Source organism: Pseudocolwellia antarctica (assembly GCF_049933045.1).
Taxonomy (GTDB): domain Bacteria; phylum Pseudomonadota; class Gammaproteobacteria; order Enterobacterales; family Alteromonadaceae; genus Pseudocolwellia.
Genome location: NZ_CP187926.1, coordinates 1499456 through 1557126, shown reverse-complemented (window position 1 = coordinate 1557126; position 57671 = coordinate 1499456). Strand labels below are relative to the sequence as shown.

Here is a 57671-nt window from a genome sequence, read left to right as displayed (position 1 = left end):
GTTTTGAAACTCGGTCGCTTGCGGCCGAGAATTTTATTAAAGTTTAAATAGGCTATTTGTAAGGTTTTTATGACTAAAATTAAAGGCTGATTTACGGTGTTTTATTAGGACATATGAACCAAAGGATCGTGGATCCTTTATAGGAAATAAAAGGTGTGTTCCGTATATAAAACTAATATAGATTAACGTCCGTTTATATTTAGCTGTATAAATATAGTAAGCATTTAACTCAAAATTATTGCAGGAATTAACCAGAGTTATTGCAGGAATTAATCAAACTTGTTATTCAAACTTTATGAGAACATTAGTAAAAAATCATCAACGAATGAACATTAACGATATTCCTAAATCCGCATTCAGTTATTAACATTTTATAATCCATAACAAACAAGTACAGTTCAAATCAGTACATTAGATGATAATCAGATATCGATGATCGAGTATAAATACCAATGTTTAAATAATCAGTTTATATATTGAAGTATTTATATATAGAAGCATGATGAATCTAGATGTAAGACTTAATAACTAGCTGATATGTAGTTAATCAAGTTGTTAATAATTCCAATATATGAATTTATAACAGACCCAATTTGTTTTTTATCTATATTTCCTAATTTTTATATAACAGCTTAGTAAATTTAAATGTTAGAAACTTTAAAGTTATTATATATCAGTGCTTTATATAGCTAGCATAAAACACATATAATGTGAGAATGAAATTTACATAATGTGGGTAAATCCAGGCTAAACAACTATTTAAAGCTCTTAACACACTAAGTCCAATACTGTTCAGTATTGGACTTAGTGGAGTTTGGTGAGTATATACGTGCATATCCTAATGTCCTGTCATTCGAACTTTAACAATGGATCCGATCTACTGTTGACTGGTGTTCGCACATTATTGATATAAATAAGTTAATCAGTACTTTTAGAAAAGATAAAAACACCAATCCCAAATTAACAAGTAGATCCTGTTTTAGGTTTAGCTGCCCTAAAATATTAGCAATTTGCTTATGCTTAACGCTACGTGCATGAAATAAGTTTTAGAATAACTAACAAGTCATGTTTCATGTAGCATCATCACTATTTATTTATATGTACATAGCCCTATAAATTTCTCAATATTTTATCATGATCGATCATCTTTAGAATTAAATTTTAATGCCGTTTCTAAGGTTATAATTGCTTACTCTACATATATTTGGCGCTTTTTGATTTAAGGTTTCTAATAGCATAATGGTATCTAGCTTCACCTGTTGCCAAAGAACTATGGCCTTTGAATTTGTTATGCTTCACAAGCTAAATCTATTTCTTCTCATTGCCCACTTTCCTTTTCTAGGCGACAGCCACTTTAGTCCCTGATAACCTTCTGATTAATTAATTTTTAATTACTGTTTCCATTTAACTAATTTAGTATCGGCTCTACTGGTGAAACAACACCAAATTTTTCTAATTGAAGGAACTTTGATCCAAAAATTTCAGTAGGTATTTTTCTTTGTAGTAACCCAAAGAAGTTTTCATCATGTGTTGATATGATAATTTGCTTATCAAACTTTAAGCATATGCTTCTTAACAGGTCTATAGTCGAAAGAACGTTAATTGAATCCATAGATTGAATTGGATCATCAATCAGAATAACATCGATAGATTTTTTGTTATCATCCTTAGCATGAAGTGCATTCGCAAGAAACACACTCAAACTCAGAATGTTCGTTTGAGCTGCACTGAAAAATAGAATCGGGGATATCATTCCACCTGCCTCATCGCTTACCAAAATATTTAAACTTGGCTTGTCTGTGTCAAAGCTAACTTTGAACTCCACTTTTTTGAATATAGGATGTGGATTTATTTTTTTGTAAATAGAGTTGATTAAATCTTCGAAGAAAAAACTATCAATAAGTACGTCTAACTTTTCTATTATGATTGCCCTTTCTTTGCCTAACACCTCATCAAGTTGTTTTCTTTCCGCTAGTTTTAACGTCAATGTTTCCAACTCTTTCTGAGTAGATATATGTTTCATAAAAGGCTTGAATGAAATTATAAGGTCCAAGAGTAATTTAATGCTATTTAGCATCTTTTCTAGCACCTCAGTATTAACTCGACATTCTTCGGCTTTAGTTTTTATTAGTGCTTGTACTTGTTCAATGGGCTCTTCGGATCGAATACTAATAAGATTAGATATGCTTCCATAAAATCCATTAACTGCTGCTTGAGAATTAGCGAGGGCTACCTCCAGGCTTTCCTTTTCTTTATTTAAGTATGAAACGTCCACCCAAGTTCCATCAGCTATCATTTTTTGCTGTAAGTCATGACACTGACCGACTAGGGATTTACATGAAGCTATGTACTCTTGTAGGCTCGATTCAAGTTCACTTTGTTTCTCCGCGAAGTGCGACTTGATATCTTGAACAGCAATAGAGTTTTCATTTAAATACGCTAACACTGATACATAAACATGATCACTACTTTTACTCGTCATTTCAGACACTAGCTGACTCTGCTTCACACTTTTGGATTCAAGCGACTTAGTTGTTCCTTGAATTTTAGCAACCAGATCATTTTGTTGATTTATCAGGCTTAGTCTCTTTTCAAATAATTGACTAAGCTCGGCCTCAGTTCTAGTCAAAAGCTCTTGCTTCGATAGCCCCCAAACTGACTGTGTAAGTTCAGCATTCCTGTTCTCTAATTTCTTAAGCTCATATTCAAACGCAGCCTTTTCTTGCTCAACTTTAGTAAGTTTTATATTTACTTCACTTAATTCATTACGAAGGCTGAAGAGTTTATGACCCTGAGCTTCCAAAGCTTGCTTAGTTATTCCTTGAATCTCATTATTAAGTTCTTTCTGGCGTAACGTAGACTCTATAATCTTGTTGGAGTTCTCTCGACTAAGTTCAGACTCTAGACTCTGGCTCTTAACTTTATTAATTAGTTCGTCTGATGATAAATGTTTCTTAGTACATAAAGGACAGGTATCGGAAGGCTCTATACTGAGATAATTCAACCCCATTGAAGTTAATTTAGTATGTAAGTCCATCTGCTCTACTAAGGACTTCTGAGTAGCCTGCAAAGTATTCTCATGTAGTTTCAGCAAATCAACTTCAGCATGACACTTAGCGAGACGTACTATTTTTTCTTGTTCAAAAAACGAGGTTCCACCATTTCCAGCTAATAACGAAGTAGCTGTAAGCTTTAACTCGGATAGTTCGCTCAACTCAGTATTTAACTTCTCTTGCCTAATTTTGTATTTCTGAATTTCAGTCTGTTTATTTGTGACTTCCTGACCTAAAACATCATACTGCGCTTTATTGCTCGATAGCTCAGCATAAACTAGATCAGAACTTGCCTTCGACTTTTTGAGCAGTAAAGTTCTATCATCATCTTTTTTTAGTTCTTCAGTGACGACTTCTAGGTTCTTCTGAATCCCTGCCAACTCAGAACTTAACTTGGAACATTCCTCTGTCAAATCCTTTTGATTTTTAGCTATTTCCTTAAAACGAGATTCCGTCTTTAAAAAATGGTCAGTACTTTCAGCCAATTCAATTAAATGTTTAAGTCGGACATTCGCTAATTTCTGATCCTCCACACTTTTTTCGTGAGAATCGAATAGTTCTTTATAGTGAGCAGCATCAGAAATACATTTTAAAAGGAATACAAGCCTAAGCTTTTTCTCGGCTTCATTATCTACTTGTAACTTTATTTCGGGTATTTGACTTAAGCGCTCAGTCAATAATTCAAGTATTTTATTATTGTCATTGATAGTTTTGTTCAGTTCATGCTGACGTGATACAAGACTATCATTAAGTTGATGAACTCCTTGAGGTGAAATAGCTTCATCAGGCAATACAATACTCTCGCCCAAAGAGTTGAGTTCAGTTGCAACTGAATTGAACCGTTCAAAAATCGAAATATCAATTGGTTGCTTCAATTCAGCTTGCAAAGTTTCACATTTCTTTTTAAGGGTACTTAGCTCGGTACTATTATCGTTTATGAGTGCAGTCAACTCCTTACGAGCCGTTTCTATATTACCACCAAAACTTTCCATGAACTTTGAATAACGCTCTTGTGGTTTCTCTTCCCGAAGAAACCCCTCTATTTCGTCTTGACTTAGTATGGCACGTCGAAAGAACTCATTTTCACTTTTACCTAGAGACATGTCGTTCTGGTTTTTGCGTATATTAGGAAGTTGACGTTCATAAACGTTTTGGTTGTTAGTGGATAACACAACAGTCGTCGATGTATTGCCCTCTACGTATTTATTACGTAAAATTTTAAGCCCTTCATCGGGATTCTTAGTCGATTTGACTTCATGTTGATAGCTTTCAAGCCTTTTTACACGATTGGTAATAGCCCATTCTACAGCATCATAAAAAGAGCTTTTACCAAAGCCATTAGGAGCATATATTGCCACAAAATTTGCAGGTTCCTCACCATGATTTATAAAATCAAAAGTTCCATCTGTCTTTGTTTTGTAGGCTCTAAACGCCTCAATCTCAACTTTTTTAATTTTCATAGCTATTCAAATTTTCAATTATTTTATCGATCATCAATGCTCTCTTCTCTTTAGACACGGTTTTAGAATCTAAAGGAGCACCACTATAATATTTGTCTAAGTCTGTTGAATTATCTTCTCCAGGGCTAGGGTGAGTTTCGAGTTTTAGATCCGAACCAAATAACTGTCTCTCTAGTTCAATAATTAACTGATCTATATCTAGGTTTTCTTGAAGTCCGTCTAGTACTATTTTCCGAGCTGAGAACTTATTGTTTTCGATTTCATATTTTTCCCATACTGCAACGCTGTCAGCAGAAACAAATGCCAAATATATATTCCAAGCATTAAAGCCACCTGAATGCTGGTGATAGACAGCCACCATATTTTGAATGGCTCGCCAATTTTCTATGATTTCTTGTGCTGTTTCACATACACATATGATACAAGAAATAAATGAAAAGCTATCATCAGAACCAAGCATATGAAACTGAATATTTTCATACTCGGAAGATAAAAATTCTAGGTCACTTTCTTTAGTTAATAATTTCATTTATCTTTTCCCTCAACAAATCCGATTTCGACCTACCCTGTGGTAAATTAGGGTATTCACCTTCAATTTTTACCACACACTCGCGCTGGAGCCCTTCTAAATGGGTCAATGTATAACTTGCCAACATCGCACTTTCAAATGAATCTATTGAATCTATTGCAGTAAATGGCCCTTGGGTTGGCACAACAGAGATATTGTGTATAACTCTTTCTAGTTGAGAATCTTTAGGTAATACTTTTGCAGCAGGGTCAGGGGAAGCAACGATCAACGTTCCATTTTTACTTAAAAGCCTGCGGGCGGTTTTTAGTAAGTATTCTAAGCTCTGAATCCAGTTAGTACCATCACTTGTATATACTAACCGTCTCTTCTGCTCTAAACTTTTGAGATAAGCATCATCAGCATTATTAGATCCGTCAATCAATACACTAATTACTAAGAACTCTAAATATGCTACCCACAATTCATAGGTTTTGAGTTCACCAAGGTTTTTAGAATCGACTAATAAATCTGAATGGTATTGCTCCATTACTTTATAAGGTGGAAGCAACCCCTTCGAAATTAAGTAATCTGCCGCAATTTCAAGTTCTAGCTTGAGGGCAGATACATTGTTTGGATCATCAACATTAAATGAGAATATCTTGTCCCGAAAATTTGAAAAGCATTCCAAATAGGCTGGGATCATTGGCGCACTTGAATGTGCAGTAATTATTTCTTCAAATCTTGCAAGACTGTGGCACTGAATCCGACCGAACTGTTGCTCCTGCCTACTGTTATCCATTTGAAATTCAACACCTATGAGTAATGGTATCTCATCTTTAACATGATAAACGCCACCACCAGACATACCCTTGATCGTTTCAATTCCAGGAATGCCATCTAAGTTCATAATAACAAGTTCATTAGCCACACTAATCTTATGCCCTGTATATTCTTTAATAGGGTCTAAGGATTCTCTCTCTGTTTCCGGGAACCCTACAAGAGTAAGTGTGGCACGATCGCTCAAGTCGGAAGCAGGAAGACATTTTTGTGACACTCGTTCCTGATAATCAACTTTTAAAATTGCAAAGTCATAAAGCTGAGGATTTGCCTTTATCATTTCTTGTGAAGGAAGATTCTGTGGGATCACATCTAAAACACCAAGTGGCTTACCTTTGTAATCATGGACGACGAGGTCTTCCTGTTTATCAGGAATCACATGAGCAGCAGTTAATACATAAGAGTACTTTTTCGTCATAGTATTTACTAATACGCCACTACCGCCATTCACTGTAACGCAGTACGACTGTATAATTTCAGAGGCTGTCATATTAAAGTTGGATCTCTTTGTCTAGTACTTCTAATCGAGAGCTATAACCTTTAACCTCATGATCTAAGAGCAGTGGCTTAATCACGTCGCTATAATTGAAACAAATTTGCCCGTCTGTTTCTTTAATAATCCTTGCGATAGCCCTTTTGTTTGGCAGACCATGCCTCGAACCATTGGTCGAAATTACGTAACGAGGTGATTGGAGCAAAGAAAGAAATTCAGAACTAGTATTATATTGGCTACCGTGATGAGAAATCTTAACAAGATCAAGTTTAAGCTTGTTAGTTTCGCTAAAGCCTAATTCCTTTATGTTATCCACTACAATTTGGTCATGTGCGTCACCAAGAAATAGCATTTTTTTATTGTCGATTTCTAGTAAAAATGCAATTGAACTGCCATTGTAAACGGATGAGTCAGACTTAAACTCATCTGCTTCCCAAATTTCTTCTAGAGAAAGATCGTAATCATTATTATGAGCTGCTGTTGCACCTGACTCCTCTTCAGAAGGCCATATGTGCAATAAGTGCTCTAGCTGGTTTTGATTAGGAGAAAGCACTGTCAATTTGAACGGGCCAACGTTATGAACTTGCCCTACCTTGATAAGTGGAGTGCGGTCACATCCAACTTCATCAAGTAGCGCTTCAAGCTCTTTTCCTTGCCGCCTGCTTGTTTGAGGAGAATCATCGGCTAATAGAATATTATTCTCTGGAATCTCAGGTGCATTAAAATGTTGTGTAATTAAACGAGATGAGTTGAACCAAATAGATTTAACGAGATCACTTAAGTAATCAGGTGTTTCGAATGCCTTAATTAAGCCATGAATGTGATCGTCATCAATATGGGTCAATACCGCTAGCTCTATGTGTTGTCCTTTATTTTTGAGTTCATCTAATACGTTGCATAGCGCTCCGTCATAACGCTGCCTCGGGCCATACTTAAAAGTTGTTGATGTTCCTCCATCAATTAAAATATTGACTGTGCCTGAAGCTCCCTCATGACTAACTAAAATGCAGTCTCCATGATTTGCTTCAAGGACTCTTACTACAACTCCCATAAATACTCCTTTATTTCCCAACGCCACGTTGAGTGGTAAGTTTTAGAGTGATAAAAATCATTTGAATTCGAACGGGGTAATATATGATCTTTGAGCTTGTCTAAATTGTGTTCCATTTCATTTATCTCCCTTCATGGTGACGGATCATTATAAGAACTAGCATGATACGGCAACTATAATCACGTTAGTAATTGTTCTAATTGAATTAATCCAACTTGAGTATGTGTTTTATTCAAGTAGAGTTCAATAGGTAACTTGTAATCAGAACAAAAAACCTAATAAAAGCCTTAACTGGTTGATACAAATCAAATATGGAAACATATCAGTGTTATTCAAAATCCGCTTTTGATAGTGCTCTGCCCCCTTTCTTAATTCTCACCTAAATTCATTTATTTTGAAAAAAGTTGAAATTAATTTTGTTTGCTTCGTTAGTCTTTGAATTAATTAAAAAATACTTATAATACATACACTTGGACATATTATAACAATAAATAATACAACCAAAAAATAAATAAAAATATCAAAGGATTACACTGCCGATACATATTATAACAGTATTTATATCAATGACTTATGATCTTGACTTGTTGTATTCACTCACTATAATCCAATAAAATTATATTGAATGGATAAAAGAAAAACTATGAGTATTTCTCCAAGACAACAAGTGAAACAACGATTTACTGGCAGTTCCTTTTTTGGTTTTAGTAAAGGCTTAAACCGGAGCTCGATTTTAGAAAGTAAATTAGAACTCGAATATTACGCTTTGCGATTATTCTTTTTGAATAAAGATGAAGATTTCATTACACAGCCTGATCATGTAGTGCATCACCTTTATGGTCGTCCAAATCGATACACACCTGATGGGGCTCTATATCTACCTACTACTGTATATAAAGAGGAAGTTAAATATTTTGACGTAACGCTAAAAACCGAATTTATTGAAAAAAAGGAATATCTTACTGAGCTCTACGCGACGAAGAACGAAGTGTTTAGAGTCATCACTGAGGAGGATATTCGAGTTGGTCACCGTGTTGACAATATCGCCCGTCTATCCCCGAGTTTACATCACCCTGCGCCTATTAAAGCCTTCAAAGAACTGACAGAAGGCCTGGATAATAAAGGCTATGATTTCCTTGAATTGATAGAGATAGCTAGAGATAAAAAAATTGACTCTCTTTTGGTACAACGTTCAATTGCCCATCGTTTATTCACTTGTGATTTAACTCAAAAATGGAAAGATCTTGTGTTTTTTGTGTGAATATCCCCCCCTATTTAAGTTAATGAAATTGCTTTCATGCACATAGAGTTATTAATAATACTCGTTACGAAAGAGCTCCCTATTATGAAACATAAGATACGACAACACGATACTCCAATTTCCTTTAAGGGCATGTTAGGCCGAATGTACATGACAGGTAAAGACTATGTCACTCTGGTATTTGATGGCTTAGGCACCCCACCTATAACATTAAACAACTTTGAACTTGAGCAAGTCCTCAATAAATCCTTATTCTTTGTTCAAGATAAACAGCCAGCGAATATTGCTATAGGTAACCTAAGTCCAACCGAGCTTATTGAGCAACAACGCAGGAATGCCTACTTAAATGCTGTCAAAGAAAATGGTTGCACTGTTGGCGGTAAGTTATTGCGCGAACGTGTGATCTGTGAGGTCTCAACAAAGATAGATGATTCTGATCCCCCCTGTATTTCAACTTTAGGTAAATGGGCAAAAATAGAGAATCAAATTGTAGGTGGTGTTACTGCAAAACATAAATTAAAGAAAAAGCGCAAAGGTAAGTTTGATGAGGAAATAATATCGATTGCTTTAATGGTTACCGATGAACATATACTCCAAGAAGTTCCTAAGTCTATTCAATATGCTTACGACAAATTCAGAGGAAAACTAAAAGGTCTTTTTGATAAAGTACCCTGCCTAGAAACTTTTAGAACATGGATAACTGACCTGATTCCCCCAGATGCCCTGATTAAAACACAGAATAACCGTAACGAACGTCGAAAAGCCATGCGTAATGCTATTGCTAAATACGTTACTCAACATCCTTTACAACGTGTAGAAGCTGATGGCGTTTATATTCCTGTGGGTGTTGTAGATGATGAAGGTAATTATCTTGATGGCGTCACCATTATTATCTTACTTGATGTATATACTCGCTCCGTGCTGGGATATGAATTACAAATTGGTAGAGGGGAGCCTAGTTCTACAATCATAAGTGCAATCCGCCACAGCATATGCCCTAAGAAACATGGCAGTTTTCACACCTTTAACGATTCTCTTTGGCTTGCCTTTGGTGTTCCTGAATTATTAGTTCTTGATGGTGGCTCAGGTTTTACTTCAATTGAATCTATCAGTTATGTTAACAATTATTGTGGTACTAAAATTGAGGTACTTCAATCAGCCAGTCCTTGGCTGAAACCCTATATTGAACGGCTAAATTTAGGGGTGAAAAATGACTTCGCCATATCGCTACCAGGCTATGTTGGAAATATTAAAGAGCAACAAAAACAAAGTATGACCATGAAGCAAAAAGCTGTTTTAACCATTGATGAGTTTAGACGTGCATTTGAGGGATGGGTTGTGGATCAATACCACAACACGCCACACTCAGGTTTAAAACAAAAAACACCAAACCAAGCTTGGCAAGAAGCAATAAATGAAGGTTTTATCCCTGAAATTCCAGTTGATATGGACAGAGTTCAACTTCCCGCAGGTAAAACTTGTACTCGAAAAGTATCTGGTGATGTATTTCATCAAGGTGTAGTCATTAACAATATTAGATACAACGATGATGCTGGTGAATTGAAGAACATAGCAATGCAACTAGCTCAACAAAATGAAGAGCCTACTGTGCAATGCTATTACTCAATAACAGATGTTAGTGCTATTAGTGTGTTGAATCCATTCACTCAAGATGTGTTTTTAGTGACTACTATAGACCCTACGATTTATAAAGGAATGTCTTTAGCTGAGTATCAAGCAAAAGAAGTTAAAACCTACAGCAAAAAAGGGTTTGGCCATAAACGTGGCGTTGATGAAAACCCTGAAATCATAGCTGCGAATGCCCGTTTAGCTAAAAAAGAGAAACAAAAAAGAAGTATAAGGAGTCGTCCCGCTAGAACTCATGAATTAGAAAACAAGATTAATGCCCTTAATGATGACAATAGAGAAGATAATTCGAAAATCCCTAGCCCAACAGAAACTAATGGCTCAGATGATTATAATCCAAACGATGTGAGTGGTCATGATGAATCATAAACCTGAAATAAATGTATTTACGCCTTTGCCGATCGATATGAACAGTGATCTATCAACCAATCCGAAAATCATGAAGCTACCACCAAATGCACGTGAGCTTTACTTTAAAACATTTAAACACGGTTGCTTTAACCTTGGGCTTAAAGAGTTAAGACAAAGCCATATGATGTCAGGGTTAGATGGGCAAGGCTGTATAGTTATTGGGAAATCAGGGCTTGGTAAAAGCCGGTTACTACGCTATTTCGCAACTGAAGTCTATCAACAGCCGGATTACCAAGCAACGGATGAAGTAACAAAATTGCCGTTGTTATCAATACGAGTTCCTGGGAAACCATCAATACTTGGCATTATTGAAAAATTAATGGATTGCGGGAGACATGAACACCCCACCCCTCGTAATATCGATATGGCGATTAAGCAACTTTACCGATTTATACGATTCACGGGCGTTGAAATCATTATTTTTGACGAGTTTCAACACTTACTAAGAAAAAATGCGCTCATTCGAACACGTGACATTATGGCCTTTATTAAAGTGTTAATGGATGACCTTTGCTTGTCTGTAGTATTTTCTGGACTACCTGAGCTTGTAACATTACTCGACGAGCACGAGGAGATTAGAGAGCGATTCTCGTCTGCTAATGTTGAGCTAGTTCCATTTAACATTAACAACACCAAAAACATGAAAGAGTTTGCTAGTTACCTTAAAAATATAGAGAACCACTTTACTAACGCAGGTTATAGCATTTGTTCTTTGGTAGAGCTTGATATGTTAAAACGCTTTTATATTGCGACTCTAGGGGTTCCAAGACGTATTACACAGCTGTTTATGCGTGTTATGACTCAGCTACCAGATAAAAAAGAAATAACGGTTAACGACCTTAATCTTATATTTAAAGCCATGGCTTATAACAAGATTAAAAACTTTAATCTTTTTACCGAGCACGCATACCAAATTGATGCTCAGTATAGTGAATTATTGAACAAACAAAATGGAGTAATTAAAAAGAGTAATGCCAATCATAAAGCTGGTACACGACAAGGGGGATCCTAATTATGTTACGTCTACGCCCCTACCCAAAAGAAAATGAAGCATTAACTGAATACTTAATGCGCCTTGCTTATATGAACAGCCACTTTAAGCTTAGTAACTTTCTCAAATCGATAAAAATGGATAAACCCAAAGCAGGACGTTTTGGACTTTGGCACACAACGCAATTAACTAACTTAACTAAAGTGCTATCCATCGAGCTAGGTCGTGATGTAACTGATGTACTTCAACTGCATCAGCGATATAGTCAAACATCTTGGCTTTATGAGAAGGGTCGGACATTTGCTGAGTTAGTAGTAGATTTTCCTCGTATTTGTACCGGTTGTTTGGCTGAGGAACACGTTATGGATTGGCGTTGGGGTATTGCCACTGTAGCCCGTTGTCCTAAACATAAGCTTCCGCTAATAGATACCTGCCCCCAATGTCATAAACCAATATCATGGGATGCCAACCTTTTTGAATTTTGCCCAAGCTGTAAGCAGCCTTGGAAATTAAAGGCTAGTGCTCAGCATTTCGCCGATATCGAGTTAAGCGCATTAGAGTGGAAGTTATGGCCTGAAGTTGATGGTACGCTACTAGCAAACTCAACACTGTTAGCTGATGTCACTTTTGCTACGTATGTAGCAGCACGTCCGTTTGATATGTTGATTCAAGCTTTCTCACGTGTACCCTATAGTGCTAATCATAGTGAGTTAATATTAACTGGGATACAGTTGTTAACATCACCTGAGCATCGAGTTCTATGGGACGAACGTTGTAATAGTCATTTACAAGACTTTACTGAAACGATTCATCCACCTATGCAATTTAAGCATTGGGTGAAAGGAACATATGATGAATCTGACTTTCTCAACCTTACATCATTCAATGAACGCACTGAATATGTTCAAAAAGCTAGAGTCAAGTATGCATCAGAACTTTATGATGAAATCCCTCGTTATCACGTTGATATCTTTTCCTTAGCAAAAGCCGTAAATCTAGATATTGGTGATGTCACCATTATATTTGAAAGCCAAACGTTTCCCATGGTAAATACATCATTTGTAGGTAATCAAAAAATGAAGTTTACTAAGATATTCAATATGCACTACATCACGGGACTTATCAGTGAGTTTGTTAAAACACCTCCATACAAAGATGGCTATTTAACCATAACGGCACAAACACAATCGGTAATACAACACTTGTGCAATTTCGGCGACGTAGTCAATGCTGTTTTGACTAAAAAGATTAAGGGTTACTTTTCCTCAACTTCAGATTTAAGCCAAGTTATAGTACCTACAGAGCCTTTTAAAATTTGGTTAGCAAATATGCTTAAATCTTCTTGTCATCGACCTATAACCGTTGTTGATGCATCAAAAGCAATTGATTGCTCGAACGATGAGATAATACTTTTAGTTCGAGAGAAAAAGTTGAAGTGGGCAAAACATAAACGTAAAGGTGAGTTTATTAATGGTTCATCTTTTAAGACTTATTTGGAATCGCACAACTCGCAGACCCAAACCTGAACACTACCCCACTTAAGCGAAATGATCGCATGCTAATTTCTCCAGATACATCAGCAATAAAAAAAATATCTAGGTGGCGTGATGGAAGCCGCTTATCTATATAACACTTAAAAATCACCATAACGACCCAAAGTCTACTTTGATGACTGTTTGGATTGATTAGGAGAAAAAAATGTATCATTACACAGAAAGTGGATTATCTAATGTCTACTTAAAGAATGGTTTTACCGTTGAAGAAATTGACGGTGAGACATACAGCAGCATTGACGATATAGGTAGTTTACATCAAGCGATTGCCGAAATTGTGGTGGATAGCAAAAAGCCATTAACAAATAAGGAATTCAAGTTTTTACGGATCGAGCTAAATGTATCTCAAAAAATATTGGCTACGCGTTTTGGTGTTTCTGAGCAAACAATCGCTAGGTATGAAAAAGGTAAATCAGATATCCCAAGAACGACAGATGCAGTACTTAGAGTGTTGTATATGGAAAGCCTAGAGAAGCATAATCCTGTGAGTTATTTCTTGGATTTATTGTCAGATGTAGAAGCAAGTAAAGTAGCTAAAAGAATCTTACTAGAAGAAAGAAAAGAGCATTGGGAGTTATCCGCATAAATAATGGTTCGTAATTACGTCATGTGCAAGAGATGCTTGGTCATGCCTGTAGTTCAACGACACAAATCTACGCCCATGTTAGCCGTAAGCAACTTGGCAAGGTGTACAACAAAACACACCCTCCTGCACATAGCAGTAGTGGTTTATTTAGCTAAACAAGCGTTTAACACATTACTTGGGTAGTTGGTGCTATCCAAGTTATTTAAACCTGCTAACGTTAAGGTATTTGTTATGAAAAAGTATAAAGAAGCTAGCGTGAAAGTTGTTAGTGAATTGATATGTGATAGATGTGGCTTACATGTAGTAAAAGGCGATGATGAATACAGTGAGTTTATTTGTATCGAACATTACTGCGGTTATGGCTCTATTCTCGAAGATGGAAAACTGATGTGTATTGATATATGCCAACATTGTTTTGTTGACTCTTTTAATGAGAATTTACGTTTGAGTGAGCTAAGTCAATCTCATTGAACTAGGTTTTTCTTTGAAGAGTTATGTTTCTTTTTATGGGTGAATATTACATGGCCTGATATTTCAAAAAGAAGAATGGGTACAAGCGAATATTGATGGATACAACGGTTATTTAAAAAGTCTAGAAAACATATTTAATAGCGCTATTTCAGATATTTGATACTTATTTAAGTTAACGTTTAGCTGGTTCGTAAACCGTACTTATTTATATGCAGGCACGATACTATGATCCAGTGATTGGTAGCTTTGCCATCGTTATCCAAGATCCAAAAACATTCAACCCCTGCATCAGTTTTCTCTTTTCTAATAAACTCTTTTTTATTTGGGATGCTTTCGTTACGCGCTAATTGACATACAAGCTCTTCAAATCCTTCATTTTGTGAATTATCTAAAGGCCGAGTGTTGTTCCAATTGATCGTCATTATTTTCATTCCATTTATACAGCGATATAATTTATTTGGGGTCTATAATGAATTCTATGTATTTCATTTCTGACATCCTTTATCAGTATTACGTTGATACATGCTATTAATAATTATAGAAACATCTTGAAAGTGGATAATTACATTGGTTATGCCACCCAATTACATCAGAACTGCCAGTCATTATCATTCTACCCTGCCACCTAATAACATTTTATGTGACCACTGAATAACATTAGGTTTGTCACGAATAAAAATGATCACTTGGTGCGCATTGTTGACGTTAGCTATCGGTCATTCTTTAGGTTAATAGTTAGCCAACTGCGGACATTAGCTTTTGCTCATTCTTAATAATATTTAAAAGGATATTAGCCAAGATCATATACTCGGCTGAGAGACGGGTTCAAACTCATTGCGGACATTGGATTGTTGTACTATGGCATGGGACACCTCATTTTTAGTTAGATTTTGGTGTCCGTTAAAGCGGGGGAAGATCAAAGTCCTGTTGATTTGCCTTATAGTTGCTGACTATCGGCAAACTTTTTGATATATGTAATACGTCAGCGCCCCATGAGCCTCTTTCTTGGCTTGATAAATACACAGATGACGATAGACCTTTTAACTCTAAAATCTGATGTGACTCATCGGCAAAGACAAAGGATATGTCTTGTCCGACAAGCTCACACCAAACTTTCCAGTTAGTCGCATCTATAACATGATCAGGTTCATTTTCGTTGAACCTTTCAGGCTTAAATCCAATGCAATATTGTACTGGCTCATTACACCAAGAAAAATAAAATATTTCACCAGTTTCGAATTCTAAGTAAATTTCACGATCTATTTCGTGAGATTCGGAATCTGTTTGTCCTTTCAGCGAACCAAAATCAATTTCAAACAACTCGTAAATTACACTCTTAAGTTTCATAGGCAACTAACGCTGCCATAAACGGCAAAAAGTAGTTGGCTATAATTTGTGAGGCACGAACAATGGCCAACTGTTTTTTGTCCGATTTAATGGCCTTGTTAGGCTTTGCTCACAATTTTAACATTACTGTCATTTATAATAATTGCCTGATCATTACTGAAAGTACACATGTTTATTTTATCTGAAAATTTTTCAAATACTTTTTCTGCAAGTTCTTTGAATGGAAAATTGGTGTAATGAGGTAAAGGATAAAAATCAATAACACCAAGAGCGTCATAGGATGCTAGTTTTTTAGCTATTTTAGGGTTATCCATTTCAGAAATATATTCAATATTTGGAGAAAGAATAACTGATCCAGCTGACTCACCAATATAAGTTTTCCCCAAATTAATTTGGTCAATAATTAGTTTGTCTGCTTTTGTTCTTTTTAATTCTTGCAGAAGGAAAAAAGTATTCCCTCCACCTACATAGATAAATTCATTATGCTTAAGTTTGTTTAATATTTCTTCATGTGACGCAGTAGAAATTTCAAGAACATCTACAATAAAACCAATACTTTCTAAGGCTTTTTTTCCTGCCTCTACATAAAATATAATTTCTTCATGAATACTCGCTGTAGGGATAAAAGTGATGGTTTTCCCCTGAAGATCTTCATTTTTATATTCTTTAAATAAATTTACAACGTCTGCAAAAGAGGAAGTTAAAAATATATTTTTCATTATTATCCTGACCTAGTTAATGATAGAGAAGCCTAATGCCTCAAACAGAGGCTAAAAATTGTTGGCCAAAATGGCGAGGTACGAGCAACGGCTAACTGTTTTTAGTCCTGCTGCTTTGCCTTGTTAGCAGTGTAAGATAAGCTTTGGCGGTTTACCGCTGTAACTACCTAATATTACAACTAACTATTTTTAATACACTTTACTTAAAAATTTACACTGAGAAAACAACACAAAGAAATTATCGACAAGTAAACTTTAATTAGGGAGAGGTTAAATGAAACGTAAAACCTTTTTACTTAAAACCAATCCCTGATTTATACAAACTGAATAAGACTGCTAACGCCACGTTAAGCGGCAAAAAATTGTTGGCTATAATGTGAACGGAGTGAAACAGCCAACTGTTTTTTGTCCGTTTGAACGCCTTGTTATAAGGTTGGTTCCCAAGCCCATTTTTTGTATTTTACGACAAATTCTTTGGCTTCAGATAATGTATCAGGGTACGGAACACTATCGTAGCTATTTGAATCAATTCGTATTTTTTGAAACACAAATCCATGTTCTGCGAGAAACCTAACCTTTTTCCATTGGGCAATATCCGATTTTTTAGGTGGTTTAAAATGCCTACCTAAGTTTACCGTTGTACTTTTACAAATAGGACATTCCATAGTCTTAGGGTAATCACATGAAGGGACGTTGAAATGACGCATGTTAGAAGTTTTACAGCTAAAGCATGCAAAAGACATTGAATACTCAGGACCTTGAACCTTTACAACTGGTTCAGGTAAATCTCTGTAACCAGCCTTTCTTCGGAGTTCCATTCGACTTTGCTTATCCATGCCTGATTGAACCTTATAACGCCTTGCTAAGAGGCAAAAAATAGTTTGCTAAAATGTTGAGGAACGAAAACAGCAAACTGTTTTTTGTCCTTTTAAGCAACTTGTTATACGTTTATACCACCAAACTAGTTACTTGGGTATAAATACGGGACTGCTTTTTAAAACCAACAAATTTGTCCGCATACTCTCCAAAAAAGCAAGAAGCAAATTGGCTAGATGTTACACAAAACCAATGTGACAGTGGATGATTTTTAGCACCATAAATTGGTTTATCGACTTCTTCAAATTGATCTGCGGTTAAGTCATAAATGAAACCATCAACTTCAACCCAATAATGATTTTCAACACCATCGGAGCTTTTTCCGTGTATAACTGAAACATCTTTTTCTGGATATTTATCCATGAAATAGAAAGCTAAAAAGCAAGATGCTCCTTCGCAGCAATTTTTAGGAAAATCTTCAAAAAAAGGTAACTTAATATTGCTGTGTTCAGTTTCAAAAGTAGCTCTGAATTGTTTTGCTATATCATCTAAACTTTTCAATTACACACCAATCTGAAAAACGTATAACGCCTCAAACAGAGGCTAAAAATTGTTGGCCAAAATGGCGAGGTACGAGCAACGGCCAACTGTTTTTAGTCCTGCTGCTTTGCCTTGTTAGCAGTGAAAGATGAGCTTTGGCGGTTTACCGCTGTAACTATTTAATAAGGCAACGCATTATTAAAAATACACTTTACTTAAAAATTAACACCAAGAAAAGAACACTAAGTGTTTAGTTTTAAATAAGCTTTAATTAGGAAGAGGTAAAGTGAAACGTAAAACCTTTTTACTTAAAACCAATCCCTGATTTATACAAACTGAATAAGACTGCTAACGCCTCACTAAGAGGCAAATAATAGTTGGTTAAAATAAGCGACGAAGGAGCAAAAACCAACTGTTATTTGTCCTTTTGAGTGACTTGTTAGGTACACTTTACCAATTACAGTAATAAGTAAGATTTAGGTTTTGTTTTATAAAATTTTCATTTCCAGATACAACAATTAGTTGCTTATTAAAATACAACTTTAAAATAAGATCATGTTCAGATTTATTTATATAGCCATATTTACAAATACTATCTTTACCAAAGTAATGACTTTTATATTTAACTATTTTATCTAAACCATCATAAACAGATTTAATTGTTTGCTCTGACGGCAAAGCAACACTAAAACCATAAGACGTCATTTTATCTAATGACGAATCAAACAAGGAGTCTTTTACAACCCAATACACTTCAGGGTTAAATGGGTGATTATATAGATTAAAGTCTTGGTTTTTAATTAGGGCAAGAGGTTTAATTGTTTGTTTAGGCAACTTTTTAGAAAGAGTTACAAGCCCTTGAGGATTATCTTCTGCTTTAATTAAGAAAGAACAAGATAATAAAACTAGGCATAAAATCGTGACTCTGATGCTAACCTCCTTGTGTACCTAACGCCTCATTCAGAGGCTAAAAATTGTTGGCCAAAATAGCGAGGCACGAGCAACGGCCAGCTGTTTTTAGTCCTTTGCAATGCCTTGTTAGCCGTGGAAGATAAACGTTTGCGGTTTACCGCCATAACTAGTTAATAATACAACGCATTATTAAAAATACACTTTACTTAAAAATAAACACTAAGAAAAGAACACTGAATATTTAGTTTTAAATAAACTTTAATTAGGAAGAGGTAAATAGAAACGTGAAACCTTTCACTAAAAACCAATCCCTGATTTATACAAATTGAATAAGACTGCTAACGCCTCAAACAGAGGCTAAAAATTGATGGCCAAAATGGCGAGGCACGAGCAACGGCCAGCTGTTTTTAGTCCTGCTGCTTTGCCTTGTTAGCAGTGAAAGATAAACTTTGGCGGTTTACCGCTATCACTTTCTAATATTACAACTAACGTCTTTTAATACACTTTACTTAAAAATTTACACTGAGAAAACAACACAAAGCGATTAACGTTAAGTAAATTTTAATTAGGAATAGGTAAAGTGAAACGTAAAACCTTTTTACTTAAAACCAATCCCTGATTTATACAAACTGAATAAAGACTGCTAACGCCCCATTAAGAGGCAAAAAACAGCTTGCTATAATGCCTGAGGAACGAAGGACAGCAAGCTGTTTTTTGTCCTTTTGAATGGCTTGTTATGTGTAAATTTGCTAACTTAAATATAACGGAATATATGAACCATATGCCCAAATAAGCGTTCCTGTGATAGTAAGCGATATACCTTTTAACTCACTATTTAGTTCCTTTTTTAGCTGAATTTTTACAGCTGCTTGATAATCACGTTGATAACGCTCAGATTCTTCTGGTGTTAGTGGTGGCCCTGTAACACCTGTACTTGCGGCAATAATTTGCTCTTGATTTATGTATCTCTCGATTGTCGTAAACCTAATCATGGAGAATAAACCGAAAACGGTAACAACAGCACCTGACGCAGCAAATAAATTTGTATCTTTGGTTACTTGTGCTAAATAAAAACTCGCCAAGCTAAACAAGATAACGAAAATTAATGATACCCAAGAATTAAGGATTAAAAGTAAAAATTTATAAAATTTACTCATAAGTAGATTGAATCTCCATTTACACATAACGCCCCATTAAGAGGCAAAAAATAGTTGGTTAAAATAGCGAGGCACGAGCAAAAACCAACTGTTATTTGTCCTGCTTGAATGGCTTGTTATATGCGAAGATTAACTCATACTATCAATAAGTTCTGATAGCTTAATGGTTTTTGAATCTTGGCTTAGTCCACATGGATATGCACGTTCTTTTTCGATTTGTATTTTTACTAAACGAGTAGCTTCTGCTTTGTCGTTATTTAACATCGCTGCTATAGCGGAATTAAAGGTTTGGTTACAACCAACATATAGAGATACCCATTTTTCTAGTGGTATTTTTTTCTTCCCTTCAGCATCTATACCTTTAATATATGAACACATATCTTGAATTTTATCTTGAAATTCATCTGGAGAATTTATCTGCCAAGTAGAACCTCTATAATTCGTAAAGTCGAATAGTGTTGGAGGCGTTTTATTATCTTTGAAAAATGATTGTACTTCAGGGTTATATACACTTAAATGTATTTTGATAGTTATGTTATCTGTTCCACTTTCTTGTTCTCCAAGTACACTGACCGTACTCCAATGAAGTTCATATTCCTTAGCGGATGCAGAAAAATTAGGAACTGATGTCTTTTTATAACCTAATTCACAGATAAGCGGTAGGTAATGATTTTCAATGAAACCCTTAAAAATGGGAGCAATCAAATTCCCTTTGATTGACTTTTTAATCGGGGTTAGTAAGTCTAAAACAGGGCTTCCAGCACAAATAAACATATCACCTGTGACCACAATCCCCCAATCTAGGTTTTTACCAATGATTATATAGTCACCTAAGTCCTCTGAGTGTTCCCCAACTAACATGCCTACATTCTTTGCTTGATAATTAAATATGACTTCTTTTTCTGGCTCTTTAAGGCTAAGAAAAAAACAATCGCCTTCAGGGCAGATAATTGAATAATCATAAATGTTCATAGTTACATAATTATGGGTTTTTATAGGTGATTGAGTGACCATATGATAAATTGGTAAGGCATCTTTGTTTTCTGAAATTGCAAGAGCAGCTATGGCTGTATCTTTTTTATAAGCTTCGGGATCAAGTATTTTGTCACTTTCTAAAAATAATGATTTGAATGCCGACAAAACTTCTCTGTATCTTAATGAGGATAATATTTTAACCTCTGGGAACATATAATGGTTTAAAAATGCCTCCCTTGAATTTTTATCTGAAGATTTATATTTTTCATATGCAGTGCTCAATGTTTTATTTAGAAATATGGCTAAAAATATTTGATCACCTGTAGAAACTTCTATGAATTTACCTTTCTTAACAGTGGTTAGTAAAAAAATAAAATCAATAAACTCCGATGAAACCCAGTCACTTTCTTGTTCGAAATTTACCTCATGTTCTATAGAGTCTTTTTCTGCTCGACAAAATATTCTCCCTTGGTTGACATCAAATTTCGATTCTAATTTTGAAATCCCATGTTTCTCACCTATTGAAGAAATAAACTCATCCATGAGGAAAAAGTATGAGTTTTCACTTTCAATGCACTCACCATCAAACATTACAATACAATCAAGTTTATCGTGTTTGGTAGATATTTGTTCAACTAGCAATGCTTCGAATTCAACGAAGTTTGTGATTTCTGGAAGACTCTCTGGGAGTAACCCTTTTTTTTGTAAACCTTCAACGAGTTTTTTAGGTGGTTTCATTTACTTTCCTTAGTTGGAGCTTGCTGAATCTGATGAGAAGAAAAGACTGTTCTCTGCGCCCCTAGACGCGATTAACTTGTTTGAACATTTTTAGCATATAACGCCCCATTAAGAGGCAAATGATAGTTGGCTAAAATAAGCGACGAAGGAGCAAATAGCCAACTGTTATTTGTCCTGCTTGAATGGCTTGTTATAACGAACTTTATGCAAAGGTCTCAGGAAAAACAATTGCCAAAACAACCAATATTATAAAATAAGAAATGACTGCACCCAAAGTAATTAAAGAGGTAAATAAATATTTTTTACCTGTTGATAATTCCTTTGAGAAAACACTAATATTTAGGGCGAATGCTAGACCACCACACAAACCACCAACTGCACCTCCAATTGATATTAATGCAATTGGTAACCCACAAAATAATTGCTCATACCACTTCATGTTATTTTCTTCTTCGCTCATGAGGACTCCATAGTTGAATTAAGCACATTCGTTATAACGCTTTGCTAAGGGGCAAATGACCGTTGGCTATAATGCGCGAAGCGCAGCCGACTGTTATTTGTCCGTTTGAGCAACTTGTTAGTTGCTTGGTTATTAAAAACACTTCAAGCACAACAAGTTACCATGTTTATTTGATGGAAGGAAGAAGCCAAAACACCTCCGCATTTCTCACCAAAGTTTGAACTTTGAGCCTTAAAAGCTAAAGTCACGTTTGCATAAAGCTACGCAAGGCGAAAACTGGGTTGGGCAAAAAGGAAGTGAATATTGTAAGGCACTTCCATTGCCAAACCAAATAATTGAACCACACGCAAAACAACTGTTGAGCACACAATTACAAAAGTAATTTTATAAAATTTATGCGGACAACTAACGCCCTAATAATGGGCAAAAAATTGTTGGCTAAAATGTTGAGGAACGAAAACAGCCAACTGTTTTTTGTCCTTATTAATTAGCTTGTTATACGGCTTTTAGCTGTAATACTTTTGATTAAATTCTTTTATTACTTTATGCGCATCATCATCAGAAAAACCCATTAACTCTAAAGCGACTTCTTTTCTTGTTAATAGAAAGTTCAATAAATACTCTTCGACTGATTCATACTCTCTTAATTCAGAATAAAATGAGCTTAGAGATAGAGTTCTGTATTTCATAGGTTTAGAAAATAGTAATTCCCATGACTGCTTTTTATTAAAGTTTATAAAAAGAGCAAGCCATTTTTCTTTATGTCTGCTCACATATTCACTTTCTAGAGCTTTCTTATCTTCAAAGCTCATACGACGAGGAAGATCTTCAGATGTTATTCCGTATTGATTTCTACCGCCTCTATGCAAAAGGTGATTTGTTGCTTGACTCAAAATTTAACTCCTGACCTTACTTGCCGTATAACGCCCAAATAACAGGCTAAAAATAGTGGGCTAAAATGGAGCGGAGCGAACAGCCCGATGTTTTTAGTCCTTGTTGATTTTCTTGTTAGGTGTTTTTACCCACAAGCATTTGTTCTTTAACATTGTTTGGGATATTAACCCAAGTTGTATCATTATCTAAACTTAAATTAATACTGCAATTCTTTGCGACTTTGATGATGTGGTGAAACCAATCGGAATGACTCCACTCTCTCGGAGCTGGAGATTTAAACGCTTTAAGATTATTGTCCCAATTAACTTCCGCAGCTTCACGATAAATATATTGGTAACTAGGCTCTCCGCCACTTGCTAAGACAATAATCAATTGATCATTTGCGAGTATCTCAACCTTTTCGATAACTTCCATGCTCGATAAACACCTAACGCCTCAAACAGAGGCTAAAAATTGTTGGCCAAAATGGCGAGGCACGAGCAACGGCCAGCTGTTTTTAGTCCTGCTGCTTTGCCTTGTTAGCAGTGTAAGATAAGCTTTGGCGGTTTACCGCTATAACTTTTTAATATTACAACTAACGCTATTTAATACACTTTACTCAAAAATTAACACCAAGAAAAGAACACTACGATATTAACGATTAGTTAAGTTTAAGTAGGGAGAGGTTAAGTGAAACGTGAAACCTTTTCACTAAAAACCAACCCTTGATTTATACAAACTGAATAAGACTGCTAACAGTTTAATATGAGGCAAACACCCGTGTTTCTACACCGAAGTTAACATCATTATTGTTTAATAATAATCACTCACAATAATTTAATTTTGAATATTAATCAATTATTTATAATTAAAAATCAAAACATCACATTCTTTTTTACGACAAATATTAACCACATACTTGTAGAAAGAAGGATACATGGCTGGCTGTATATAAAATCAGTGACAATTATAAAAGGATTTATAAATATCATCTCCCTATGTGAACTATATTTCTGATCAAATTCGACTAGCGCGTTACGCAAAAAAACAATTCAAGCTTAACTGGTTATTGTCAAAAAATTATCTGCAATAAACTCATCGTTTTAAATTTTTGGAACGTCCGCTTTCGTATCTTTGTTGACATAAGTCTGCCTAATTTTGAGGACTAATTTAGTTCAGTTCTTAGCGGCAAAAGTCTGTGCTAGTGGTGTTCAATATATCCAAAGATGACAGGTCTTTTAAAATCGAATTATTATGGCAGAGCTGAATGCAATTGGCTGGCTTAGCTAAATGCAATTAGGTGGCACTAATAAGAATGATATCGAAGGTTTTGTCTTTGACTTTTTCTAATTTTGGTAAGGTATCGCTTATCCAGGTTACATCATCACTAGTAAACACTTGCCCTAGTGCTCTTAAATTGTCTGATGGTTCAATTGCAGTAACGCATAACTTTTTATGTTTTAGCGCTAACGCATCCCTACCAATACCTGCACCAATATCGAGTGTAGTTTTACATTGTTGGAAGTCAATTGCCTGAATCCATGAGTTATTAACATTTTCAAACGAAGTTGATTGGTATTGTGAGAATAAAATTGCTGAGTTTTCACTATAAAACGTAATGTTATTGTTTTTACTACTCACTCAGCATCTTCCTTATTTGTTTTTACTTATGTTCGTCATTATCAGCAATTAATAAATCGGTTACTATCATTTTTACTTTCCTGCCACTGATTATTTTAGGTTCAAAACGAAGAGAAACTAAAGCTGGAAGCTCTATATTTTTAAGTTGTGAAATGAGGCTTTCATCTGCATCTGTTTGCGATAATTCAACCCCGCCGCTTGCTTGAATAGTGAAGTTTCCAGTGTCATGTGTTTGTACTGGTTTTGTATAATATAAATGCCCTACAGTAAAATGAGAGTTATATTTTGTAGAATAACCACCTCCAAATTTATATCCCATCAATAAGTACTTATTCTCAACGCTACCTCTTAATCCGGCTAGCTTATTTAAACTCTCGTGACTTTCATTGATTGTAGTAACTTTTTTGTTTAGCTCTTCCTGCATGTTTTCTTTGATTATTAACTTCCCATCATTTATATAGTGCCGTGGTGCTTCATAAATGACTGCTTGCTCTATCTCATCAATAGAACTGCTTCTTGATAGCGCGGATAAATCTATTTCAACCATTAGTCTGTTACTACGAAACTGCTTTTGCGCTTTTTCCTGTTCAACAGCGTGAGTAACTAGTACCTCGATATCAATAGACTCCCCATCTTCAGTAACGGCTATTAAGTCTGGTTGATATCCTTCTAATGGAGCTTCAATTTCAATGTTTTCTAATTGAGTTATCTTGCCTTGTTCAAAATATGATGACTCATGAGAGTAACCGCCAATGTCCTTTGATTCAACTTTCACATAACTTGCCGGTAACATAAGTTTTTTATTTTTAGCGATAAGGTCTTTAGCTAATAAGTGAATTGCAGTCTCTTGGCCTAAATGGCAGTCATCACCATCATAGTGTGCAAAATGATGCTTTCGAATGTCTCCTTTTTTGGCGACAAGTTTTTTCTCGCAATAAGGACAATGACATTCACAATTTAGCCCTTGTTCAACATCATTTATTGAAACTAATTTACCTTCCTTTAATCCATAAGATAATTCAGCATTGTTGATTTCGTTTGTTTCTATACTCATAAGATGCTCCAATAATTAAATTTTTAGTGGCGGACATACCGCTCGATGTGGATAATCAAATAAAACATATAATTAATCGTGAAATTCCGGAATTACCGGAAAAGGAAAGTAGTAAGTCATGGAAAACAAAAAGATTTCTTATTTCAGTAATGCAATTGAATTTTTGGCCGATGAGATAAACAACCAAGATGTAGAGGAGTTTTATCAGTCCTGTATTGACGTCCTAGCTACTAAAGAGAGATTAGAAAAACCATCGCTAAAGGACTTGTTCCGTGGCAAAGAAAAATCCGATAAAACGTATGGTAATTATCTAGATAAACTTATTGAGCTTCTAAATAAATTTAAGGTTGAAATTGCTAGTCGTAATGCGGATTTAGACTTTAAAAAAAGACCGGTAATTAAGAAGCACGTTGGTGGTGGCTCAGGAAACGCAACTTATTACTCAATGGCTTTCGAAGAAGAAAATGCTGTTGAGTCTGCCACAGCAAAAAGAACAGAAATGCCTCTAAATACGTTAAATGGCGATATTACTTATAGGACAAAGTTACTTAAGCGCACACCGTGGTATCTCAAAATTACTGGTAAGTTCTTTACAAAAAAGAAACACCGCCAGGTTTTTCTATTTTCAGTGTTAATTTACTTCATCGCAGCACCCATTGCACTTGGCTTTCTTTTAGCAGAGCTACCACTGTGGGCTTGGAGCTTACTTGTAGTTTGTTACTATATTTCCTTTAAACCTGCATGGAACATAATGCACTTATCAATTAACAAATTAACCTTGTTAGAGCACATATTCCAGCCTGTTGGTGCCGTATGCATTTCAAAAGTGACTAATGTAAACAATAAAGAGGAGTATTTAGATATTGATAGAGAAATAATGTCAGTGATTGTTGATGGCACTTGTCCAGTATGCCTTAATCAATACAGTTTAAAAAATTCAGTACATCTTGAGAATCACTCATTATTCAATAGAAGAATCATAGGTAAATGCTTAAATAATCCTAGAGAACATCGATTTACTTTTGATAAAGACTTAATGAAAGGTTACAAAATTTAGAAATTAATACAGAGCTTCCAAATATTTGCATTAGAGAGAAGTTAGGATAGATCTCCTGTTTTTATCCTATATAGCATATCAGATATAGCCTCTCTGCCTGGTCCTGTGCTTATTAATGCAATAGGTGCGTTTCCACATAACGGGAGCTTTTCCTTAATTAACCACTGATTCACCAATTCACTTCTATTTTTAAATAAAATCATTAACTCTGACCAAATTTGTATAAAGCCAATTACTGATTCTGTTTGTGATTTATTTAGTGATTTTCTTCTGTATTGATAACTTAAATTCTTCTTAGATATACTTAAAACGGTTACCAACATATCTTTAGGAATTATATTTGATAAAGTTTTAATGAATTCACCACTAATACCATTTCTTACTAAAAGTGCCGTTACTAATATGGGGATGTTAAACTTAGGAAACAATAAATAACTAAGCGCTACATCATCAATATTATTAATTTGACCGTTTAACTCTGAAATTTGTTTATTATTATTTTCGCGAAAAATTGTCAAATAGTCATTCGCCATTGATTGTGAAGAAAATTGTTTTGATGCTTCACTCCATGACTCTTTTAGTATTGCTAGTGAGATCATAACGGACCTTGAATAATTTACAGCATGTTATGATTTTGCCCTTTTTTTTGAATAAATCAAGCTAATACTATTTAAGATAAACAGTTGAAAATATTAGCAGTTGCATATATTATTAAAAATATACTATATTGCTTTAAGTACTTGTAAATAAAGACCTGTAGAACATCAAAAGATAAGATCTCACGCTTAATCTTTAACAGGTATAATGATCTACTTGTTAGCTTGGAAAGAACAAAAGAAGATCTTTGCGAACTTTCTCTATATCCCCTACAAAACGTGATCTTACGATCTACTGCTTAACTTCGAATGACATCCGTTTGTTAATATTGGTACTAAAACATGTTTACCAGGATTAGCTTGTATTGAATTATTAGTACCATTTATCTAGATGAACTTATTTAGGATAATAATTTATAACCGTTTGAATAAAAATATATGTTTTTAATTATTATCTTTTGGTGTTTCTGACTCTGTAATCATTAATGTAACTTCAGATTGGGTCTAAGTCGTTTGTTAAGTTTATTAACAAGCATAATTAAGTAGAAAGAGAAACTAAAGAGCCATAATCTACGTACAAATAAGGTTTGAGTTCTTTACCTTGTTCTGCATTTTTAATATTTGTGAAAACATTAGATGCCATTTGATGTGCAGATTGTGCTCTTGGAGGAACCTTTGAACCATCAGGCATTATACAATGCGCACAATCACCAATTGCATAAATACTATTATCTAGAGTTGTTATTAAATTCTGGTTCACTACTAACTGATTGATTTTGTTAGTTTCCAGTCCATCAAGATCTTGTAGAAATTCTGGTGCTTTAATACCTGCAGCCCAAACAGATATATTACTATTAATAAAATCTCCATTTTTTGTATGTAAACCTGTGGCTTCAACTTTGGTTACAAAGGTATTAAGTATAATTTCAACCCCAAGCTTCTCGAGTTCTACCTTAGTGCTATTTGCTATTCGTTCAGGCAAAGCAGGTAATAATCGTGGCCCTGACTCTATTATTCTTACTTTCAGTCGATTGTTATGCAGATGAGTATAACCATATGTTTTTAATAATTCGGTGGTTTTATAAAGCTCGGCTGAGAGTTCGACACCTGTAGCCCCTGCTCCAACAATAGAAATTGCTAAAGTATCTTTTGTTGTATCGTCTTGTAACTTTAAAAATTCGTTGAGTAAAAGTGTGTGAAAGTTTTGTGCGCTTTTTTGAGAGTCTAAGAAAATACAGTTTTGTGCAGCGCCTTCAGTACCAAAGTCATTTGTAATAGAACCAAGAGCGAAGATTAATTTACTGTAATTAAGCTGACGTTTGTCTAAAACAAGCTGTTGTGCGTCGTCGATTAATGGAGCTAAATAAACAGTTTTACTTTCTCTGTCTAGATCTATCATTGTGCCTAATTGAAAGGTAAATCCATTTTTGTGAGCAATAGCTAAATAATCGACACCATCAATTTCTGCATCTAATGCACCAGCGGCAACTTCATGCAACAAGGGTTTCCAAATATGTGTGCGGTTTTGGTCAACTAGAACCACACGCTGCGGTCTTTTTTTTATAATATCGGCCTAACTTTGTAGCGAGTTCTAACCCACCTGCACCACCACCAATAATTACAATTGGTGCGTTATTACCTTCATTATTAGTATTAGTCATATTTATCACGCTATTCCTCAATTACTGAAAAAATTGATATCATTAACTATAAAACCTAGTTTCCCTACTTTAAATTTCATGAGTAAAGAAGATTTATAATGCTTATGTAATATATCTTTATTTTACACAAACCACATACTTAAATAGCATTACAGAGGCTAATAATAAGAAACAAATTAGGTTATTTTTAGAATACTCTAAACTTTTTGATTCCATGGCATTTTTGCCATGATTATAGCCAAACCACAAGTACCAGATAAGCCTGCGAATAAAAGCCCTGCACCTAAAAATGCTGGTATGAACATGAATACTGGATCATACAAGTACCCTGTTGAACTCCCTAATAATGCTAATGATCCAATTGTAATTTGAACCTGTCTGTCTAAAGGAAGTACTTTACTCTTACCTTGTTTAACTGGGTTTCCTTCTGCTTCCCATGCTTCAATACCACCAGTTAAATTGTATATAACTACATCGTTATTTTGTTCTGTAATTTTTATACAGGCTGAATTACCTCTTGCACCTTTTTGACAATAAATAACAATTTTATTTTTTGTATCAGGTAAATCGTCAGCTGTAATTTTACCTAATGGCAATAAAGTAGCACCTTGAATATGCTTATTAGCAAATTCTGCTGGTTCGCGAACATCAATAATTGTGGCTTCGCCATCGTTTAGCCATTGTTGTACTTCTTTCGCTGTAGCGTTTTTGAATTTCATTTTGCCTTCCCATTTTGGTTTTATATTAGATAAATCTTATTTATTGCAGTAAATTAAATAGAGTGTAGATAAAATAGCATTTACCTCAATACTCGCTAATTTGTAGTACACCATTTGTCCGCGTTTTTCAGCGGCAACTACATCTGACTCACGTAATTTAGCTAAGTGTTGAGATATTGCTGATTGCGATAACTCACTCTCTTCTTCTAATTCACCTGCACTTTTTTCGCCACTAGCCAGTGAACATAAAATTTGTAATCTGTACTTATTAGCCAAGAGTTTTAACAGTTTTTCTGCCTTCTCGGCACTCTCAGCCATATTAGATTTTTGATTGTCATTTAGCATATGTAAAGATCAAGTATATTAGTTAAATCTAATATACTTTAAATTTAAAGAAGCTCCAAGATATTTTATATGTTTAAGAATTATTATTTATCTAACATCAATAAAAATAGGATTTATTGTGTTTATATCGATATGCAGATATTTTTTGCGTGCTTTATAAGTGCTTGTTTTTTATATCTGATGATAGACGGTGTAATTTCTGTTAGTTAATATATTAGTATTAGCTAATGTTGTTCTGGTATGTTTATAGCGGGTCTTGTGGATTATATAATGAAGAAATTGATATGTGGTTATATAGTTTATTTATTCAAAGCTACAAATCTAAATGTACTGGCTTGGCTTTATTAGATTAAACCTAAGCGAGCACATTTAGAAAAGTTACTGTTTCAGCCAATCTACTGCATCAGTTAAATGTTCGAAATATTTAATTTCTCCTGATATAAACCATGAACCTATTTTAGCTGTTTTTGCTTGCCAGTTTTTATTGCCATAAATTGCAACTTTATTAAATTCATTATTATGTTTTAAACCAAGTTTTAAATCGTCCCATGCCGCTCTAAGTTCCCAGCCTTCTAGTTCAGTACCATCTATGAGTACATCTACTTTTGGCTCCTTTACTTGTGACAATGCACCATCAATTAAGGGTGTAATGATTTCATAATCTTCATGGGTTAATTTACCTACAGCTTTTAAAGAGAGAAAAAATTTATTATTTATTCTTTCTATACCTATTGATAAACCATGTTTAGTGATTTTCATCTCTATCTTCCTTACTCAATTTATCAAGATTAATAATTATAAAGCTGATAATTTGTATGACTATAAGGGATAAGTTCGTAGCGAGTTTCTAAATATGTTACGAGATCTATTAACTCATTAATGGTCATTTCTTCATTAAAGTTTTTCATTTTAGACTTACCATCAGTGCTATAACTATCTTCTGGATATGATTTCACAATTTTATGTGAAGGGTTAATTACACTGGTAACTAACTCTGCATAAGTTTTAACTTTTGTTGATTGTCCGCCTAATGGAATATTTAACTCGGGGTTATCTATTACATTTCCTTTATCTAATTCTTTAATTTGATGGCACGATAAACAATGGTATTTAACTATAACCAACTTACCTTGATTACTATCACCTTTAGGGAAACTAAAACCTCTAGGGGATTCTGGTCCTAAGTCACAGCTTATTAGCCCTAAACTTATTAGAGAAACACTACATACGGCTATTAAATATTTCATATCGTCACCTATATTTATTATTAATGAATAAACTTTGAAGTTTAGGTTAGTAAAAAGCATTATTTAACGAAGCTACTTTAACATTAGCTTATTAGTGGCAAGGTTTCTTTGTTATTGGTCGTTTATATGAGGTAGATCAATTTTTGATTAATAGACAATACTCATTTCATGTTGTTGGTATTGTATTTGTTTGACTCTAATTACTATTAGATAGGTTTAGGTAACGAACTGATTAAAGGTGTATTGAATATTTTGATAAAGGTTTGAGAGATTTTATTTGAGTCTAAGAATTTAACCTCACTTCAGTCGTTAAACTGAAATGAGACTAAACTTATAATATTAGCTAACGCACTTGCACTCTCTTATATATTTTAAAGAGTGAAAAGTGTTAAATATTATTCATCTTCAACTAGTGTCATTAATGATGTATTACCACCCGATGCTGTAGTATCAATACTCACAGTTTTCTCTGTAACTAAACGCTGTATCAAATTATCGAAATATTCAGAGGTTATTATCGGTAATATGGCCCCTTTTCTTTCCGCTAATTTTTCACTGATATAGTGTTTACGATCACAACTACTATCAACAACTACACCTGAAAGCGCAGGATGTTTCAACATTGGTGATAAGTGACATAATCTTGCTACTTGAAAAACATTTTCACCAGCGCCAGTACCAACAAACTTATCTCTAAATGCTATTGCTTCATCATAGTATAAATCAGAAACAACGCTGACTACTGTATTACCTGTAGCCAAAGCCGTTACAATTGAAAGCACCCAGAAATGGAAGCTAACCGTTTGATCAGCAAAACAAATAATATTGCCTCTGTTTTCTAGATACAAAATATTAGATTCACCCGTTGGACCAGGTAATACTTGTGGCTTCTTCAAATGTTTTTCAATGTTGATTAACTGTTCGCGTGATAATTTTAACGTGTAGTTCAAATCGTCGGCTAAATCTTCAACAATATTCACATGGGCAATTTTGGCTAACAATTGACGCACACAAGATATACGTGTGTTTAGATCTGTTAGTCGCCAGTTTTTCTCGGCTTCATCTGCTCTGTCTAAGAATAAAGACGCTTCTTCGTTAGACTCAGTATCACCAATTAATGCTTTGGTTTTTTCAGGTAATAAATTGAATTTTTCAGCATCAGGTGTCGCTTTTTCTACCACTAAACGCGTTAAGTAGTTTGGTCCACCTGCTTTAGGACCTGTGCCTGAAAGACCTCGTCCACCAAATGGTTGTACGCCAACTATTGCGCCAATCATATTGCGGTTAATATAAACATTACCCGCACGAGATAGTCTAGCCAGCTCATTCGCACGATGTTCGATACGTGTATGAATGCCCATTGTTAAGCCAAAACCTGTACCGTTAATTTTATCAACAACAGATTCGATTTCATTACCTTTAAAGCGAACTATATGAACACAAGGTCCAAATACTTCTTTGGTAAGTACGCTAATATCTTTGATTTCATAAAGACGAGGAGCAAAAAAGAAATGCTCGTTGTTTGCTACGTCATCAGCAATTTCGCATTGATATAATAAAGTACCGTTTTGCTCCATGTATTCGCTATGAGCATTAAGGGCATCTAAAGCTTTTTGATCTATTACAGGTCCAATATCCGTACTTAATTGTGACGGGTCACCTACATGTAGTTCTGCCAGTGCACCTTTAAGCATTGTGATAACGGTATCTGCTATATCTTCTTGTAAGAATAATACTCTTAATGCCGAACAACGTTGACCTGCAGATTGAAAGCCAGATGAAATAACATCATCAACCACTTGTTCTGGTAAGGCTGTTGAGTCAACTATCATACAGTTCTGTCCGCCCGTTTCAGCAATAAATGGGACTTGATCGCCACCACGGTCTGCTAACGTTTGAGAGATACGAGTACCTGTTTCAGTTGAACCTGTAAACATAACTGTTTGCACTCTGTTATCAGGAACAATAACACTGCCAACATCACTACCACGGGCAATAACTGCCTGAACAACGCCATCGGGTAAACCTACAGATTTCATTAACTCGATAGTACGAAGTGCAATCAAACTTGTTTGCTCTGCGGGTTTAGCTAATACAGTATTACCTGTTGAAATCGCTGCAGCTACTTGCCCTAAAAATATAGCTAACGGGAAGTTCCAAGGGCTGATACATAACACAACACCACGAGCTTCAAGTCGTTCATCTTTCTCTAACTCTATGGCTTTACCAGCGTAATAACGACAGAAATCAACAGCTTCTCTAACTTCATCAATGCCATCTTGAGCAACTTTTCCTGCTTCTTTAATACATAAGCCGATAAGCTCATTCATGTGACGTTCTAAAATATCAGCAATTCTACATAACAAATCAGCACGTTCTACAACAGGCGTTTTTGACCAAGATGCGAAAGCAGTTTCTGCTGTTTCGATCATTGCTAACATGTCTTCTTTGCTGTGAAATTGATGAAAACCTATGATTTCACTATGATCCGCTGGGTTTAATACGGCACTTGAACCTGCTGGTAAATCACTTTTATCTAATAGTTGTTCAGAAAACCATTTATCTAATGACGCTTTTAATAAGGTCAGTTCGTTAATGTCAGATAAGTCTAAGCCTTTTGAGTTATCACGTCCTTCACCTGTTTTTCCTTGGTAAAGATCTATAGGTTTAAGTATCTGATTATTGTATTTATCTTTTAAGCGCTGTGTTCTTTCTACAGGATCTTCTAGTAAAGATTCTACAGGTTTAGATTCATCAACAATGGCGTTAACAAACGATGAATTAGCACCATTTTCTAATAATCTACGTACCAAATAAGCTAATAAGTCTTCGTGATGACCCACTGGCGCATAGATACGACATTGTATGGCTTCATCACTTACAATTTGGTCGTACAATGAGTCGCCCATTCCATGTAAACATTGGAATTCGAAACCTTCTTTATCATCACCCGCTAGTTCAACGATTGTTGCTGCTGTATAAGCATTATGTGTAGCAAATTGTGGGTATATGGTGTCTCTGTAATCTAATAACTTATTAGCACAAGCATGATAAGAAACATCGGTAGATGATTTACGTGTAAATACTGGAAAGTGGTTATGACCGTCTTTTTGGGTGTTTTTAATTTCAGTATCCCAATAAGCGCCTTTTACTAAACGGATCATCATTTTACGATTAACACGTAAAGTCAGCTCGCGTAACCAGTCAACTACAAAGATTGCACGCTTTTGATATGCTTGTAATGCAATACCAAAACCACTCCAATCGCCTAAGTCTTCATCACTAAAAACAGCTTCAATAATGTCTAAAGAAATATCTAAACGTTCAGATTCTTCAGCATCAACAGTTAAACCGATGTTATAACTTTTAGCTTGTAAACAAAGCGCTTTAAGCTTCGGCACAATTTCAGCTATTACTCGGTCTTTATGAGTAAATTCGTATCTAGGATGAATGGCAGAAAGCTTAACGGAAATGCCTGGTACTCTGCGTGGATCATTTTTACCTGATGCTTTAGCAACTTTACCAATAGTTTCAATCGCATCTTGATAAGATTTTAAATAACGATTGGCATCATTCATTGTACGAGCACCTTCACCAAGCATGTCGTACGAATACACATAGCCTTGTTGCTCTTTTGTAGCCGCACGTTCAGTTGCCGCAACAATGGTTTCACCCATAACGAACTGTTTACCCATAATTTTCATGGCAAAGTTCATTGATTTACGAATAACGGGTTCACCTAAACGGCCAATGATTTTTTTCAATAAACCGTAGCTTTCTCGCTTTTGCTGGTTGTTGTAATTAACCATAGAGCCTGTGATCAATAACCCCCAAGAAGAAGCATTTACAAATATAGAATCGCTGTTACCTAAATGAGAACTCCATTTACCTTGAGATATTTTGTCACGAATCAATACATCTTGAGTATGCTTATCAGGAACACGTAAAAGTGCTTCAGCCAAACACATTAACACTACGCCTTCTTCACTTGAAAGTGAATATTCGTTTAAAAGCGCGTCTATCGCACCTTCACCTGATTGATCTTGACGGATTTTCATCACCATCATTCGGGCACGATCCCAAGCACGACTTCTTGCACTAACATTAACTTCTGCTAGTGGAAGAATATAATCAACAGCAGTATTTTCATCAATACGGTAAAACTGACGAATCTGCTGACGTATAGGACAATCAGTGTTAAACGAACTATTAAAAAGCATTTATTTGCCTCTATTATATTGAATGTATAAGTACACTTTTAAAGCTTAAATGTACTATTTATGATTATATTTATTAAAACATTTTGTATAGCTAATATAGCTATATTTCGTTGTTCTAATTATGATTAGTAATTATTTGACGCATTGTATATGGCTTAATTCATCAATCAACCGAAAATCTTAAATATTCGGTAAATCTTTATTTTTACCGAATAATATTTTATATGATTCGAGTGATGATATTCGACACCATTGTTGGTTAATAAAAGACATCATTATTTATTTAAGATAATATTCTTAAAATATAAAATTAAACTGAAAGCTATGTTTCTTGGTGTTCCAACAACTTTTATGTGTTGATAGAACACGAACGAACTCACAACTTAAATAATAAATACAAGTTACTACCCAATGTAACTAACATGTACATATTAAACAATAAAAGGGTGTATAATATTTCGAATTTCGCACATTAAACAAAATTATCAGTGGCAAATCAATGAAAAACATATTTAATTGACAGATAGAATGACAACACATTGATATACATGTGTTTTATAATAAATATTAGATTAATATAGGTAAAAGTTAACAAGTAAATATATGACTTTAAAAGTATTTATAAGTCAGTACATTGTGAACTTAACTATTATTTTGTGAGTACTTTATATAGTTAAAAACTATAGGTTAGTTTTCTTGTGTTTTCCACTCTAAAGACTCTAGTGGATATCCGCCAAACCATTTTGGTACATCTAATACAAAATGAGTAACGATTTTCTCAATTCCTAAGTTATCTTGTAATATCTCATCACAAACTCGGTTTAATTCTTCTACGGTCGAACTCATCATAAAAGCGATATAATCTATACCTCCATTTACTTTCATACAATCAACTACTTCCGTATATTTCTTTATACCTTTCTCGAATGTTCCGCATCGATCATATGTATTACTCGCTAAAGTAAAGTGAGCATAAGCTTTAACATTTATACATATTTTATCTACATTTGAAACCATGGCATATTCAAGAATAAAGCCAGAGTCTTCTAAGGCCTTTACACGCTGTAAACAAGCGCTCGGTGATAAACCAATAAGCTCTGATAAGTCATTGTTACTAATACGTGCATTATTTTGTAATTGAGTCAAAATCTGACGGTTTAGTCTATCTAACTTGATATGTTTTTTAGCCATGCCCTTTCCTACTATAATAAATAACGATAAAGAATATATTCTGAGGTTTTAACACCCAAAGACTAAATTATATTTTTTAAAAATGTCTCATAATAACTTTTTAATTATTCCATTAGCTCTATTAAATATAGGAATCATGATGCCATTATCCCCTTCAGTTTTGATAAAAACACCTCTAGGAAACATAACACTGGAACTCTTTATTAAACAAGCGCCTGTTACTGTTTCAAATTTTCTCAACTATGTTGATAAACAACTATTTGATAATAGTAGCATCTTTAGAATTGTAACAGATAACAATGCTAATCAAGTCGAAGATGAAAACGCTAAAATAAATGTTATACAAGCAGGACTTCCACCTGAACATTCTAGTTTATTAGCTGGCATACCACACGAATCAACTGAAGAAACAGGCATATTGCATAAAGATGGAACTGTATCAATGGCTCGATTCGAGCCTGGTAGTGCTGATGGTAGTTTCTTTTTTTGTGTAGGTAACCAACCGGAGTTAGATTATGGTGGTAAACGCTATCCTGATGGATTAGGTTTTGCTGCTTTTGGACAAATTATTAAAGGCAGAGAAGTACTAGATTTGATCTACCAAAAAGCTGAGAAAGAAGAATACTTAGCTAACCAAATTACGATAACGTCCATAAGTCGCTGTTAAACTGCACCAAACGAATAATGATGTAAATTATTATTCGTTTGGTTGCTTACTAAATGCTTATTTAACTAGCGAAGCGTAAATCTCGGGGGCTTGCCCCCGTGCTGGATAGTGTATACTGGGGGGACCCCAGTAAATGCTATTCTTCATATGGAACTTCAAAGAAATACACATCATGTCTTTAGATTAATGTACCACTTTGTGTGGATACCAAAGTATCGACACAAAGTCTTCATTGAACCTTATCGTTCAACAATGAAAGCAATTATTCAAAAAGTAGGATATGACTACGATATTGATATCGTAGAGTTAGAAATTCCGAGTGACCATATTCATATGGTTATTAGAGGGATCCCTAAACAGTCGCCAAGCGATGTTATGCAAATAATTAAAAGTATAACTGCTCGTGAGTTTTTTAGAAGTTATCCTGAAATTAAAAAGCAGTATTTCTGGGGCGGTAAATTATGGACACAAAGCTTTTTTGTTGAAACGATTGGTAACGCAACAGAAGAAGTTATCAGGAAATATGTTCAAGAACAGTTAATCGAATTAGATGGTAAAGAAATTAATAGCGATTTTAAATACTTAATTAAAAATGGAATTAACTGTTTAGAGCTAATTCCTTCTAATTTATATTATTGATATTTTATTTGTCGATATCACTATAATTGCCTTGTAGCTTCTTCTAACCAAATAATATTTTCCTTATCAATCAATGGTGAGATTTTTGTATAGACATCCAAATGGTAATTATTTAACCAGTCTATTTCACCTTCACTGAGCAATGAGGTGTTAATCAAATTTTGATCAAATGGTACATAGGTTAATACATCAAACTTTAGCATGGGTGTTTCTGCGTCTGAGAGCATTTCACATTCATTAATCAAATATAAATTTTCATGACGTATACCAAATTCATTTTCTCGATAATAACCAGGCTCAATAGAAACAATCATTCCAGAACGTAAACCAACGTTAATATTGAACTTTGCAATACGTTGAGGCCCTTCATGCACGTTAAGATAATGACCCACACCATGACCTGTTCCATGAGCATAATCATAACCATGTTGCCATAAATATTGTCGAGCAAAGGCATCGAGATGTTGGCCTGTTGTACCATGAGGAAACTTCATTTCAGCTAAAGCTATATGGCCCTTTAAAACTAAGGTAGCCATTTTTTTTTTGCTCATCGGTTACTCGACCAATAGCAATGGTTCGTGTTACATCAGTAGAACCATCGAGGTAATGAGCGCCCGAATCAAGGAGATATATACTATTATTGTTCATTAACTTAGGCGTATTATCTTTATGATTGTAGTGACACATGGCAGCATTACTACCAACAGCTGAAACCGTTTCAAAACTTGGTTCTTGATATAAATCATCTTTCATTCTGAAACTTTCTAATTTATCTGAGAGTTCAGCTTCATCATAGAAAGAGTTTGAATTAACTTGAGAATCGAGCCATGAGAGAAAATTTATTAGTGCTCCAGCATCTCGAAGGTGGCAGCCTATAAAACCAGATTATTCATATGGATTTTTTTGTGATTTTAACAAACTTATAGGATCTGAAATCTCTATATATGTCGCATTGTTCTTTTGCAAAAGTGCTACTAAGCCGGCGTTTGTTGTATTAGGGTCAAATTGGATTCTTTCATTTCTAATCGATTGTAAATGATCATCTAATAAGCTTTCACATTGAAAAATCACATCATCATCAAAACTATTTCTGACTTCATCCGATAGTTTTTGCCTATCAAGGAAACAAATGACACTTCCATTTTGACTAATTAAAACGGTGCCATAAAAAACAGGTAGACAAGGAATATCACTTGCCCTTAAATTGAGTAACCAACAAATAGAATCTAAATTGGTAATGATCGCACTATCGACGTTAGCTGACTTTAATAAATCACCGACTTCTTTTCTTTTTATATAACTGGCTTTTCCATGATACTTTTCATCGAGTATTGATATTGCGTTTACTGCATTTACTTTAGATCTATTCCAGCACAAATCAATTATGTTTTTCTTGATCGATATACGCTGCATATTATTTTGTGTTAACACATTGGTGATATTTTTAAACTAGGTAAATGAATGCAGTTTTAAATCTATTCCTATTCGAGAGTTTTTTGGTAATAATTCTGATACCCATTGACTTGTTTCAAACTCAGAAAGATCTTTAAGTGAATAGACTTCCATATCAACTTGAACTTTATATCTCCCATCTACAAATATAATCGCTGAATTTTTTAAAATAACAACGGCTCCTGTTGTGCCTGAATAACCAGTTAACCATTTTAAACGGTTGCTATACTCAGAAACTTATTCTTGAAGATATTCATCTTCATGTGGGACTAAAAATTCATCTAGCCCAAGCTTTTCCATTTCATCTCTAACAGCTTCTAATCTGAGGTTGTATTCAGCACCCATTTATTTCTCCATAACGACTTACTTATAATTCTTGTGCAACGATATTACAGAGAGCACGAACTGATTTATTTTTAAATAGTGTATTTTAACTGCAATATCTTTTGTTTTTTATACTCTTTATCTTTATTATATTCATGCGAATGTAAATGAATCGCATTTACATGAATGATGTTTTTAATAAATTAACGAAGATTATGATAAATAAACATAAGATACTCACCAAGGGAAAAACAACAGCTTTAAACGTAGGAATAATGGGGTTGGTACTGTTATTCAGTAAGTCGGTTATTGCACAAGCCGTTGATGAAAATATAAAAATTGAAAAAGATATAGAAAAAACAACCGTTGTTAGCCGTATTTTAAGTGGTGAATTCAGAGATGATTTTGCAGACTCTGCAACCAAAACTTATACCCATAACCCGGATATCCCCCAACCTGTTGATGTTATTAATCAGGCATTGATAGAAAGTCAGGGCTCGCTAGAATTATCTGATGTTTATCGTAACTCTGCTTCAGTTAATGTTTCAGATCCTTTAGGACACACTAATATTCGTGGTTTTCGTTTAAATGAAAATAGTGGTGGCATTCTCAAAAATGGTTTACGTGATGTGAGTCAAGGCTTTGCCTTTCAACCTCTTGCCAACATTGAAAAGATCGAAGTGCTTAAAGGTGTTAGCTCAGCTTTGTATGGCAGAGGTGAACCGGGTGGCATTGTTAACTTAATTACTAAAAAACCGTTAGCTAAAAACTTTACTGAAATATCGGTAACAGCAGATTCAGACAGTATGTACCAACTGAACTTAGATACTAATGCTAAGTTCAGCGATAAACTTTTATTCCGTCTTAACGTGCAATTTGATGAAGGTGATAGTTTTCGTGATGTTGCTAATCGCAACCGATTATTTATTGCGCCTGCTTTAAGTTATCAAATTAGCGACTCTCAAAAATTAACGGTTGAAGCTGAGTTTAACGATTTTAAACAAACACGTGATCAAGGTATAGCCGCTATAGACGGTGATATTTACGCCCTACCTAAAGAAACATTCTTAGGTGGTAATACCGATGTTTAAACTCAAATTACAACTTTTCAAGCAACATATGAATGGTTCATTAATAACGATTGGGCTTTAAATACTAAGTTTCGAATAGGTAAAGACGATACTGACGATGCGTTATTCAACCCCTTAGATGAAAGTCTTCAAGGTGCATTAAACAGCCCTACTCTGTTTTTAGATGATGAAGCACGTATATATCGCACGTTTACGTCTGCTGATGATGTAAAAGATGAAATCAATGTAGATATTAACTTAATAGGCGCTATCAAAGCATTTGGCGTAGAGCATCATGTTCTATTCTGCTTAAATACAAATACACGAAAAATTGATAGAGAATCACAGTTTAATTACAACGCACAATTATATTCTGTATTAAGTTCAGTAAACCCAGCGTTACCCCCGTATGGATTAACAGTCTTTGTTGACCCGTATGATCCACAAGATGCTGAAATTATTACATTGCCTGCTGCATTAGGCTTTATCGCCCCATTCTTTAATCAGCAATTTGAGTTTAGTGATCAACTGGGTTTTGAATCAGTTAAAACAGAAATAACCACTACGGGTATATATTTTCAAGATCAGATAAAGTTTAACGATCATTGGCAACTAGTACTTGGTGCTCGTTATGATGAGAATAGTTTTGAGCTGGACAGTACGCGTTTAAATTTAGCTCAGTTTTTTGGCGGAAATATTGTTACAGATCCAACTATTACTGCCGATCAAACTGAAGGTGAGTTAATTCCTAAAGCTGCATTGATTTATTCTCCGCAAGATAATATGTCGATTTATGCAAGCTATGGTCGTCAATACGACTTAGCTTTAGTGGCAAGCGAAGTAAGACCTACAGAATCCGAAGCTTTCGAGCTTGGGTATAAATGGGATGTAACTGAAGACTTATCAGCATCTTTTGCGTATTTTAATATTGAAAAAACTAATATTGTAGACACAGGAAATTTACTTCAACCTGATGTGATTGATGAAGTGGTAAGTGAAGGTTTTGAAGTCACCTTACTTGGTCGTGTTAACCCTAACTGGGTGATCAGTGCTAACTATTCTGATTTTGATGCTGAAATTACAGAAGATATTAATAATCGAGACAATGAAGGTAATCGCTCTAGAGGTACACCAACTAACAGTGGTTCGGTTTGGGTTCAATATCAAGCTAATGAAAGCTCTGATAAAGGTTTAAGCCTAGCGCTTGGTTTAAATTATGTAGGTGCACGTCCTGTAGATAACGCTAATACTTTTGAATTACCAAGTTATACATTGCTCGATTCAACAATCAGTTATCGTATGTCTGAACAATTAAGTGTACGTGTATTATTAGAAAATTTAACCGATAGAGAATGGTTTAGAGGTTCTTTTAACTCTCAGTCTATTTTTACAGGTAATGGTCGAAGAGCTCGCTTTACCCTTGATTACCTTTTTTAAATGATGTTCTAAGTGAATAAAACCGCCAAACTTTACATAGTAAGCATGGCGGTTATTTTTTATTTAGTGTTTCGTAGCTCAGCAGTTTAACTAAGTTAAATAAAGATTTACTGTGCCGTCCAACCACCATCTACTTTATGGCTACTTCCTGTAACAAGGCGACTCGCGTCAGATGCTAAGTAAATAACTGCTCCCATAATATCTTCAACCACACCAACATGACCTAGAGGTATTTTGGTTAGTGTATCTTTTTGGAATGACTCCGAATCAAAAAAAGCTTCTGTCATTGGTGTTTTAATGAAAGTAGGACAAATGCTATTAACTCTTATCCCATTTGGTGCTAGTTCAACCGCCATAGCTTTGGTTAAGCCTTCGATGGCATGTTTAGTCATACAGTAAACCGTACGATTAGTTGCGCCGATATGACCCATTTGAGATGACATATTAATGATACTACCGCCCTGTTTATTAGCTAACATTTTATCTGCAACTTGTTGAGCAACAAAAAAACAGCCCTTAATATTGAGTTGTACCAACTGGTCGAAATGCTTTTCAGATACATCAACAAAAGGCTCAGGAATATTAGTGCCTGCGTTATTAACTAATATATCTACCTTTGGTAGAGCACCAATTCTTTCAACAATATCCTGCATTGATGTCATGTCTGCTAAAAGTGCTTGAGCCGTTTGTCCCATTTGTTCAATCTCAGCACAAACTTCATCTAGCGCCTTTTTACCACGGCTTACACATATAACATGAGCACCTTGTGCAGCTAACGCAAGAGCTGCAGCACGTCCAATACCTTTACTGGCACCTGTTACCAGTGCAATCTTTCCGTGTAATGAAAAAGATGGAGTTGTTGGAATAGTCATATTAAGTCTCATAGCGTTGAATTTATTTATGTTTTATCACCCGATGACTTCGCATGCAATGACATACATCAATACGTTTTTTTATGAATACTATAAATTATATTTTTAAACTAAATAAATCGTTAACCCTTACTTCATGTAGGTATAACTTAAGGTTTGATATTAAGTAATAAGTATAAGAGATTCTTGTTATTACTTAGTTAGCGTTACTTGTTGTGCCGTTATGAAGTAAACCTTGTACTTGAAATTTTCTATTTCTGGTTTAAACAAGTATAGGTGTCAGTAACTGTTAACTAGAGTTAATAAAAGTGCATCCGAATGCAAGTTAGTTGAATTGTAAGAAACAAATTATTAAACCATAGGCTTTTGTTGCGGATAAAAACTGAAGACTAATAAATATAAATATTTCAGTACTGGTTATGGCAGTCATTAATTAAAACTTTCACAACATAATAAGGGCAATCATGAGTAAAATAACAATAATTGGAGCGGGACTGATTGGTTCATCATGGGGGATCGTTTTTGCTAAAGCGGGTTACCAAGTCTGTATTTTCGATAAGAATGAGAGCGTTTTTGATATTTCAAAAGGTTATATAACTAGTGAAATAAAAGCTCAGGCAGAGGTTAATAACGAAGATGCTCCAATAGGTTTAGTTGAATCAATAGAATATACAACAGATCTCAAAACAGCAGTCAAGAATGCTTGGTATATTCAAGAGTGTATTTTCGAAAGATTAGACGTTAAACAAGAAATATTTGCTGCACTAGATGCTGTGATTGAAGATGGCACTGTGTTGGCAAGCTCTTCCTCTGGTATCCCTAGCTCAGCTTTTACAGAAGGACTAAAACACAGAGCGCAATGTTTAATTGCTCATCCTGTAAATCCGCCACACCTTATACCATTAGTCGAAGTTGTTCCTGCACCTTGGACAGATCCTGTTGTTGTAAAACAGACGATGGATTTGATGACAGAAATTGGTCAATCACCCATTTCAGTTAAAAAAGAAATTGAAGGTTTTATTCTTAATCGACTTCAAGGTGCCCTACTGAATGAGGCTTGGTGGCTTTATCAAGAAGGTTACGCATCTGTTGAAGAAATAGATAAAACGGTACGCGATGGTTTAAGTTTACGTTGGTCTTTTATGGGTCCATTTCAAACGATAGATCTTAATGCTCCTGGCGGCATTGTGGATTATGCTGACCGATTAGCTCCACTGTATTTTTCAATTGCACAAAGCCGTTCTGATCCAAAACCTTGGAGTCAAGATGCCATAGAAAATGCAGGTAAGGAAATTGATCAATTTAAACGCCGACAAGCACAACAAGATCCTCAAGCATGGCGCAATGAGATGTTACGTTCGTTTGGAAAATGGAGAACAAATAATTTCGACCCTAATCTGTAAAGGTTATTCATTGACGTGTGCACTGCACTTATTATTTAAATGCAAGATTCATCAAGAAGCTAATATCGGTTTTAAACTGTTAATACTGTATAAAGCTTAATATTAGTGACTTGGGCTTTGGTTCACACATAAAGTTCGAGTGAAAGTTTCTTGTATGATTTGAGCATCGTTCGAAGCTCTGTGACGTGAGAGTTTTAATTCACTAATTACTTTCTTTTTCATTTCATCCCAGAGATTCATCTGTTGTTCTTTAAGTATCATTTCTATGGCGGACAGACTAAATGTCATTTCTATTTTTGCCGCCTCAAACAATCGGATAAGCCAAGTAGAATCAACCACCCAGCCATCTGAATAAACTATTTTTCCATGTAACAGTTTGTTCAACCTTTTTGCCACATCGTAAGCTGATTTACCATGAATAGTTAATGAGTCACGCTTTATATGATGTAGTTGTTCAGCCTCTTCACTCCAATGCACCCAATTAGATTCTGGCTTGATCAAAGAGCAATACTTACTTTTATCTTCAAAAATTACACCTATTTCAATTGGGTAACTATGAGAGCCAAATCCGGAAGATTCAATATCAAGAATGATTGGGGAATATTTTGCCATTTAAATAAAATATCGTTGTTGTATAAAATATATATAAAACTATAACTTATATTTAAAATAATACGAGAAGATGCACGTTTTTATCTTATTACTGAAGGATATTTAGATGAAATAAGAGCTTTCTGATGAGAATTCTTGCTGCACTGAAAGTATGAGGTGGTTTTGATGTTTTTAGAGGAATATTAAGATAATCAGAAATTGAGTTCGTCCTATTGTCGTTCGCTTTATTCTTAGCTAAAGAGATAGCTAAATAAATGACTGAATAAGCGAGTAAAGAGATAACCAAAGAGATAAAAGTGGGATGTTTCTATCTCTTTGGTTGTTTGATGTCTCAGTGATAGACATCAAATAAAACTAAATAATTATAAAGTAGTTATAAAGTAGTTATAAATTATTTAATGGGCCTTAGATTTAACACAAATGCTGGATCTAAACGAACATCAAACCAGTTAATGCGCCAATCTAAGTGTGGTCCAGTCGCTCTACCACTTGCACCAACACTAGCAACTAAATCACCTTGTTTAACAAAGTCACCTGTTTTAACTTTAGATGCGCTTAAATGTAAAAACGTTGATGTTACGCCATGTCCGTGATCAATAATCATGGTGCCACCAGAATAAAACATATCAGGTACCCATAATAATACTTCACCATCTGCTGGCGCTTTTACTGGGTCGCCTGTTTTACCTGCGTAATCTAAACCAAAATGAGGTCGTTTCTTTTCGCCATTAAACACACGTTGACTACCGTAAACACCGGTAATAGTTCCATCAATAGGCGCAATAAAACCTTGAGCAAAAGCAGTATTACTACTTAACGTTTTTCTGGCTTCTTTAATTTGAGCATTATCTTGTCTAGATCGAGTAACAGCAACAGGATTTGGCTTCATGATACTTTTTTTAATACCGTTAATACGCTGAATATTATATTCACGTAATTCTGGCGTTAAAGTTTTAGTTTCAACAAGCCCTGATTTATGGGTAACAGTGACAGTATGGGGTTTCACTTCATCTCTACCAAAGCCAAACGTAAAATCACCATTTGCCGAAACAGTTAATACTTTGTCGTTAACTTTTACAACGCTATCAGGCTCAGTTTTACCAACAATTAAAGCTCCCTGCTTTACATTATTAGACAAGCTAAATAAGGGTTCAGCACTTACATTGTTTACTGTTAATAAACTGATTGATAAAAAACAAGCTGCAGCAATACGATTAATCATAAGCAATGGCTCCCTTTTGTACGCCTTCATACGCGATAACTTTAATCGTATCATTTGGTTGTGATTTTTTAAGCTGTCGACAAATAAAGTCTGCCAATAATTCTACGGTTGAATCACAATCTACAACATCTAAAACATTCGAAGGTACGGCAATATCAAAACGGCCTTGTGGTGCAAAATATGAAAAGTATTCATGCTTATCAGTTAACTGCGTTTGTGCTGAGTTTGATAATTGAATGTCTGATTTTTCAATGCGATCACCTTCAGATGCGATATAAATATCTGCCCAGCGATCACACCACATTTTTTCTAGTGAGAAGTCACGTTGATCATTTTTAAATAGCTGTATTTTAGAACGATGACCATGAGCAATACGCTGACAGTTGCCATCATGCAGTTTCAAACCATGAGTATAATGGTAGTAATCTGTATCGATAACTTCTTCACGTAAAACGATAGTTAAACCGCTAACGTTGTCAGGTAATTCAGCTTTAATTATTTTAAGCAGAAAATCAGTCACTGAAGCTATGTCGATTTTGTTAGTTGGTAACTTAGCAAAGGCTTGAGTTGGTGATTGTAAAAAATACGAACCACGTTCACTAACAACATCAACATACTCACTGTCTTCTTGAGTTGTCGATTTCTCAACCGAGATCATGCTGCTATGCATAGGTAACAGTAATTTGTGATCTACTGCTTCATCTATAATGGCTTTGATTTGCTTTTTTACTACGCCAAAGTCGAGCACCATGCTCATTTCGTTCAACTCGCCTTCAAGTAAAACATCAACAATCCAGCTCTCACCTACAATACCGCGCTGTTCACAACAGTAAGAAAAGTCTATAACGGTAAGATCGTTTACAAATAATTGCATTCAGTAATCCTTATTCGCTTACTTGCCAGTTAATGGTTTCACTTGCTCTAACAGGTACAACAACATCGTCGCCGAAAGCCATAGTTGCAGGAACATCCCATTCTTTCTTAGTTAATGTGATTTTATCTTCATTAACAGGAAGGTTATAAAATGCAGGACCGTTTAAGCTAGCAAAAGCTTCTAGTTGCTCTAAAGCATTTTCTTTATCAAATACTTCAGCATAAAGTTCTATTGCGGCATGCGCAGTATATGAACCAGCACAACCACACGCAGATTCTTTTGCATGTTGTGGATGTGGAGCAGAATCTGTACCTAAGAAGAATTTAGCACTACCACTTGTTGCTGCTTTTATTAACGCATTTTGATGAATGTTACGTTTTAAAATAGGTAAACAGAAAAAGTGAGGTCTTATGCCGCCAACTAACATGTGGTTACGGTTATATAATAAATGATGCGCAGTAATAGTAGCTGCAACATTTGAACCTGCCTGCTCAACAAAATCAACCGCTTGCTTAGTTGTTATATGTTCAAGCACTATGTTTAAGTCAGGATATTTAGCGACAAGTGGTTTTAATATGGTGTCAATGAATACGGCTTCGCGATCAAAAATATCAATCTCAGCAGCGGTAACTTCGCCATGTATAAGCAAAGGCATTTGGTGTTTTTGCATAGCAGCAATTACTGGCGCTATGTTATCTACATTCGTTACACCTGAAGATGAGTTTGTTGTAGCACCTGCTGGATATAATTTTGCAGCGTAAACAATACCTGAGTTTTTAGCGTCTTCAATATCTTGTGCTGTTGTTTGATCTGTAAGATATAAAACCATTAATGGTTTAAATGTTGAAGAAGGATTAACTGCCATAATGCGTTGGTAATAATCATTAGCTAACTTTGCATTAGTGACTGGTGGTACTAAATTTGGCATAACGACTGCGCGACCAAAATAACGGCTGATGTCTGTTACTGTATTTTTTAATGCAGCTCCATCTCTAAGGTGAACATGCCAATCATCTGGTCGTGTTATTGTTAATGTATTCATAATTAATCCTAAATTTTGGTATTAAAATGAGAGTTTTAAGAACCCTCATAAAAAATTTATTTTCTATATTTTGAAAAAACGCTTTAGCTTATAAAGTAATTAGTTTTTATTTTATAGCCACTTAATGGTAACGCGTTTCTTTGTCTATTCGTGTTCATCGTTAAATGGATTGTTGTTTTTGGCTTCGTTTTCTAATAATGCCAATAATTGTGCTTTCAAATTTGGTGGTACTTTATAAAGGGTTAAACTGTCGTTAGCTGCGTTATAAACAACATCTTGACCTAAATGCCCACGCTCAAAACTTACACTGATACCACTGCCATAACCTGAGTATTTTGTAACTTTATTGACGATGGCTTGGTCATGCGGAAACGTTTCTTCAATTGGATAAGCTTGCTCCTGACAGAAAGAATAAAAATCTTTACCTTCTTCTTCATTCTTTAATACTTTGCCAATTTCTTTGATAGATACGTCTTGGTCAGTCGCTTTTTGTTCTTTACAGTAACTCAGTAATTCCTTACGAGCTTCTTGCTTTTCTTGTGGATCAAGTTGGTTTACAGAAACGTAATCTTCTACTGCTTGAACAAGTGTTTGAGTTTGTTCTTTTGAGTTTATACCTTCTTCACAACCTAAAAAGTCTAAAAAGAAGTCAGATACTTTACGTCCAGCACGTCCTTTAATGAATGAGATGTAACGATCACCATCAACATTTTGCTGATAATCAAACAAATCAATACGTGCAGCAAGTTGTAACTTGTTAGTATCAAGGTGTTTATCAGCTGATATATTCAATTCACCATCTACAGAGTAATGCTCTGAAATTGGAATAATCGCAACTAACAAGTAACGACCACCCATGTATTCATAATGGCAAACAATTAAATAGCCTGTTTCAGCAAGATCGTATTTCTCAATTTCATTTTTTAATAAATTAGCCGCTTGTGTGCTAAAAGTATAAAATGATTGAGCATCGCCTAAGTAACTTTCCATTACATCAACAAAACGCGCAGCATCACCTTCAGCTGGCATTGATGAAAAATTACCATAGGCTTTACTGCCTTTGCTGTTATAAATTTTATGAAGTGAATCAACAAAACTTTCTATTTTTAAACCTGGTTCAATGTTTTCAGGTCCAAAACGTAGTGTTACTTCACCCGTTTCTTCAATTTTTGATAAAAAATGCAGTGCAATGTTAGAAATTATTAAACTCATAGGTAATGGTCAGTTTTATATTGTTTGGGCATTTGATAAACTAGCGTCAGTTAATCATTTGCAAAATTAAGTATTTAAATGCCTATTGTATCCAAGTATTCAAACGAACGTGTAGAAAAAATCATTCAAAATTTATTTGATGTCCTTATTAATGAAGAAGCAACGCCTGACTTAGCACTTATGTGCATAGGTAACGTTATTACTGAAGTCATTAATAAACAAGTCCCAGAAAGCAAGCGTGAAGCAGTTGTAGCCAACTTTACAAAAGCGCTTAAGCAAACTGTTGAACAACAAAATAAACAATCGAACTAATTTTAACAATAAAATCAGAGAATAAATATAACCAATGGTTTCATTTGAGTCTAAATCTTATAGTAAACGGCTATTACATTTAATTAGTTGGAGCCATTGGTTTACTTTTTTCAACGTTTTAATTGCAATTTTATTATCGTCTTTGTATGTGTTTGGTGAGAAATCACCAGACACACTTATCGGGCACTTCTATTTATATATAACATGGGCTAGTCATATGGGTTTTTTAACCTTTATCGGCTTTGTGTTAATTATATTCCCGATCATATTAATTTATCCTAGAACGCAGTTTATTCGAGTAACTGCTTCATTAGTATTTACAGCAAGTTTAGTACTGCTGCTATTAGATGCATTTGTTTACAAACGTTTAGGATATCACTTGAACGCGTCTTCGAGTGACCAAATAATTTTACTGATCAGTAATCTTATTTCTCATAACACCCTCAAATTCTGGTTAATTACTACCTCAACAGCTTTTGTTTTACTCATCATTGAGTTGACGTTAAGTAATTATGCTTGGAAACACCTAAAAGATTTACAACGTGTACCTTACGCTAAGTATGTTGTTCACGTGTTAGTTGTGTCATTTTTTATTAGTCATTTCACTCATATTTGGGCTGATGCTAAATGGAATTATGATGTATTAAAACAAGATACCGTTTTACCTTTATCGTATCCAACAACAGCTAAAACATTATTGACTAAATATGAACTGTTTGATGCGAATAACTATACTCAAAACAAAGAAAGTGCGCTTTCTCTTAAACATAAAATAAGCCCATATCCTGTTTTATCAAAGCAATGTAGTGTAGTAGAGCCGCTTAAACAGTCTGTATATATGGTATTAACTGAATCTACATTAACAGAAAATAAAATAGAGGCTTTTGCTTTAAAATCAAGTGCTTCAACTATTGACTTAGCAAGACACATTAATAACGCGTTACCAAGTGATTCATGGTTTAACCTACTTTATAGTTTACCTTCTATCTATAAAGACAATATAGCTGAACAAAATGTTAAGCCTCTTTTATTCCAAGAAATGGCGCTAAAAGATATTGCAGCAAACTTAACAGTAATAACGGAAGATGGTGTTATCCCAGAGTCAATTTGGTTTTCACAATGGCTGAATACAACTTCTGTTACTGAAGTTTCTTCATTAATATTTAGTGAAAAAGAAACAGAAAGTGACTTTACTGATAATTTGAATCAACCAAAAGCTGGCTTACATATATTGTACTTCGATGCTGACAACACAGCGCAAGCAGAATTATATATAGACGCCCTGCTTCTTGCTCAACGTCAGAAGGATGTAAAAGATATTATTTGGGTCAGCTCTATGGGTAACAAGAATATTCAAGACAGTTTAGCTATTAAACCGTCGTTATTGATTATGCCAGGACAAGCCAGTAATAAGCTAAAAAGATTAACAAGCCATATGGATATTCAACCTACTTTACTTAGCCAATGGCTTAAATGTGACGGTTTAGCGTCAACTATTGTAAATGGGCAAGATATACTAACGGTTAAGTCAAATCGAGTTATCGCTAATACAATTGATTCAGGTATTATCGTGTTTAAGAAAGATAAGTCCGTTTTTATTGATAACAATGGTGAATTCCAAAGTTATTCAAGACAATTGAAAATGCCTATTTCAGCTAATGCTGACTTTCCATTGATGATTGATGGCGTTAACTTTATTAAACGATTTAACGAAAGCCTTGATACTGAAGTTATTAAAACGCCAGTTAATTAAGCAAATCAACTGTAAATACTAGTCTAAGGAAACAACTGTAACTAGCTGTTTCCTTAGATTTAAATATCTGAAAATCCTCCACGTACAAACCTCTTTGTTTTTATAACAGTCAGATAAAACTCATACGTTTAATTTAGATTGCATTCATCTTATAAATCATTAATATACTCATCTCGTACACTTAACCTCCGTATTTATAATAAGTGTATGTGGGAAGTATTGAAATTGATAATACTGAACAATCGGGGTGTAGCGCAGCTTGGTAGCGCGTGCGTCTGGGGGACGTGAGGTCACAAGTTCGAATCTTGTCACTCCGACCATATTTATCAAAAAGCCCGTTTAATATTTATTAAACGGGCATTTTGACAAGTGTTTTATTCATCATCTATTCTGCATAGATTCTATTTGTTTAATCGCTTGTATCAGATTAACGTCTATATAGTGTTTTTAGCTTGAGCCTCATAATTTTAAATGATGTTTAACAACGATTACTTTATAACTAAATACACTTTTTCAGATAACTTTAATTGTTTTGTAAACTTATTATCTTCAGCTCGCGATTCTTGAAGACTCTCCCACGTCATATCAGTTAACCCCAAATCCTTAGCAAACTGCTCAGCAAATGCTATCAGTTTATTGGTATGCATAGATTCAAATAAAACTTCCGATTTTGACTCGTCAAGAGAATCAGTTTTATAAGTTAATTTGTGTAATTTCATTGGGAATAGCTCCTTGGAACATAACAATTAATAAAAGGTTGGTAGATCAAGCTTTTGGGAGCGACGAACCAAACTTATTTTCTTCGTTTAAATATAGCTAACTTAATCATAACTCTCAATAATTTACTTAATCTTAATTTACACTTTGGACTTCCCATAGTTTACTAAGCATCAAATGAGTTACATTGTGACTTCAATTAGATGTGTTTATAACAAAGGCAAATAATTTAGACAATGATTGAATTTTGCCACCTAGACCAAATAAAAAAAACACTTTAAATATTTCTTTAAAGTGATTTTATATATATATAGTAAGCTAAAATACTATTTGGTCTTTTCCATTATCTTTCGCTATATAAAGTTTCTTATCAGCCTTAGAAATAATACTTGCAACACTTTGGTCGGTGTTTTTGTCAAATGATTCAACTCCTACACTAAAAGTTACTTTGTGATTTTCAGCTAATCCTTCAATATGTAATTGAGAAAAATTTTCTTTTATACGATTAAATATTTCTTGTGCTGTTACTTTTGATGAATTTGGTAAAACAATTAGCCACTCTTCTCCACCATACCTTCCATATTTGCCATAGTCGTAATCATCACGCATAGAGTTTTTACATGCTTTAGAGAAAGCAATAAGTACGTTGTCACCAATGTCATGTCCATAAGTATCATTAAATTGTTTAAAGTTATCTAAATCAACCAACCCAATAGTTAAGGAGTTACCTTTTGACATAGAGTTATCTAAACAATGATTGGCATACTCCAAAATAGCTCGTCTATTAGGGCTACGAGTTAAATGGTCTCGAAGTGCCATTTTTTTAAATCTATCTCGTAACTGAATTTGTTTATATAACATAAACATCACTATAACCAAAGAGATGGAACCTACACTAATAATTAAGTACCAAAGATATTCAAGTTTCTGTTGTTGCTCTATTTTGAATTTTTGCAGTTCATTTTTTTCCATTAAAAGCCTATTTTCTGTATCTTTTAGTTGGGAATCGAAATGAATACGTTGTCGCTCCACATCTTGTTTTTTCTTAAGTAAGTGAGCCTTTTTAATTATTTCTACGTTTTTTATTATAATTTCAGTAGCAGACTTGTAGTTACCTTTTAATATCTCTAAACGATACAGCAATTCTTGATAACGAAGAATGTTTTCAGAGGTAGGAAAAGTATTTAATAAACGTTTACTTGAGTCTAAACTTATTTGTGCGTTATTAGCATCTTTTATCGCTATATAAGCCTCTGCTTGTCCATTAAGAGAAACAAACTCAGAAATTTTATCGTCAATCTCAGAAAAAAACTCAATTGCTTCATGGTATAAATTGATGGCTTTATCCCACTTTTTTTGTTTAAGCGCTAAATCAGCTAAACCACGTTTAGACCACATTAAGCCAATTTCGTCATTTAACTCTATATTTATTTCAATTGAGTTTTCATACATCTGTTGTGAAAGAAGAAAGTCATTATTGAGTAAATAAGCCTTACCAAGATTATATAAAATAACGGACTGATCATATTTAGCATTGTTTTTTTTACTTATGTTTAAAGACTTTAAATAATAAACAATACCTTCCTCATAGTTTTTCATACGAATGTTAGTTGTACCTAACTCCCCTATTACTTGATCTAAAAGGTAAATATCATTTAATTTTTCAGCAATGTCATAAGCTCTTTTTAAGGAGTTTAATGCTTCTGAATAATCAGTAAGACGACTTTTAATCCTACCTGCTGACAAATATACTTTTCCTAGGGTTTTATCATCTTTAATATTGTCAGCTTGCGATAATAAAGAGCGATATTTATTATTAAGTTCATGAGTATAGCCTCTTCTTTCTAGTACATTTAATTCACATATAGAAAGCCTAACTAAAATAATAGGATCGTTAAATTCCTTAGCGATAGGAATTATTTCACTTAATAATCTTTCAGCATCAATAATTTGTTCAAGTTTAATTAAACTTTCAGCTTTTAGAGTAGAAGCCTCTAAATATACATTGTTCCAATTAAGTTGTTTACTCTGTTTTATTAAAGGATCAAGAATATCTACTATTTCTTTAGGTGTTTCATATTCTTTTGGATTCAACGTAACTAAATAATGCAGTGTTTGTTGTTCTGATTCGTTTATTACTTGCACTTGAGCATGTAGTGAAAAACTTATCCACAAAAGTCCAAATATAAAATATTTAATGTTCATACATCCCTTGTATAAATACCATGACTTCAATATACACATTGAAAATGTTAATACATAAGAAATCTAGCTCTTTAATATGCATAGTTATGGTAAACCTAAATTTATAGCTTACTCTTTAAAATCTATATGTTATAAATACTTAGTATTGTATTTACAACTAAATTATTAAGCTTTTAAGTAAACGTAATGTATGAATATATGAATCTATAAATATAGTCTAAATTTTGTATTTGTCTATACATTTACTTTTACTCATTGCTACTAGTTCTTTGTTAATACCTATAAATTCATGCTTCAAATTATTAGTAGTAAATTAACAAAACGTACTTGTAATTAACAGTTACCCACATAAATTTTGCGAGTTTTTAAACACTATCTAAATATACATATTTATTATTTTTATCCAATGTTTCAGCGCTTTTTTTATCTTAATAAAGGCAAATAAACAAGGTAACTATTATATTAATTGATTTTATTTATATGTTTAAACCCCACTACTTAATATCAATTACTTTTTAAACAGAAATTTTTAGACATCCTCGCTTATCTTAATGCACCCCTAGCCCCTCTATAAGATAAAATAATTTTAATAGCTATATATACGCTCTATCGTAAGTGAGCATTCACACATCAAATAACAGGGTTATCACAACCCTAAAAGCCAACTTAAATAGAGTTACTAGGGTTGTTATAAAGATTAACCTTGGGGTTGCTGGGGTTATTTTTATATTTACATTTAGAGTTGCTGGAGTTATCTTGGTATGAGTTTGATTGAGGACAAATAAATGAAATATCCTGTAATGATTAATAGAGAAGATTTAACGAATATCTACACACTTACCGTAGTAGATTTACCTGGTTGTAATGTTGATGCTGAGAGTATTGATGAAGGTTTAACTAAGCTTAAAAAAGCTGTTGATGAACACTTAGAAATTTTGGCCGAATATGGAGAAGTTATCCCTAGTGCAAAGTTAATTGATCATCATATGGCAAAATATGAAAATGTTATTTGGGCCATTCTTGATATAGACATTGTTCCCTATTTAGGAAAGAGCCAAAAGATAAATGTAACGCTTCCCGAGTTACTCATTAAAAAAATTGATGCACGTGTGAATAAGTCTGCTGATCATAAAACACGTTCAGGTTTCATTGCTTCGGTTTGTTTAAATGAATTATCTAAAGATTAAAATCTCAATAGGTTTATTTTATTTGTAGAGAGCATTCGATAAGTAGAATTTGTAAAATGTGTTTGAGTAGGTAAAATTTTTATTTTAGCGGTGGGATATTTTTAAATAAAATATTTTTCAGAATTTAACTGGGTGAGAATATTTAACTAGCGAAGCGTAAATCTCGGGGGCTTGCCCCCGTGCTGGATAGTGTATACTGGGGGGACCCCAGTAAATGCTATTCTTCATATGGAACTTCAAAGAAATACACATCATGTCTTTAGATTAATGTACCACTTTGTGTGGATACCAAAGTATCGACACAAAGTCTTCATTGAACCTTATCGTTCAACAATGAAAGCAATTATTCAAAAAGTAGGATATGACTACGATATTGATATCGTAGAGTTAGAAATTCCGAGTGACCATATTCATATGGTTATTAGAGGGATCCCTAAACAGTCGCCAAGCGATGTTATGCAAATAATTAAAAGTATAACTGCTCGTGAGTTTTTTAGAATTTATCCTGAAATTAAAAAGCAGTATTTCTGGGGCGGTAAATTATGGACACAAAGCTTTTTTGTTGAAACGATTGGTAACGCAACAGAAGAAGTTATCAGGAAATATGTTCAAGAACAGTTAATCGAATTAGATGGTAAAGAAATTAATAGCGATCAACTGAACTTGTTTTGAAACTCGGTCGCTTGCGGCCGAGAATTTTATATTTTTCTCTTATTAACTATATTATAAAAATAAATCTACTTGGATGTGTACGAGTAAAATATGTTTCGACTAACAGCCCTACTTTATATTTTAATTTACACAGCATTATCTTATTTTTATTTCCGTTTAAGAAATCATTTATATTTTTTTAAAAAATTAAAAAAATTAAATTAGTATTTGAATGAGTTGTGCAATCTTTCAATTTTGGATTTCAGCTTTTGATAAGCTAAAGATTAAATTTTAAAGAAGAAGTATCTTTATTTTTTAATTGAAATAAAGAATGTTTGATTTTTTGACTATGTAAGAGCTAAAAGTAAAAAGTAACTTGGGTTTTACTTTTAATTTTATTTACAGTCATTGATTACTTATATAGTTAAGATATAAAAGTACATACGTGAAAAAATTAAGAATATAAAATTTACGTTTAAATTTTTGATGGCTAAGATTTATTAAAAAATAAAAAATAAAAAATAGTTATTAGGAATAGGATGACTAGATATAATTTTATATGTAGACGCTTAGTTTATGTTTTAGCCTTATCACTTAGAGTTTAAAACTAATCGTAAGGTGTCTACATTAACTAAGCGCTAATAATATATTTGATATGATTAAAGTAAGATGCGATCCCTACTTTAGTTTTGCTAATAAACCATCGCTTGCGTCTTCAACTAAATCTATAACAAATTGAAAACCTTTAGCTCCGCCGTAATAAGGATCAGGAACATCAGTTTCTTCATGATTAGCGGCATAGTCTAAAAACAATTGAATTTTGTAATGAAGATGTGGAGGTGCAACTTTCTTTAAACCGCTTACGTTGTCACTGTCCATCGCAAGAACAAGATCAAAATTATCAAAATCTTTTTCTGTTACTTTACGTGCTTTGATTTTATCGAAAGAGTAACCGCGTGCCATACCTGCTTTTTGCGCGCGATGATCTGGTTTCTCTCTAGCATGAGCACCAACAGTTCCTGCTGAATCAATAACAATAGATAAACCAGCTTGTTTAGCTTTATGTCTAAAAACAGCTTCCGCACTTGGTGAGCGACAAATATTTCCCATACACACAAAAAGTATTGAGTTAATATTTTTTAATCCGCTGTTTTCTGACATATTTTCACCTATTTAGTAATATATTACTCGCCTAAAGGTTTAAGCGATTTACTACATACTATAGTCATTCTTCATCGTTAATTAAACAATAATTTAATACTTTATTAACAAATCAGTAAGTTAAGCCATTAAAACGAGAAAAGTGTACTATGTAATTTCTCTACAACTTGGTTAGCTTCTGCTTCAGGTACTAAAAAGCACAAATTATGAGCACTTGCTCCCTGACACATCATTCTGATATTAACGCCTTCAGCTGCATTTAATATTTT

The 57671-nt window shown here is 34.3% G+C and carries 57 protein-coding genes and 1 tRNA gene (2 of these 58 running past the window's edge); 18 read left to right on the top strand and 40 right to left on the bottom strand.

The annotated features are described in order from the left end of the window. A protein-coding gene (gene tnpA / locus ACPUVN_RS06855) for an IS200/IS605 family transposase (protein ID WP_426357338.1) crosses the window boundary here: on the top strand, positions 1-7 show its 3' portion. Its footprint begins 437 nt before the window's first position; 7 of the gene's 444 nt are visible here — the last part of the coding sequence; the start codon falls outside the window, past its left edge; it ends in the stop codon at positions 5-7. Between the two features lie 1401 nt (positions 8-1408). On the opposite strand, the gene ACPUVN_RS06850 is transcribed toward tnpA (ACPUVN_RS06855), so the two are convergent. From ACPUVN_RS06850 to ACPUVN_RS06835, 4 genes are read right to left on the bottom strand one after another with little or no spacing between them, the layout of a single operon-like run. Next, positions 1409-4513, bottom strand: coding sequence for an AAA family ATPase (locus tag ACPUVN_RS06850; RefSeq protein WP_426370280.1), 3105 nt, complete (start codon positions 4511-4513; stop codon positions 1409-1411). Further along, positions 4503-5042 carry an ABC-three component system middle component 1 gene (locus ACPUVN_RS06845; protein WP_426370279.1) on the bottom strand — a complete coding sequence of 180 codons (540 nt, stop codon included), beginning with the start codon at positions 5040-5042 and terminating at the stop codon, positions 4503-4505. Before ACPUVN_RS06845 ends, ACPUVN_RS06850 begins: the two co-directional genes overlap by 11 nt. After that, on the bottom strand, positions 5026-6348 hold the full coding sequence (locus ACPUVN_RS06840; protein ID WP_426370278.1) for an ABC-three component system protein: 1323 nt from the start codon (positions 6346-6348) through the stop codon (positions 5026-5028). The genes ACPUVN_RS06845 and ACPUVN_RS06840 overlap by 17 nt, the downstream gene beginning before the upstream one ends. Position 6349: 1 nt before the next feature. After that, on the bottom strand, positions 6350-7402 hold the full coding sequence (locus ACPUVN_RS06835) for a ComEC/Rec2 family competence protein (protein WP_426370277.1): 1053 nt from the start codon (positions 7400-7402) through the stop codon (positions 6350-6352). Between the two features lie 643 nt (positions 7403-8045). Between ACPUVN_RS06835 and ACPUVN_RS06830 the strand changes: the two genes are divergently transcribed. From ACPUVN_RS06830 to ACPUVN_RS06805, 6 genes are all read left to right on the top strand, one after another. Further along, complete coding sequence (locus tag ACPUVN_RS06830; RefSeq protein WP_426370276.1) at positions 8046-8663, top strand: hypothetical protein; 618 nt, start codon at positions 8046-8048, stop codon at positions 8661-8663. An 84-nt stretch (positions 8664-8747) separates the two neighbouring features. Next, positions 8748-10679 (top strand): hypothetical protein, encoded by a 1932-nt coding sequence (locus ACPUVN_RS06825; protein ID WP_426370275.1) that lies wholly within the window; start codon positions 8748-8750, stop codon positions 10677-10679. Beyond that, positions 10666-11733, top strand: a complete 1068-nt coding sequence (locus ACPUVN_RS06820) for a TniB family NTP-binding protein (protein ID WP_426370274.1) — start codon at positions 10666-10668, stop codon at positions 11731-11733. The genes ACPUVN_RS06825 and ACPUVN_RS06820 overlap by 14 nt, the downstream gene beginning before the upstream one ends. A gap of 2 nt (positions 11734-11735) precedes the next feature. Beyond that, on the top strand, positions 11736-13238 hold the full coding sequence (locus ACPUVN_RS06815; protein WP_426370273.1) for a TniQ family protein: 1503 nt from the start codon (positions 11736-11738) through the stop codon (positions 13236-13238). Between the two features lie 172 nt (positions 13239-13410). Beyond that, positions 13411-13851 carry a helix-turn-helix domain-containing protein gene (locus ACPUVN_RS06810; protein WP_426370272.1) on the top strand — a complete coding sequence of 147 codons (441 nt, stop codon included), beginning with the start codon at positions 13411-13413 and terminating at the stop codon, positions 13849-13851. A 231-nt stretch (positions 13852-14082) separates the two neighbouring features. Beyond that, positions 14083-14322: a hypothetical protein gene (locus ACPUVN_RS06805; protein ID WP_426370271.1), complete on the top strand. Its 240-nt coding sequence runs from the start codon at positions 14083-14085 to the stop codon at positions 14320-14322. Positions 14323-14501: 179 nt separating this feature from the next. Here the strand turns inward: ACPUVN_RS06805 and ACPUVN_RS06800 are convergent, their stop codons facing one another. The 13 genes from ACPUVN_RS06800 to ACPUVN_RS06740 form a co-directional block, all read right to left on the bottom strand. Next, positions 14502-14744 (bottom strand): hypothetical protein, encoded by a 243-nt coding sequence (locus ACPUVN_RS06800; protein ID WP_426370270.1) that lies wholly within the window; start codon positions 14742-14744, stop codon positions 14502-14504. A 478-nt stretch (positions 14745-15222) separates the two neighbouring features. Next, positions 15223-15669 carry a hypothetical protein gene (locus ACPUVN_RS06795; protein WP_426370269.1) on the bottom strand — a complete coding sequence of 149 codons (447 nt, stop codon included), beginning with the start codon at positions 15667-15669 and terminating at the stop codon, positions 15223-15225. 98 nt (positions 15670-15767) lie between these two features. Next, the gene (locus ACPUVN_RS06790) at positions 15768-16388 is read right to left on the bottom strand and encodes a Type 1 glutamine amidotransferase-like domain-containing protein (RefSeq protein WP_426357399.1); all 621 of its coding nucleotides are present in this window, start codon (positions 16386-16388) and stop codon (positions 15768-15770) included. Between the two features lie 425 nt (positions 16389-16813). Further along, positions 16814-17224, bottom strand: coding sequence for a hypothetical protein (locus ACPUVN_RS06785; protein WP_426370268.1), 411 nt, complete (start codon positions 17222-17224; stop codon positions 16814-16816). A 112-nt stretch (positions 17225-17336) separates the two neighbouring features. Beyond that, complete coding sequence (locus tag ACPUVN_RS06780; protein ID WP_426370267.1) at positions 17337-17765, bottom strand: hypothetical protein; 429 nt, start codon at positions 17763-17765, stop codon at positions 17337-17339. Between the two features lie 429 nt (positions 17766-18194). Continuing rightward, positions 18195-18578: a hypothetical protein gene (locus ACPUVN_RS06775; RefSeq protein WP_426370266.1), complete on the bottom strand. Its 384-nt coding sequence runs from the start codon at positions 18576-18578 to the stop codon at positions 18195-18197. 827 nt (positions 18579-19405) lie between these two features. Then, complete coding sequence (locus ACPUVN_RS06770) at positions 19406-19813, bottom strand: hypothetical protein (protein WP_426370265.1); 408 nt, start codon at positions 19811-19813, stop codon at positions 19406-19408. A 129-nt stretch (positions 19814-19942) separates the two neighbouring features. Beyond that, a complete protein-coding gene (locus ACPUVN_RS06765; RefSeq protein ID WP_426370264.1) occupies positions 19943-21526 on the bottom strand; it encodes a hypothetical protein in 1584 nt (527 codons plus the stop codon). Positions 21527-21728: 202 nt separating this feature from the next. Continuing rightward, a complete protein-coding gene (locus ACPUVN_RS06760) occupies positions 21729-21986 on the bottom strand; it encodes a hypothetical protein (protein WP_426369881.1) in 258 nt (85 codons plus the stop codon). A 506-nt stretch (positions 21987-22492) separates the two neighbouring features. Then, the gene (locus tag ACPUVN_RS06755) at positions 22493-22879 is read right to left on the bottom strand and encodes a hypothetical protein (protein WP_426370263.1); all 387 of its coding nucleotides are present in this window, start codon (positions 22877-22879) and stop codon (positions 22493-22495) included. A 115-nt stretch (positions 22880-22994) separates the two neighbouring features. Next, positions 22995-23294, bottom strand: coding sequence for a hypothetical protein (locus ACPUVN_RS06750; protein WP_426370262.1), 300 nt, complete (start codon positions 23292-23294; stop codon positions 22995-22997). Positions 23295-24155: 861 nt separating this feature from the next. Further along, complete coding sequence (locus tag ACPUVN_RS06745) at positions 24156-24500, bottom strand: methyltransferase domain-containing protein (RefSeq protein ID WP_426370261.1); 345 nt, start codon at positions 24498-24500, stop codon at positions 24156-24158. A gap of 22 nt (positions 24501-24522) precedes the next feature. Next, on the bottom strand, positions 24523-25554 hold the full coding sequence (locus tag ACPUVN_RS06740) for a competence protein CoiA family protein (protein WP_426370260.1): 1032 nt from the start codon (positions 25552-25554) through the stop codon (positions 24523-24525). A 118-nt stretch (positions 25555-25672) separates the two neighbouring features. On the opposite strand from ACPUVN_RS06740, the gene ACPUVN_RS06735 reads away from it, so the two are divergent. Further along, positions 25673-26611, top strand: coding sequence for a hypothetical protein (locus ACPUVN_RS06735; protein ID WP_426370259.1), 939 nt, complete (start codon positions 25673-25675; stop codon positions 26609-26611). Between the two features lie 41 nt (positions 26612-26652). Here ACPUVN_RS06735 and ACPUVN_RS06730 read toward each other — a convergent pair whose 3' ends face one another. The 9 genes from ACPUVN_RS06730 to ACPUVN_RS06690 form a co-directional block, all read right to left on the bottom strand. After that, positions 26653-27210: a hypothetical protein gene (locus ACPUVN_RS06730; RefSeq protein WP_426370258.1), complete on the bottom strand. Its 558-nt coding sequence runs from the start codon at positions 27208-27210 to the stop codon at positions 26653-26655. Between the two features lie 535 nt (positions 27211-27745). Then, positions 27746-28750: an NAD(P)/FAD-dependent oxidoreductase gene (locus ACPUVN_RS06725; protein WP_426370257.1), complete on the bottom strand. Its 1005-nt coding sequence runs from the start codon at positions 28748-28750 to the stop codon at positions 27746-27748. Beyond that, on the bottom strand, positions 28737-28868 hold the full coding sequence (locus ACPUVN_RS06720; RefSeq protein WP_426357364.1) for a hypothetical protein: 132 nt from the start codon (positions 28866-28868) through the stop codon (positions 28737-28739). The genes ACPUVN_RS06725 and ACPUVN_RS06720 overlap by 14 nt, the downstream gene beginning before the upstream one ends. A 197-nt stretch (positions 28869-29065) precedes the next feature. Next, a complete protein-coding gene (locus ACPUVN_RS06715) occupies positions 29066-29587 on the bottom strand; it encodes a rhodanese-like domain-containing protein (protein ID WP_426357363.1) in 522 nt (173 codons plus the stop codon). 36 nt (positions 29588-29623) lie between these two features. After that, positions 29624-29932 (bottom strand): ArsR/SmtB family transcription factor, encoded by a 309-nt coding sequence (locus ACPUVN_RS06710; protein ID WP_426370256.1) that lies wholly within the window; start codon positions 29930-29932, stop codon positions 29624-29626. A gap of 378 nt (positions 29933-30310) precedes the next feature. Next, entirely contained in the window at positions 30311-30691 is a 381-nt protein-coding gene (locus ACPUVN_RS06705; protein WP_426357361.1) for an STAS/SEC14 domain-containing protein, read from the bottom strand. A gap of 29 nt (positions 30692-30720) precedes the next feature. Next, entirely contained in the window at positions 30721-31179 is a 459-nt protein-coding gene (locus ACPUVN_RS06700; protein WP_426357360.1) for a cytochrome C, read from the bottom strand. A 395-nt stretch (positions 31180-31574) separates the two neighbouring features. Then, positions 31575-35399: a bifunctional proline dehydrogenase/L-glutamate gamma-semialdehyde dehydrogenase PutA gene (gene putA, locus ACPUVN_RS06695; RefSeq protein WP_426370255.1), complete on the bottom strand. Its 3825-nt coding sequence runs from the start codon at positions 35397-35399 to the stop codon at positions 31575-31577. 687 nt (positions 35400-36086) lie between these two features. Further along, positions 36087-36590: an Lrp/AsnC family transcriptional regulator gene (locus tag ACPUVN_RS06690; RefSeq protein WP_426357358.1), complete on the bottom strand. Its 504-nt coding sequence runs from the start codon at positions 36588-36590 to the stop codon at positions 36087-36089. A gap of 136 nt (positions 36591-36726) precedes the next feature. On the opposite strand from ACPUVN_RS06690, the gene ACPUVN_RS06685 reads away from it, so the two are divergent. Together ACPUVN_RS06685 and tnpA (ACPUVN_RS06680) are read left to right on the top strand one after the other, a co-directional pair. Then, positions 36727-37257, top strand: coding sequence for a peptidylprolyl isomerase (locus tag ACPUVN_RS06685; protein WP_426370254.1), 531 nt, complete (start codon positions 36727-36729; stop codon positions 37255-37257). A 147-nt stretch (positions 37258-37404) separates the two neighbouring features. Next, the gene (gene tnpA, locus ACPUVN_RS06680; RefSeq protein ID WP_426370253.1) at positions 37405-37896 is read left to right on the top strand and encodes an IS200/IS605 family transposase; all 492 of its coding nucleotides are present in this window, start codon (positions 37405-37407) and stop codon (positions 37894-37896) included. 20 nt (positions 37897-37916) lie between these two features. On the opposite strand, the gene ACPUVN_RS06675 is transcribed toward tnpA (ACPUVN_RS06680), so the two are convergent. From ACPUVN_RS06675 to ACPUVN_RS06660, 4 genes are read right to left on the bottom strand one after another with little or no spacing between them, the layout of a single operon-like run. Further along, positions 37917-38432, bottom strand: coding sequence for a M24 family metallopeptidase (locus tag ACPUVN_RS06675; RefSeq protein ID WP_426370252.1), 516 nt, complete (start codon positions 38430-38432; stop codon positions 37917-37919). After that, on the bottom strand, positions 38392-38739 hold the full coding sequence (locus tag ACPUVN_RS06670; RefSeq protein ID WP_426370555.1) for a M24 family metallopeptidase: 348 nt from the start codon (positions 38737-38739) through the stop codon (positions 38392-38394). The genes ACPUVN_RS06675 and ACPUVN_RS06670 overlap by 41 nt, the downstream gene beginning before the upstream one ends. A gap of 42 nt (positions 38740-38781) precedes the next feature. Continuing rightward, positions 38782-39327, bottom strand: coding sequence for an aminopeptidase P family N-terminal domain-containing protein (locus ACPUVN_RS06665; RefSeq protein WP_426357351.1), 546 nt, complete (start codon positions 39325-39327; stop codon positions 38782-38784). An 18-nt stretch (positions 39328-39345) separates the two neighbouring features. Continuing rightward, the gene (locus tag ACPUVN_RS06660) at positions 39346-39519 is read right to left on the bottom strand and encodes a hypothetical protein (RefSeq protein WP_426360562.1); all 174 of its coding nucleotides are present in this window, start codon (positions 39517-39519) and stop codon (positions 39346-39348) included. A gap of 368 nt (positions 39520-39887) precedes the next feature. Here ACPUVN_RS06660 and ACPUVN_RS06655 point away from each other — a divergent pair, with 368 nt between their 5' ends. Together ACPUVN_RS06655 and ACPUVN_RS06650 are read left to right on the top strand one after the other, a co-directional pair. Further along, positions 39888-40763: a TonB-dependent siderophore receptor gene (locus ACPUVN_RS06655; protein ID WP_426370251.1), complete on the top strand. Its 876-nt coding sequence runs from the start codon at positions 39888-39890 to the stop codon at positions 40761-40763. Between the two features lie 6 nt (positions 40764-40769). Next, entirely contained in the window at positions 40770-42179 is a 1410-nt protein-coding gene (locus ACPUVN_RS06650; protein WP_426370554.1) for a TonB-dependent receptor, read from the top strand. 107 nt (positions 42180-42286) lie between these two features. Here ACPUVN_RS06650 and ACPUVN_RS06645 read toward each other — a convergent pair whose 3' ends face one another. Beyond that, complete coding sequence (locus tag ACPUVN_RS06645) at positions 42287-43051, bottom strand: SDR family NAD(P)-dependent oxidoreductase (RefSeq protein WP_426357349.1); 765 nt, start codon at positions 43049-43051, stop codon at positions 42287-42289. Positions 43052-43515: 464 nt separating this feature from the next. Between ACPUVN_RS06645 and ACPUVN_RS06640 the strand changes: the two genes are divergently transcribed. Next, complete coding sequence (locus ACPUVN_RS06640; protein WP_426357348.1) at positions 43516-44454, top strand: 3-hydroxyacyl-CoA dehydrogenase; 939 nt, start codon at positions 43516-43518, stop codon at positions 44452-44454. Between the two features lie 102 nt (positions 44455-44556). Here the strand turns inward: ACPUVN_RS06640 and ACPUVN_RS06635 are convergent, their stop codons facing one another. From ACPUVN_RS06635 to yejK, 5 genes are all read right to left on the bottom strand, one after another. Further along, on the bottom strand, positions 44557-45066 hold the full coding sequence (locus ACPUVN_RS06635) for a hypothetical protein (RefSeq protein WP_426357347.1): 510 nt from the start codon (positions 45064-45066) through the stop codon (positions 44557-44559). Positions 45067-45457: 391 nt separating this feature from the next. Next, entirely contained in the window at positions 45458-46288 is an 831-nt protein-coding gene (locus tag ACPUVN_RS06630) for a M23 family metallopeptidase (protein ID WP_426357346.1), read from the bottom strand. Further along, positions 46281-47162, bottom strand: coding sequence for a 6-pyruvoyl trahydropterin synthase family protein (locus tag ACPUVN_RS06625; protein ID WP_426357345.1), 882 nt, complete (start codon positions 47160-47162; stop codon positions 46281-46283). The genes ACPUVN_RS06630 and ACPUVN_RS06625 overlap by 8 nt, the downstream gene beginning before the upstream one ends. A gap of 10 nt (positions 47163-47172) precedes the next feature. Then, complete coding sequence (pyrC, locus tag ACPUVN_RS06620) at positions 47173-48204, bottom strand: dihydroorotase (RefSeq protein WP_426370250.1); 1032 nt, start codon at positions 48202-48204, stop codon at positions 47173-47175. Positions 48205-48348: 144 nt separating this feature from the next. Next, on the bottom strand, positions 48349-49416 hold the full coding sequence (gene yejK, locus ACPUVN_RS06615) for a nucleoid-associated protein YejK (protein ID WP_426357343.1): 1068 nt from the start codon (positions 49414-49416) through the stop codon (positions 48349-48351). Between the two features lie 78 nt (positions 49417-49494). Between yejK and ACPUVN_RS06610 the strand changes: the two genes are divergently transcribed. The 3 genes from ACPUVN_RS06610 to ACPUVN_RS06600 all read left to right on the top strand — a co-directional run bounded on the left by ACPUVN_RS06610 (position 49495) and on the right by ACPUVN_RS06600 (position 51801). Next, a complete protein-coding gene (locus tag ACPUVN_RS06610) occupies positions 49495-49728 on the top strand; it encodes a DUF1414 domain-containing protein (RefSeq protein ID WP_304369235.1) in 234 nt (77 codons plus the stop codon). 34 nt (positions 49729-49762) lie between these two features. Continuing rightward, positions 49763-51481: a DUF3413 domain-containing protein gene (locus ACPUVN_RS06605; protein ID WP_426357342.1), complete on the top strand. Its 1719-nt coding sequence runs from the start codon at positions 49763-49765 to the stop codon at positions 51479-51481. A 243-nt stretch (positions 51482-51724) separates the two neighbouring features. Further along, positions 51725-51801: transfer RNA gene (locus tag ACPUVN_RS06600), tRNA-Pro, on the top strand. Positions 51802-51969: 168 nt separating this feature from the next. Here the strand turns inward: ACPUVN_RS06600 and ACPUVN_RS06595 are convergent. Together ACPUVN_RS06595 and ACPUVN_RS06590 are read right to left on the bottom strand one after the other, a co-directional pair. Beyond that, the gene (locus tag ACPUVN_RS06595) at positions 51970-52200 is read right to left on the bottom strand and encodes a hypothetical protein (RefSeq protein ID WP_426357341.1); all 231 of its coding nucleotides are present in this window, start codon (positions 52198-52200) and stop codon (positions 51970-51972) included. 316 nt (positions 52201-52516) lie between these two features. Beyond that, the gene (locus ACPUVN_RS06590; protein ID WP_426370249.1) at positions 52517-54403 is read right to left on the bottom strand and encodes a tetratricopeptide repeat-containing diguanylate cyclase; all 1887 of its coding nucleotides are present in this window, start codon (positions 54401-54403) and stop codon (positions 52517-52519) included. Between the two features lie 785 nt (positions 54404-55188). Between ACPUVN_RS06590 and ACPUVN_RS06585 the strand changes: the two genes are divergently transcribed. Then, on the top strand, positions 55189-55590 hold the full coding sequence (locus tag ACPUVN_RS06585) for a type II toxin-antitoxin system HicB family antitoxin (protein WP_426357339.1): 402 nt from the start codon (positions 55189-55191) through the stop codon (positions 55588-55590). Between the two features lie 228 nt (positions 55591-55818). After that, a complete protein-coding gene (tnpA, locus tag ACPUVN_RS06580) occupies positions 55819-56262 on the top strand; it encodes an IS200/IS605 family transposase (protein ID WP_426357338.1) in 444 nt (147 codons plus the stop codon). 657 nt (positions 56263-56919) lie between these two features. Here tnpA (ACPUVN_RS06580) and ACPUVN_RS06575 read toward each other — a convergent pair. Together ACPUVN_RS06575 and lysC are read right to left on the bottom strand one after the other, a co-directional pair. Continuing rightward, the gene (locus tag ACPUVN_RS06575) at positions 56920-57402 is read right to left on the bottom strand and encodes a low molecular weight protein-tyrosine-phosphatase (RefSeq protein WP_426357337.1); all 483 of its coding nucleotides are present in this window, start codon (positions 57400-57402) and stop codon (positions 56920-56922) included. 128 nt (positions 57403-57530) lie between these two features. Beyond that, positions 57531-57671, bottom strand: the 3' portion of a protein-coding gene (gene lysC, locus ACPUVN_RS06570; protein WP_426357336.1) for a lysine-sensitive aspartokinase 3. It continues 1218 nt past the right edge of the window; only the last 141 of its 1359 coding nucleotides appear in the window; its start codon lies beyond the right edge, outside the window; the stop codon is at positions 57531-57533.

Excerpts from the sequence above, each read along its gene's own strand:
- ACPUVN_RS06850 (WP_426370280.1), bottom strand. The coding sequence starts at position 4,513 with ATGAAAATTAAAAAAGTTGAGATTGAGGCGTTTAGAGCCTACAAAACA.
- ACPUVN_RS06845 (WP_426370279.1), bottom strand. The coding sequence starts at position 5,042 with ATGAAATTATTAACTAAAGAAAGTGACCTAGAATTTTTATCTTCCGAG.
- ACPUVN_RS06840 (WP_426370278.1), bottom strand. The coding sequence starts at position 6,348 with ATGACAGCCTCTGAAATTATACAGTCGTACTGCGTTACAGTGAATGGC.
- ACPUVN_RS06835 (WP_426370277.1), bottom strand. The coding sequence starts at position 7,402 with ATGGGAGTTGTAGTAAGAGTCCTTGAAGCAAATCATGGAGACTGCATT.
- ACPUVN_RS06830 (WP_426370276.1), top strand. The coding sequence starts at position 8,046 with ATGAGTATTTCTCCAAGACAACAAGTGAAACAACGATTTACTGGCAGT.
- ACPUVN_RS06825 (WP_426370275.1), top strand. The coding sequence starts at position 8,748 with ATGAAACATAAGATACGACAACACGATACTCCAATTTCCTTTAAGGGC.
- ACPUVN_RS06820 (WP_426370274.1), top strand. The coding sequence starts at position 10,666 with ATGATGAATCATAAACCTGAAATAAATGTATTTACGCCTTTGCCGATC.
- ACPUVN_RS06815 (WP_426370273.1), top strand. The coding sequence starts at position 11,736 with ATGTTACGTCTACGCCCCTACCCAAAAGAAAATGAAGCATTAACTGAA.
- ACPUVN_RS06810 (WP_426370272.1), top strand. The coding sequence starts at position 13,411 with ATGTATCATTACACAGAAAGTGGATTATCTAATGTCTACTTAAAGAAT.
- ACPUVN_RS06805 (WP_426370271.1), top strand. The coding sequence starts at position 14,083 with ATGAAAAAGTATAAAGAAGCTAGCGTGAAAGTTGTTAGTGAATTGATA.
- ACPUVN_RS06800 (WP_426370270.1), bottom strand. The coding sequence starts at position 14,744 with ATGACGATCAATTGGAACAACACTCGGCCTTTAGATAATTCACAAAAT.
- ACPUVN_RS06795 (WP_426370269.1), bottom strand. The coding sequence starts at position 15,669 with ATGAAACTTAAGAGTGTAATTTACGAGTTGTTTGAAATTGATTTTGGT.
- ACPUVN_RS06790 (WP_426357399.1), bottom strand. The coding sequence starts at position 16,388 with ATGAAAAATATATTTTTAACTTCCTCTTTTGCAGACGTTGTAAATTTA.
- ACPUVN_RS06785 (WP_426370268.1), bottom strand. The coding sequence starts at position 17,224 with ATGGATAAGCAAAGTCGAATGGAACTCCGAAGAAAGGCTGGTTACAGA.
- ACPUVN_RS06770 (WP_426370265.1), bottom strand. The coding sequence starts at position 19,813 with ATGAGTAAATTTTATAAATTTTTACTTTTAATCCTTAATTCTTGGGTA.
- ACPUVN_RS06765 (WP_426370264.1), bottom strand. The coding sequence starts at position 21,526 with ATGAAACCACCTAAAAAACTCGTTGAAGGTTTACAAAAAAAAGGGTTA.
- ACPUVN_RS06760 (WP_426369881.1), bottom strand. The coding sequence starts at position 21,986 with ATGAGCGAAGAAGAAAATAACATGAAGTGGTATGAGCAATTATTTTGT.
- ACPUVN_RS06750 (WP_426370262.1), bottom strand. The coding sequence starts at position 23,294 with ATGGAAGTTATCGAAAAGGTTGAGATACTCGCAAATGATCAATTGATT.
- ACPUVN_RS06740 (WP_426370260.1), bottom strand. The coding sequence starts at position 25,554 with ATGAGTATAGAAACAAACGAAATCAACAATGCTGAATTATCTTATGGA.
- ACPUVN_RS06735 (WP_426370259.1), top strand. The coding sequence starts at position 25,673 with ATGGAAAACAAAAAGATTTCTTATTTCAGTAATGCAATTGAATTTTTG.
- ACPUVN_RS06730 (WP_426370258.1), bottom strand. The coding sequence starts at position 27,210 with ATGATCTCACTAGCAATACTAAAAGAGTCATGGAGTGAAGCATCAAAA.
- ACPUVN_RS06720 (WP_426357364.1), bottom strand. The coding sequence starts at position 28,868 with ATGACTAATACTAATAATGAAGGTAATAACGCACCAATTGTAATTATT.
- ACPUVN_RS06715 (WP_426357363.1), bottom strand. The coding sequence starts at position 29,587 with ATGAAATTCAAAAACGCTACAGCGAAAGAAGTACAACAATGGCTAAAC.
- ACPUVN_RS06710 (WP_426370256.1), bottom strand. The coding sequence starts at position 29,932 with ATGCTAAATGACAATCAAAAATCTAATATGGCTGAGAGTGCCGAGAAG.
- ACPUVN_RS06705 (WP_426357361.1), bottom strand. The coding sequence starts at position 30,691 with ATGAAAATCACTAAACATGGTTTATCAATAGGTATAGAAAGAATAAAT.
- ACPUVN_RS06700 (WP_426357360.1), bottom strand. The coding sequence starts at position 31,179 with ATGAAATATTTAATAGCCGTATGTAGTGTTTCTCTAATAAGTTTAGGG.
- putA (WP_426370255.1), bottom strand. The coding sequence starts at position 35,399 with ATGCTTTTTAATAGTTCGTTTAACACTGATTGTCCTATACGTCAGCAG.
- ACPUVN_RS06690 (WP_426357358.1), bottom strand. The coding sequence starts at position 36,590 with ATGGCTAAAAAACATATCAAGTTAGATAGACTAAACCGTCAGATTTTG.
- ACPUVN_RS06685 (WP_426370254.1), top strand. The coding sequence starts at position 36,727 with ATGATGCCATTATCCCCTTCAGTTTTGATAAAAACACCTCTAGGAAAC.
- tnpA (WP_426370253.1), top strand. The coding sequence starts at position 37,405 with ATGGAACTTCAAAGAAATACACATCATGTCTTTAGATTAATGTACCAC.
- ACPUVN_RS06675 (WP_426370252.1), bottom strand. The coding sequence starts at position 38,432 with ATGGCTACCTTAGTTTTAAAGGGCCATATAGCTTTAGCTGAAATGAAG.
- ACPUVN_RS06655 (WP_426370251.1), top strand. The coding sequence starts at position 39,888 with ATGATAAATAAACATAAGATACTCACCAAGGGAAAAACAACAGCTTTA.
- ACPUVN_RS06645 (WP_426357349.1), bottom strand. The coding sequence starts at position 43,051 with ATGACTATTCCAACAACTCCATCTTTTTCATTACACGGAAAGATTGCA.
- ACPUVN_RS06640 (WP_426357348.1), top strand. The coding sequence starts at position 43,516 with ATGAGTAAAATAACAATAATTGGAGCGGGACTGATTGGTTCATCATGG.
- ACPUVN_RS06635 (WP_426357347.1), bottom strand. The coding sequence starts at position 45,066 with ATGGCAAAATATTCCCCAATCATTCTTGATATTGAATCTTCCGGATTT.
- ACPUVN_RS06630 (WP_426357346.1), bottom strand. The coding sequence starts at position 46,288 with ATGATTAATCGTATTGCTGCAGCTTGTTTTTTATCAATCAGTTTATTA.
- ACPUVN_RS06625 (WP_426357345.1), bottom strand. The coding sequence starts at position 47,162 with ATGCAATTATTTGTAAACGATCTTACCGTTATAGACTTTTCTTACTGT.
- pyrC (WP_426370250.1), bottom strand. The coding sequence starts at position 48,204 with ATGAATACATTAACAATAACACGACCAGATGATTGGCATGTTCACCTT.
- yejK (WP_426357343.1), bottom strand. The coding sequence starts at position 49,416 with ATGAGTTTAATAATTTCTAACATTGCACTGCATTTTTTATCAAAAATT.
- ACPUVN_RS06610 (WP_304369235.1), top strand. The coding sequence starts at position 49,495 with ATGCCTATTGTATCCAAGTATTCAAACGAACGTGTAGAAAAAATCATT.
- ACPUVN_RS06605 (WP_426357342.1), top strand. The coding sequence starts at position 49,763 with ATGGTTTCATTTGAGTCTAAATCTTATAGTAAACGGCTATTACATTTA.
- ACPUVN_RS06595 (WP_426357341.1), bottom strand. The coding sequence starts at position 52,200 with ATGAAATTACACAAATTAACTTATAAAACTGATTCTCTTGACGAGTCA.
- ACPUVN_RS06590 (WP_426370249.1), bottom strand. The coding sequence starts at position 54,403 with ATGAACATTAAATATTTTATATTTGGACTTTTGTGGATAAGTTTTTCA.
- ACPUVN_RS06585 (WP_426357339.1), top strand. The coding sequence starts at position 55,189 with ATGAAATATCCTGTAATGATTAATAGAGAAGATTTAACGAATATCTAC.
- tnpA (WP_426357338.1), top strand. The coding sequence starts at position 55,819 with ATGGAACTTCAAAGAAATACACATCATGTCTTTAGATTAATGTACCAC.
- ACPUVN_RS06575 (WP_426357337.1), bottom strand. The coding sequence starts at position 57,402 with ATGTCAGAAAACAGCGGATTAAAAAATATTAACTCAATACTTTTTGTG.